The 57,671-nt window shown below is 42.0% G+C and carries 51 protein-coding genes, 3 tRNA genes, 1 pseudogene and 1 other annotated feature (1 of these 56 running past the window's edge); of the genes and pseudogenes, 50 read left to right on the top strand and 5 right to left on the bottom strand.

Features of this window, described 5'->3' with window-relative positions; all coding sequences use genetic code 11:
• The 9 genes from P7J58_RS01985 to P7J58_RS01945 all read left to right on the top strand — a co-directional run.
• Positions 1-144 carry the end of a hypothetical protein gene (locus P7J58_RS01985; RefSeq protein ID WP_408555520.1) on the top strand. It extends 642 nt beyond the left edge of the window, so the window shows 144 of its 786 coding nt (coding positions 643-786); the start codon falls outside the window, past its left edge; its stop codon occupies positions 142-144.
• A 373-nt stretch (positions 145-517) separates the two neighbouring features.
• Positions 518-2,971, top strand: coding sequence for a DNA topoisomerase IV subunit A (gene parC, locus P7J58_RS01980; RefSeq protein WP_408555519.1), 2,454 nt, complete (start codon positions 518-520; stop codon positions 2,969-2,971).
• 115 nt (positions 2,972-3,086) lie between these two features.
• Complete coding sequence (locus P7J58_RS01975; protein ID WP_408555518.1) at positions 3,087-4,109, top strand: branched-chain amino acid aminotransferase; 1,023 nt, start codon at positions 3,087-3,089, stop codon at positions 4,107-4,109.
• A gap of 66 nt (positions 4,110-4,175) precedes the next feature.
• Positions 4,176-4,409, top strand: a complete 234-nt coding sequence (locus tag P7J58_RS01970) for a DUF2969 domain-containing protein (protein ID WP_029188447.1) — start codon at positions 4,176-4,178, stop codon at positions 4,407-4,409.
• A 52-nt stretch (positions 4,410-4,461) separates the two neighbouring features.
• Positions 4,462-4,542, top strand: a tRNA-Tyr gene (locus tag P7J58_RS01965).
• 140 nt (positions 4,543-4,682) lie between these two features.
• A tRNA-Gln gene (locus P7J58_RS01960) sits at positions 4,683-4,754 on the top strand.
• Positions 4,755-4,877: 123 nt separating this feature from the next.
• Positions 4,878-6,083 carry a 30S ribosomal protein S1 gene (gene rpsA / locus P7J58_RS01955; protein ID WP_408555517.1) on the top strand — a complete coding sequence of 402 codons (1,206 nt, stop codon included), beginning with the start codon at positions 4,878-4,880 and terminating at the stop codon, positions 6,081-6,083.
• A gap of 37 nt (positions 6,084-6,120) precedes the next feature.
• Positions 6,121-6,192 (top strand) — tRNA-Arg (locus P7J58_RS01950).
• A 57-nt stretch (positions 6,193-6,249) separates the two neighbouring features.
• The gene (locus P7J58_RS01945; RefSeq protein WP_408555516.1) at positions 6,250-7,278 is read left to right on the top strand and encodes a threonine aldolase family protein; all 1,029 of its coding nucleotides are present in this window, start codon (positions 6,250-6,252) and stop codon (positions 7,276-7,278) included.
• A 19-nt stretch (positions 7,279-7,297) separates the two neighbouring features.
• Here the strand turns inward: P7J58_RS01945 and P7J58_RS01940 are convergent, their stop codons facing one another.
• Positions 7,298-7,522, bottom strand: coding sequence for a hypothetical protein (locus P7J58_RS01940; RefSeq protein WP_408555515.1), 225 nt, complete (start codon positions 7,520-7,522; stop codon positions 7,298-7,300).
• 213 nt (positions 7,523-7,735) lie between these two features.
• Positions 7,736-8,152, bottom strand: a complete 417-nt coding sequence (locus tag P7J58_RS01935) for a hypothetical protein (RefSeq protein WP_408555514.1) — start codon at positions 8,150-8,152, stop codon at positions 7,736-7,738.
• 112 nt (positions 8,153-8,264) lie between these two features.
• On the opposite strand from P7J58_RS01935, the gene P7J58_RS01930 reads away from it, so the two are divergent.
• The 22 genes from P7J58_RS01930 to P7J58_RS01825 all read left to right on the top strand — a co-directional run bounded on the left by P7J58_RS01930 (position 8,265) and on the right by P7J58_RS01825 (position 30,568).
• The gene (locus P7J58_RS01930) at positions 8,265-9,407 is read left to right on the top strand and encodes a cysteine desulfurase family protein (RefSeq protein WP_408555513.1); all 1,143 of its coding nucleotides are present in this window, start codon (positions 8,265-8,267) and stop codon (positions 9,405-9,407) included.
• 1 nt (position 9,408) lies between these two features.
• On the top strand, positions 9,409-10,626 hold the full coding sequence (gene thiI, locus P7J58_RS01925) for a tRNA uracil 4-sulfurtransferase ThiI (RefSeq protein WP_408555512.1): 1,218 nt from the start codon (positions 9,409-9,411) through the stop codon (positions 10,624-10,626).
• 118 nt (positions 10,627-10,744) lie between these two features.
• On the top strand, positions 10,745-12,073 hold the full coding sequence (brnQ, locus tag P7J58_RS01920) for a branched-chain amino acid transport system II carrier protein (RefSeq protein WP_408555538.1): 1,329 nt from the start codon (positions 10,745-10,747) through the stop codon (positions 12,071-12,073).
• A gap of 67 nt (positions 12,074-12,140) precedes the next feature.
• Positions 12,141-12,230, top strand: a sequence feature (ribosomal protein L21 leader region).
• A 36-nt stretch (positions 12,231-12,266) separates the two neighbouring features.
• Positions 12,267-12,581 carry a 50S ribosomal protein L21 gene (gene rplU, locus P7J58_RS01915; protein ID WP_002941330.1) on the top strand — a complete coding sequence of 105 codons (315 nt, stop codon included), beginning with the start codon at positions 12,267-12,269 and terminating at the stop codon, positions 12,579-12,581.
• Between the two features lie 45 nt (positions 12,582-12,626).
• Positions 12,627-12,920, top strand: coding sequence for a 50S ribosomal protein L27 (gene rpmA, locus P7J58_RS01910; RefSeq protein ID WP_009909754.1), 294 nt, complete (start codon positions 12,627-12,629; stop codon positions 12,918-12,920).
• A 66-nt stretch (positions 12,921-12,986) separates the two neighbouring features.
• The gene (locus tag P7J58_RS01905; protein WP_408555511.1) at positions 12,987-13,862 is read left to right on the top strand and encodes a GNAT family N-acetyltransferase; all 876 of its coding nucleotides are present in this window, start codon (positions 12,987-12,989) and stop codon (positions 13,860-13,862) included.
• Positions 13,863-13,972: 110 nt separating this feature from the next.
• A complete protein-coding gene (locus P7J58_RS01900) occupies positions 13,973-14,878 on the top strand; it encodes a LysR family transcriptional regulator (protein ID WP_408555510.1) in 906 nt (301 codons plus the stop codon).
• A gap of 1 nt (position 14,879) precedes the next feature.
• The gene (gene lspA, locus P7J58_RS01895) at positions 14,880-15,344 is read left to right on the top strand and encodes a signal peptidase II (protein WP_408555509.1); all 465 of its coding nucleotides are present in this window, start codon (positions 14,880-14,882) and stop codon (positions 15,342-15,344) included.
• Entirely contained in the window at positions 15,328-16,221 is an 894-nt protein-coding gene (locus tag P7J58_RS01890) for an RluA family pseudouridine synthase (protein WP_408555508.1), read from the top strand. Before lspA ends, P7J58_RS01890 begins: the two co-directional genes overlap by 17 nt.
• A gap of 80 nt (positions 16,222-16,301) precedes the next feature.
• Positions 16,302-16,640 carry a zinc ribbon domain-containing protein YjdM gene (locus tag P7J58_RS01885; RefSeq protein ID WP_012775074.1) on the top strand — a complete coding sequence of 113 codons (339 nt, stop codon included), beginning with the start codon at positions 16,302-16,304 and terminating at the stop codon, positions 16,638-16,640.
• 47 nt (positions 16,641-16,687) lie between these two features.
• Entirely contained in the window at positions 16,688-17,335 is a 648-nt protein-coding gene (locus P7J58_RS01880; RefSeq protein ID WP_408555507.1) for a Pr6Pr family membrane protein, read from the top strand.
• 205 nt (positions 17,336-17,540) lie between these two features.
• Positions 17,541-18,062, top strand: coding sequence for a bifunctional pyr operon transcriptional regulator/uracil phosphoribosyltransferase PyrR (gene pyrR, locus P7J58_RS01875; protein ID WP_024376075.1), 522 nt, complete (start codon positions 17,541-17,543; stop codon positions 18,060-18,062).
• A 55-nt stretch (positions 18,063-18,117) separates the two neighbouring features.
• Positions 18,118-19,041, top strand: coding sequence for an aspartate carbamoyltransferase catalytic subunit (locus P7J58_RS01870; RefSeq protein WP_043024737.1), 924 nt, complete (start codon positions 18,118-18,120; stop codon positions 19,039-19,041).
• Between the two features lie 242 nt (positions 19,042-19,283).
• Entirely contained in the window at positions 19,284-20,363 is a 1,080-nt protein-coding gene (locus P7J58_RS01865; RefSeq protein WP_024419226.1) for a carbamoyl phosphate synthase small subunit, read from the top strand.
• Positions 20,364-21,310: 947 nt separating this feature from the next.
• Positions 21,311-24,490: a carbamoyl-phosphate synthase large subunit gene (gene carB / locus P7J58_RS01860; protein WP_408555506.1), complete on the top strand. Its 3,180-nt coding sequence runs from the start codon at positions 21,311-21,313 to the stop codon at positions 24,488-24,490.
• Between the two features lie 56 nt (positions 24,491-24,546).
• Positions 24,547-25,314, top strand: coding sequence for a class I SAM-dependent methyltransferase (locus tag P7J58_RS01855; protein WP_408555505.1), 768 nt, complete (start codon positions 24,547-24,549; stop codon positions 25,312-25,314).
• Positions 25,311-25,958 (top strand): pyroglutamyl-peptidase I, encoded by a 648-nt coding sequence (gene pcp / locus P7J58_RS01850; RefSeq protein WP_408555504.1) that lies wholly within the window; start codon positions 25,311-25,313, stop codon positions 25,956-25,958. Before P7J58_RS01855 ends, pcp begins: the two co-directional genes overlap by 4 nt.
• Entirely contained in the window at positions 25,958-26,266 is a 309-nt protein-coding gene (locus P7J58_RS01845) for a DUF4298 domain-containing protein (protein ID WP_408546307.1), read from the top strand. Before pcp ends, P7J58_RS01845 begins: the two co-directional genes overlap by 1 nt.
• A 136-nt stretch (positions 26,267-26,402) precedes the next feature.
• Positions 26,403-26,675 carry a 30S ribosomal protein S16 gene (gene rpsP / locus P7J58_RS01840; protein ID WP_029180157.1) on the top strand — a complete coding sequence of 91 codons (273 nt, stop codon included), beginning with the start codon at positions 26,403-26,405 and terminating at the stop codon, positions 26,673-26,675.
• Between the two features lie 21 nt (positions 26,676-26,696).
• On the top strand, positions 26,697-26,939 hold the full coding sequence (locus P7J58_RS01835) for a KH domain-containing protein (protein ID WP_002940680.1): 243 nt from the start codon (positions 26,697-26,699) through the stop codon (positions 26,937-26,939).
• A gap of 75 nt (positions 26,940-27,014) precedes the next feature.
• A complete protein-coding gene (locus P7J58_RS01830; protein WP_408555503.1) occupies positions 27,015-28,751 on the top strand; it encodes an ABC transporter ATP-binding protein in 1,737 nt (578 codons plus the stop codon).
• Positions 28,752-28,759: 8 nt separating this feature from the next.
• Positions 28,760-30,568 carry an ABC transporter ATP-binding protein gene (locus P7J58_RS01825; RefSeq protein ID WP_408555502.1) on the top strand — a complete coding sequence of 603 codons (1,809 nt, stop codon included), beginning with the start codon at positions 28,760-28,762 and terminating at the stop codon, positions 30,566-30,568.
• 120 nt (positions 30,569-30,688) lie between these two features.
• On the opposite strand, the gene P7J58_RS01820 is transcribed toward P7J58_RS01825, so the two are convergent.
• A complete protein-coding gene (locus P7J58_RS01820; RefSeq protein WP_029173398.1) occupies positions 30,689-31,612 on the bottom strand; it encodes a polysaccharide deacetylase family protein in 924 nt (307 codons plus the stop codon).
• Positions 31,613-31,716: 104 nt separating this feature from the next.
• Here P7J58_RS01820 and P7J58_RS01815 point away from each other — a divergent pair, with 104 nt between their 5' ends.
• From P7J58_RS01815 to P7J58_RS01780, 8 genes are all read left to right on the top strand, one after another.
• On the top strand, positions 31,717-33,003 hold the full coding sequence (locus tag P7J58_RS01815) for a homoserine dehydrogenase (protein WP_024399122.1): 1,287 nt from the start codon (positions 31,717-31,719) through the stop codon (positions 33,001-33,003).
• Between the two features lie 3 nt (positions 33,004-33,006).
• Complete coding sequence (gene thrB, locus P7J58_RS01810) at positions 33,007-33,867, top strand: homoserine kinase (protein WP_029176538.1); 861 nt, start codon at positions 33,007-33,009, stop codon at positions 33,865-33,867.
• A 234-nt stretch (positions 33,868-34,101) separates the two neighbouring features.
• Entirely contained in the window at positions 34,102-35,007 is a 906-nt protein-coding gene (gene murB / locus P7J58_RS01805; protein WP_002940674.1) for a UDP-N-acetylmuramate dehydrogenase, read from the top strand.
• A gap of 145 nt (positions 35,008-35,152) precedes the next feature.
• Positions 35,153-36,307: an ABC transporter ATP-binding protein gene (locus P7J58_RS01800; protein WP_408555501.1), complete on the top strand. Its 1,155-nt coding sequence runs from the start codon at positions 35,153-35,155 to the stop codon at positions 36,305-36,307.
• Positions 36,291-37,091 (top strand): ABC transporter permease, encoded by an 801-nt coding sequence (locus P7J58_RS01795; RefSeq protein ID WP_029173400.1) that lies wholly within the window; start codon positions 36,291-36,293, stop codon positions 37,089-37,091. Before P7J58_RS01800 ends, P7J58_RS01795 begins: the two co-directional genes overlap by 17 nt.
• Entirely contained in the window at positions 37,091-37,861 is a 771-nt protein-coding gene (locus P7J58_RS01790; RefSeq protein ID WP_029999065.1) for an ABC transporter permease, read from the top strand. Before P7J58_RS01795 ends, P7J58_RS01790 begins: the two co-directional genes overlap by 1 nt.
• The gene (locus P7J58_RS01785) at positions 37,861-38,931 is read left to right on the top strand and encodes an ABC transporter substrate-binding protein (protein WP_408555500.1); all 1,071 of its coding nucleotides are present in this window, start codon (positions 37,861-37,863) and stop codon (positions 38,929-38,931) included. Before P7J58_RS01790 ends, P7J58_RS01785 begins: the two co-directional genes overlap by 1 nt.
• A 113-nt stretch (positions 38,932-39,044) precedes the next feature.
• The gene (locus P7J58_RS01780; protein WP_408555499.1) at positions 39,045-40,583 is read left to right on the top strand and encodes a ClC family H(+)/Cl(-) exchange transporter; all 1,539 of its coding nucleotides are present in this window, start codon (positions 39,045-39,047) and stop codon (positions 40,581-40,583) included.
• Positions 40,584-40,635: 52 nt separating this feature from the next.
• On the opposite strand, the pseudogene P7J58_RS01775 reads toward P7J58_RS01780, so the two are convergent.
• Positions 40,636-40,965, bottom strand: a pseudogene (locus P7J58_RS01775) (IS110 family transposase); the annotation flags it as partial.
• A gap of 457 nt (positions 40,966-41,422) precedes the next feature.
• Here P7J58_RS01775 and P7J58_RS01770 point away from each other — a divergent pair.
• Positions 41,423-46,180 carry a S8 family serine peptidase gene (locus tag P7J58_RS01770; RefSeq protein ID WP_408572549.1) on the top strand — a complete coding sequence of 1,586 codons (4,758 nt, stop codon included), beginning with the start codon at positions 41,423-41,425 and terminating at the stop codon, positions 46,178-46,180.
• 54 nt (positions 46,181-46,234) lie between these two features.
• On the opposite strand, the gene P7J58_RS01765 is transcribed toward P7J58_RS01770, so the two are convergent.
• Entirely contained in the window at positions 46,235-47,086 is an 852-nt protein-coding gene (locus P7J58_RS01765; protein ID WP_408572548.1) for an NAD(P)H-hydrate dehydratase, read from the bottom strand.
• 97 nt (positions 47,087-47,183) lie between these two features.
• Between P7J58_RS01765 and nth the strand changes: the two genes are divergently transcribed.
• The 10 genes from nth to P7J58_RS01715 all read left to right on the top strand — a co-directional run.
• Positions 47,184-47,807 carry an endonuclease III gene (gene nth / locus P7J58_RS01760; protein WP_024384233.1) on the top strand — a complete coding sequence of 208 codons (624 nt, stop codon included), beginning with the start codon at positions 47,184-47,186 and terminating at the stop codon, positions 47,805-47,807.
• 285 nt (positions 47,808-48,092) lie between these two features.
• Entirely contained in the window at positions 48,093-49,076 is a 984-nt protein-coding gene (gene guaC, locus P7J58_RS01755) for a GMP reductase (RefSeq protein WP_408572547.1), read from the top strand.
• A 69-nt stretch (positions 49,077-49,145) separates the two neighbouring features.
• Positions 49,146-50,495 carry an MATE family efflux transporter gene (locus P7J58_RS01750; RefSeq protein WP_408572546.1) on the top strand — a complete coding sequence of 450 codons (1,350 nt, stop codon included), beginning with the start codon at positions 49,146-49,148 and terminating at the stop codon, positions 50,493-50,495.
• A 97-nt stretch (positions 50,496-50,592) separates the two neighbouring features.
• Positions 50,593-51,111 carry a ribosome maturation factor RimM gene (rimM, locus tag P7J58_RS01745; protein WP_024407853.1) on the top strand — a complete coding sequence of 173 codons (519 nt, stop codon included), beginning with the start codon at positions 50,593-50,595 and terminating at the stop codon, positions 51,109-51,111.
• A complete protein-coding gene (trmD, locus tag P7J58_RS01740) occupies positions 51,101-51,826 on the top strand; it encodes a tRNA (guanosine(37)-N1)-methyltransferase TrmD (RefSeq protein ID WP_002941457.1) in 726 nt (241 codons plus the stop codon). The genes rimM and trmD overlap by 11 nt, the downstream gene beginning before the upstream one ends.
• Positions 51,827-51,856: 30 nt before the next feature.
• Positions 51,857-52,912 (top strand): pyridoxal phosphate-dependent aminotransferase, encoded by a 1,056-nt coding sequence (locus P7J58_RS01735; protein WP_408572545.1) that lies wholly within the window; start codon positions 51,857-51,859, stop codon positions 52,910-52,912.
• 103 nt (positions 52,913-53,015) lie between these two features.
• On the top strand, positions 53,016-53,765 hold the full coding sequence (locus P7J58_RS01730; RefSeq protein ID WP_408572544.1) for a DeoR/GlpR family DNA-binding transcription regulator: 750 nt from the start codon (positions 53,016-53,018) through the stop codon (positions 53,763-53,765).
• Positions 53,762-54,673 (top strand): 1-phosphofructokinase, encoded by a 912-nt coding sequence (pfkB, locus tag P7J58_RS01725; protein ID WP_408572543.1) that lies wholly within the window; start codon positions 53,762-53,764, stop codon positions 54,671-54,673. The genes P7J58_RS01730 and pfkB overlap by 4 nt, the downstream gene beginning before the upstream one ends.
• Complete coding sequence (locus P7J58_RS01720) at positions 54,670-56,625, top strand: fructose-specific PTS transporter subunit EIIC (protein WP_408572542.1); 1,956 nt, start codon at positions 54,670-54,672, stop codon at positions 56,623-56,625. Before pfkB ends, P7J58_RS01720 begins: the two co-directional genes overlap by 4 nt.
• Positions 56,626-56,813: 188 nt before the next feature.
• The coding region (locus P7J58_RS01715) for a YSIRK-type signal peptide-containing protein (protein WP_408572541.1) at positions 56,814-57,671 on the top strand (858 nt) is incomplete at its 3' end.

Here is a 57,671-nt window from a genome sequence, read left to right as displayed (position 1 = left end):
ATTATGTTTAATACGGATACTAAATACGATATTGATTATTTGAATGACATACTAGAGGTGTTGAATGATATTTATAAAGAATTTCAGTTTATAAATGAGGATAATTTTGCTAGTGATTTCTCGCCTCTTTTAGAGAAGTTATAAAAATTATGGCTCAGCATTAACATTTTACTACGGTATGCAGGCGAGCGTGAGCGAGCCCAAAATGGATAATCGCCGCCGTAGTGAAAGAAGCTAATAACCTTGTTATTAGCTTCAGGGAAGTTGGAAGACTTTGGCTTCTAACTTAGGAATGGAACTCCGCAGGAGGTCTCTTCCGTCCCCACTACCTAAGGCGATTATCAAAAAAAGTAAAAAAATTTTTTCGACAAGAAACAAAGAAAGGAATGTTCGGTTGCTAGAAACAACTGAACACGCCCTAAAGACTGTGTCAAAAAGATAAATCGTCTGGAAAATCAGGATTTTCTGCCGATTTCCTATTTTGACTTTGTCTTTTACGGGCTTTGTATCTTAATTTATGTCAAACATTCAAAACATGTCCCTTGAGGACATCATGGGAGAGCGTTTTGGTCGCTACTCCAAATATATTATTCAGGAGCGGGCTTTGCCGGACATTCGTGACGGTCTAAAGCCCGTGCAACGTCGGATTCTTTATTCCATGAATAAGGACGGCAACACGTTTGACAAGGGCTACCGCAAGTCCGCCAAGTCAGTCGGGAATATCATGGGGAATTTCCACCCACACGGTGATTCCTCTATTTATGATGCCATGGTCCGCATGAGTCAGGACTGGAAAAACCGCGAGATTTTGGTGGAGATGCACGGAAACAACGGTTCCATGGACGGCGATCCGCCTGCGGCCATGCGTTACACCGAGGCTCGCCTGTCGGAAATGGCAGGTTATTTGCTGGCCGACATCGAGAAAAAGACAGTACCATTTGCCTGGAACTTTGATGATACGGAAAAAGAACCCACTGTGCTACCAGCTGCCTTCCCTAATCTCTTGGTCAATGGAGCGACAGGAATTTCAGCAGGGTACGCGACTGACATCCCGCCGCATAATCTGGCGGAGGTCATCGATGCCGTTGTTTACATGATTGATCATCCGACTGCTAAGTTAGAAAAGTTGATGGAGTTCTTGCCTGGACCAGACTTCCCAACAGGTGCCATTATCCAAGGGGCTGACGAAATCAAGAAAGCCTATGAAACTGGTAAGGGTCGTGTCGTTGTCCGTAGCCGTTGTGACATCGAGCAGCTCAAGGCAGGCAAGAAGCAGATTGTTATTACTGAGATTCCATATGAAGTCAACAAGGCTGTTTTGGTCAAGAAGATTGATGATGTCCGTGTCAACAACAAGGTGCCTGGTATTGCTGAGGTGCGTGATGAGTCAGACCGTACAGGTCTGCGAATTGCCATTGAGCTGAAAAAAGACAGCGACGAGCAAACCATTCTCAACTACCTCTACAAATACACCGACCTGCAAATCAATTACAACTTCAACATGGTGGCGATTGACAATTTCACACCACGTCAGGTCGGCTTGCAGAAGATTCTGTCCAGCTACATCGCCCACCGCCGTGAGATTATCATTGCCCGTTCTAAGTTTGACAAGGAAAAGGCTGAAAAACGCCTCCATATCGTAGAAGGATTGATTCGCGTTATTTCCATTTTGGATGACGTTATTGCCCTTATCCGTGCTTCTGAAAACAAGGCGGATGCCAAGGAAAACTTGAAAGTCAGCTATGATTTCAGCGAGGAACAGGCAGAAGCAATTGTAACCTTGCAACTTTACCGCTTGACCAATACCGACATTGTGACCTTGGAAAATGAAGAGGCAGCCCTACGCGAGCAGATTCAGACCTTGGCAGCCATTATCGGCGATGAGCGGACCATGTTCAATCTGATGAAGAAAGAACTGCGTGAGGTTAAGAAGCAGTTTGGCAATCCTCGTTTGAGCGAATTGCAAGATCAGGCAGAAGCGATTGAAATTGATACTGCCAGCTTGATTGTCGAAGAAGAAACCTTTGTCAGCGTGACCAAGGCAGGCTACATCAAACGAACAAGTCCGCGTTCCTTCAACGCCTCAACCCTTGAAGAAATGGGCAAACGAGAGGATGACCAGCTGATTTTCTTGCAGAATGCCAAGACAACCCAGAACCTCTTGCTCTTTACCAATCTTGGAAATGTCATCTACCGACCTGTCCATGAACTGACAGATATTCGTTGGAAAGACATCGGTGAACACCTGAGCCAGACCCTGATGAACTTTGATACCAATGAAGAGATTATCTTCGCTGAACTGGTTGAGAATTTTGAAGAGGGAACTTATTTCGCGGTGACTAAATATGGTCAAATCAAACGTGTGGAGCGGAAGGAGTTTACTCCATGGCGGACTTACAAGTCTAAGTCAACCAAGTATGCCAAACTCAAAGATTCGGATGATGTGGTCGTTACTGTATCGCCTGTAGTCTTGGATGACATCATGCTCATCACAGAAAAGGGCTACGCTCTGCGATTTAACATCGAAGAAGTGCCAATCATCGGTGCCAAGGCGGCCGGTGTCAAGGCGGTCAACCTCAAGGATGGGGATGTGGTGGCTGCGGCCTTTATCAGCAATACCAGCTCCGTCTATCTCCTGACCCAGCGTGGTAGTTTGAAGCGGATGGCGACGGAGGAAATCCCCGTGACTAGCCGTGCCAAGCGTGGTTTGCAGGTGATTCGTGAACTCAAGGCTAAGCCTCACCGTGTCTTTGCGGCGGGTCCAGTCTTGACGGACCAGGGTGATTTTGACCTCTTTAGCACGGCAAATGAAGATGAAACGACCAGTCAAGTGCTTCATGTGCAGTCTAAAACGGGCAAACTCTATGAGGTTGATGTGACCCAGCTCAGCCTGTCTGAACGCACCAGCAACGGTAGCTTCATTTCAGATACCATTTCTGATGAAGAAGTGTTTAGGGTTTGGATTAAATAGTAAAGTGAACTCGCTCCGGCGGGTTTTTCTTATATTCACAAAATTTTCTGAATTTTTAATTGAAAATCACTTTCAAAAGTAGTAAAATAATAAAAAATGAATTTGGAGAACACCTATGACAGTAACAATCGACTGGGAAAACCTTGGTTTTGCCTATATGAAACTACCTTACCGTTTTATCGCTCATTTCAAAGATGGTCAGTGGTCTGAAGGGCAGTTGACCGAAGATGCGGAACTTCATATTTCAGAAAGCTCACCAGCCCTTCACTATGGCCAGCAGGCCTTCGAGGGCCTTAAAGCCTATCGCACCAAGGAGGGAAAACTCCAGCTCTTTCGTCCAGACCAAAACGCTGAGCGACTGCAACGAACGGCCGACCGCTTGCTCATGGAGCCTGTTCCGACGGACCTTTTCATCAAGGCTTGTAAAGAGGTGGTCAAAGCAAACGCAGACTACGTTCCTCCCTATGGAACTGGTGGTACACTTTATCTCCGTCCGCTCCTGATCGGCGTTGGCGACATCATCGGTGTAAAACCAGCGGAAGAGTACATTTTCACTGTTTTTGCCATGCCAGTTGGCAACTATTTCAAGGGCGGTCTAGCTCCGACCAACTTCCTCATCCAAGACAAGTACGACCGTGCGGCGCCAAATGGTACAGGGGCAGCCAAGGTCGGCGGTAACTACGCGGCGTCGCTCTTACCGGGCCAATATGCTAAAAAGCAGGGCTTCTCAGATGTGATTTACCTGGACCCAGCTACCCACACCAAGATTGAAGAAGTAGGGTCTGCAAACTTTTTTGGGATTACAGCTGATAACGAGTTTGTCACACCGATTTCACCATCAATCTTGCCGTCCATTACCAAGTATTCTCTCTTATATTTGGCAGAGCATCGTCTGGGGATGAGGGCTGTGGAGCGTGAAGTCCTTGTCGAAGAATTAGACCAGTTTGTCGAAGCAGGTGCCTGCGGAACGGCAGCTGTTATCTCGCCAATCGGTGGTGTCCAAATCGCAGACAAACTCCATGTTTTCCATAGCGAAACAGAAGTAGGACCTGTCACGCGTAAATTGTATGAAGAATTAACAGGCATCCAGTTTGGTGATATTGAAGCACCAGAAGGATGGATTGTTGAAGTGGAATAATTTCAGAAGGCTTGCACTTGCAAGCTCTTCTCTTTTTTTGTAGAATAGTAAAAGTGAGGTTTGAAAATGAGTAAAAAAGATAAAAAAATTGAAATCCAAATTGAAGATAGCAAAGTCTTAGTAAACAAAGAAGAATTCCCCGGATACCGTCTTGTGATTGGTAAAAAAGTCATTGGTGAAATTGCAGAATTGGCTGATAATCATTTCGCAGTGATTAAAAACGGGAATACTGAAAGCTTTTATAAAAAACTAGAAAAAGCAGTTGGCAATATTATAGAAAATTATAATTTAAGTCACTAAAAAGCTTGAAATAGTCACTATTTTATGATAGAATAGTGACTGTTGGTGCTATGGAAAGATAGCGAAGAGGCTAAACGCGGCGGACTGTAAATCCGCTCCTTCGGGTTCGGGGGTTCGAATCCCTCTCTTTCCATGTCTAAGATACTAAGGGCATCAAACGCACAGTAAAAATAGGAAGTTGACAGCAAATCCTGATTTGCTAGGCGACTTATCTTTTTTACACAGCGTTTTTAGCCCGAGTTCATTTCAGAGTACTATCTTAGAAAAATATTTTGGGGTATCGCCAAGCGGTAAGGCAAGGGACTTTGACTCCCTCATGCGTTGGTTCGAATCCAGCTACCCGAGTAAAGGTACTAGATATAGTCTAGTTCGTCAAAGATGTCTAATTGTTGTTGTCCTTGCGTGTGCCTTAAATAAAATATATTTTATGTTGGGTCGAAAGACCTGATTGTCGGAGGTTTTTTTATAATGAACGAATTTGAAGATTTGTTGAACAGTGTAAGTGAAGTTACACCTGGTGATGTGGTAACTGCAGAAGTATTGACAGTTGATGCTGCTCAAGCTAACGTAGCTATTTCAGGTACTGGTGTAGAAGGCGTATTGACTCTTCGTGAGTTGACAAACGATCGTGATGCTGATATCAACGACCTTGTTAAAGTTGGTGAAACACTTGAATTGCTTGTGCTTCGCCAAGTTGTTGGTAAAGATACAGACACTGTTACTTATCTTGTATCTAAAAAACGTTTGGAAGCACGTAAAGCATGGGACAAGCTTGTTGGTCGTGAAGAAGAAGTTGTTACAGTTAAAGTAACTCGTGCCGTTAAAGGTGGTCTTGCAGTTGAATTTGAAGGTCTTCGTGGTTTCATCCCTGCTTCAATGATCGACAGCCGTTTCACTCGCAACACTGAGCGTTTCGTTGGTCAAGAATTTGATGCGAAAATCAAAGAAGTTGATCCAGCTGAGAACCGTTTCATCTTGTCACGTCGTGAAGTTGTTGAAGCAGAAGCTGCAGCAGCACGTGCTGAAGTATTCGGTAAATTGGCAGTTGGTGAAGTTGTAACTGGTAAAGTTGCACGTATCACTAGCTTCGGTGCCTTCATCGACCTCGGTGGTGTAGATGGTTTGGTACACTTGACAGAATTGTCACATGAGCGTAACGTATCTCCTAAGTCAGCTGTAACAGTTGGTGAAGAAGTTGAAGTTAAAGTTCTTGCAATCGACGAAGTAGAAGGTCGCGTATCATTGTCATTGAAAGCTACACAGCCTGGTCCATGGGATGGCGTTGAGCAAAAATTGGCAGCTGGCGATGTGATTGAAGGTAAAGTGAAACGTTTGACTGACTTTGGTGCTTTCGTTGAAGTATTGCCAGGTATCGATGGTTTGGTACATATCTCACAAATTTCACACAAACGTGTTGAAAATCCAAAAGATGCTTTGTCAGTAGGTCAAGAAGTTACAGTTAAAGTTCTTGAAGTAAACGCAGCTGATGAGCGTGTATCACTTTCTATCAAAGCTTTGGAAGAGCGTCCAGCAGTTGCTGAAGGCGAAGAAAAAGCTGAAAAACGTGCTCCACGTCCACGTCGTCAAAAACGTGAAGAAAAACGTGATTACGAATTGCCAGAAACTCAATCTGGATTCTCAATGGCTGACCTTTTCGGTGACATTGAATTGTAATTCAAATAAAAACTTGCCTTGTGCAAGTTTTTCATTTCCGTCCTTAGTGTAATGGATATCACGTAAGATTCCGGTTCTTGAGATGGGGGTTCGATTCCCTCAGGACGGACTAAAATAAAAAAGCCTGTGCATTCAGGCTTTTTTCATATCATTTATGGAGAAAATCATGCTACATTTTGAAAATGATTATAACAAAGGTGCCCACCCTGCCTTGCTAGAAGCCTTAGTTGCAAGCAATCAAGAGGGATTATCCGGCTATGGCACGGATTCCTATACAGAGTCTGCTATCGAAAAAATCAGACTTGCTACGGACTGTCCTCATGCACAAATCACATTTTTGACAGGTGGAACACAGACCAATCAAATTGTCATCTCTTCTATGTTGGCATCTTATGAGGGTGTCATTGCAGCAGATACAGGTCATATTTCTACTCACGAAGCCGGAGCTATTGAGTTCACGGGACATAAAGTAATGACCTTGCCACATAAAGACGGCAAAATGACAGCTGATGACGTAGATAGCTACATTAAAGACTTTTACGCAGATGCCAATCATGCTCATATGGTTCATCCAGGTATGGTTTATATTTCACATCCGACGGAATACGGCACACTTTATAGTAAATCAGAGCTGGAGGGCCTAGCAAAAGTCTGTCGCAGTCACAATATTCCGCTCTTTTTAGACGGGGCTCGCTTGGGCTATGGACTTGCGGCTCCTGAGACGGATTTGGATTTACCGACAATCGCAGAGCTGACGGATGTTTTTTATATCGGTGGGACAAAACTCGGTGCCCTAATGGGTGAAGCTTTGGTCTTTACCAAGAACAATCAACCGAAGAAATTTGTATCGATTGTCAAGCACCATGGCGCCTTGTTGGCAAAGGGGAGATTGACAGGAGTTCAGTTTGACCGACTATTTACCAACGACTTGTATCTTGAATTAGGGCATCATGCTATCGCAATGGCAGAGCAGCTCAAGGAGATTTTGCAAGAAAAAGGTTTTCCATTCTATCTCAAATCCCCAACCAATCAGCAGTTTGTCATCGTCAGAAATGAAGAATTAGCTAGATTGACTGAAGCTGGCATTGCCTATGGTTTCGGGGAAAAATATGACGACAGCCACAGTGTTATTCGCTTTGCGACTAGCTGGTCAACTAGTCAAGAAGATATAGATGAATTGAAAAAAATACTGTAGAAAACTAAAAAAGAAAGGGTCAACCTTTCTTTTTCGTCTGTAGATAATGATAACGATAGACAGTATAGCCTTCAATCAGCCGATAGCCTATTCCACCTATAATTGCTTTTACTATAAAGACAATATGATTTGCAATGGGTGCCTGGACAGTCAATCCGAAAAGGAAACCCAAGATAATCCAAGCAAGTACCGCCCACCATAGATGTTTGAATGGCGTGTATTGTCCATCTCTCTTTGACTTCATTAGATACCCTTACTGCACAGCTGGCTAAGATAACTATTGGAAGAAGTGAACTAGTGTTAAACGGTGCTGGTAACAATGTTGCTAGCAGGAAGATTTCAATGAATGAAAACAGTAATAACCAAACTAAAATAGGTATCCTGAGAATAAAGTGCTTCATCTTGTACCTCTTGAATTTAGTATATCAGACCAAATAGGGTTGAACAAGTATTTCTATTATTGATTGGAAGTCGTTTCAGCAGCTCCGCTGGTTACCTCCGTATTGCTGCTACCTGTTTCTGTTGTACTTGTCTGGCTTTCCTGACTGGAAGACGTTTCTGCAGTTATTGACGAACTGCTGTAATCTACTGTAGAGCTAGTTTCGTTTTGGCTAGAAGCTGTCGTTTCAGTACTGGAACTTGTTGGTACTTGTATGTGAATGGTTGGGCTAATTGCTGAAGATTGGCTAGTGCTGGTAAAACTGGATGAGCTTACCGAGCTACTAGGACTAGTGTTGGCAACAGTTGATTTTGCAGTGAAGGTATAAATGGTAATACAAGCAGCAATAATCCCTAATATAGAGCCGATTAAGGTCAACAATTCTTGTAGTCTGGATAAGGTAGATTGGTGTTCGTTTCTGTTTGATGATTTCATGTCGTATCCTCCAACTCCATCTTAAAAAACCAAGTTTAAAACTATCTTAAAGAGTGGAAACAAGATGTGAAACGTGATAAAATAGGACTATTGCAAGCAAAGGAATGAAAAAATGATTTATTTTGACAATGCAGCCACGACACAGGTCTATCCAGAAGTTCTCAAGACCTATACGGAAGTGGCGACAAAAATCTGGGGAAATCCCTCTAGCCTCCACAACCTAGGCAGTCAGGCAACCCGTATCTTAGAAGCATCTCGCAAGCAAATTGCAGAATTGCTAGGTAAGGACAGCAAGGAGATCTTTTTCACATCAGGTGGCACAGAGGGGGACAACTGGGTCATCAAGGGAGTGGCATTTGAAAAGGCTCATCTGGGCAAGCACATCATCGTCTCAGCTATTGAGCATCCAGCGGTAAAAGAGTCTGCACTTTGGCTCAAAATGCAAGGTTTTGAGGTTGATTTGGCTCCTGTCAATGCCCAAGGTTTTGTGGATGTTGCAGCCTTAGAAAGCTTGATTCGTCCAGATACCACATTGGTTTCTATCATGGCCGTCAACAATGAAATTGGTGCCATTCAGCCCATTCAGGAAATATCTCAACTGTTAGCTGATAAGCCAACCATTTCCTTCCATGTGGATGCTGTGCAGGCTATCGGCAAGGTGCCAACGGATGGATATTTGACAGAACGAGTTGATTTTGCCAGTTTTTCAGGTCACAAATTCCACTCTGTTAGAGGAGTAGGTTTCGTCTATGTCAAAGCTGGTAAGAAAATCGCTCCGCTATTGACAGGAGGAGGACAGGAAAGCGACAAACGCTCAACTACTGAAAATGTGGCTGGTATTGCAGCAACGGCTAAGGCGCTCCGCTTGACCTTGGATAAGGCGGCAGATAGCCAGAAGCGACTGGTAGCCATGAAGCAGATCCTGGTGGATGAATTGGGCAAATATGCTGATGTGACGGTCTTTTCTGGGCTAGAGGACTTTGTGCCAAGCATTGTGACGTTTGGGATTAAGAATATTCGTGGCGAGGTCATTGTCCATGCCTTTGAAGACCACCAGATTTACATTTCGACCACCTCAGCCTGCTCATCCAAGGCTGGAAAACCAGCTGGAACACTGATTGCTATGGGTGTTCCGCAGAAGTTGGCTCAAACTGCCGTCCGTATCAGCTTGGATGATGACAACGATATGGGGCAAATCGAACAATTCCTCACGATTTTCAAACAAATTTATCACAACACACAGAAAGTAAGGTAGAATGAACTATTCAGAAATTATGATTCGCTATGGCGAATTGTCAACTAAAGGGAAAAACAAGATGCGGTTTGTTAACAAACTCCGCAATAATATCAAGCATGTCCTTTCTGTTTACCCAGAAGTGACCGTTTATTTTGACCGTGACCGTGGTCATGTCTATTTGAATGGGGCAGATTATCAGGAAGTTTCAGCTTCTTTGAAGAAGATTTTTGGAATCCAAAATTTCGCACCATCTTATAAGGTTGAAAAGTCTGTTCCAGCTTTAAAAGAAGCGGTGCAAGACATCATGAAAAACATTTATAAGGACGGTATGACTTTCAAGATTGCTGCGCGTCGAAGCGACCACAGTTTTGAATTGGACAGCCGTGACCTTAACCAAGTCCTTGGAGATGCGGTTTTTACAGCTATTCCAAATGTGCAAGTGCAAATGAAGTCACCAGATATTACCTTGCGAGTGGAGATTCGTCCTGACGCTGCTTATATTTCCCATGAAGAAATCAAGGGGGCAGGCGGTCTTCCAGTTGGTACATCTGGCAAGGGTACGCTGATGCTATCAGGTGGTATTGATTCGCCTGTTGCGGGCTATTTAGCACTGAAACGTGGGGTTGAAATCGAAGCCCTGCACTTTGCAAGTCCTCCTTATACTAGCCCAGGTGCACTTAAAAAAGCCCATGATTTGACTCGTAAATTGACTGCTTTTGGTGGTAATATCACCTTTATCGAAGTGCCGTTTACAGAAATTCAGGAAGAAATCAAGGAAAAGGCACCTGAAGCTTATTTGATGACCTTGACACGTCGCTTCATGATGCGGATTACAGACCGAGTACGGGAAGAGCGTGGTGCCATGGTTATTATCAATGGTGAAAGTCTAGGACAAGTGGCCAGTCAGACCTTGGAATCAATGCAGGCTATCAATGCGGTGACCAATACACCTGTTATCCGTCCAGTCGTTACCATGGACAAGTTGGAAATCATTGATATTGCTCAAGAAATTGATACCTTTGATATTTCCATCCAGCCTTTTGAGGATTGCTGTACCATCTTTGCCCCTGACCGTCCAAAAACGAACCCTAAAATCAAAAATGTCGAGCAATACGAAGCTCGTATGGATGTAGAGGGCTTGGTGGAACGAGCTGTTGCTGGGATTATCGTAACTGAAATCACACCCAAAGAAGAAGCTCAGGACGAAGTAGATAGTTTGATTGAAGACTTACTGTAGCCTACAATTATTTTGACATACATGTAAATCCAGTTATTGCTGGATTTTTTAATACGAATCGTTCGGAAAAATCGAATTTGTATGATATAATAAGACTTCAGAAAAATATAAAGGAGCTATTATGAAAAAAGGAGCCCTAACAGGATTACTTCTGTTCGGTATGTTTTTTGGTGCAGGAAACTTGATTTTTCCGCCTGCACTTGGTGTCTTGTCTGGTGAGAATTTCTGGCCGGCTATTTTAGGATTTGTCGTATCGGGTGTCGGCATTGCCGTCATTGCCTTGATTGTCGGTACTTTAAATCCCAAAGGTTATGTCCACGAGATTTCACGCAAGATTTCACCTGCCTTTGCAACGGTCTATCTTGTTGCCTTGTATTTGGCGATTGGTCCCTTCTTTGCCATTCCGCGTACAGCAACAACGTCCTTTGAAATTGGTATTGCACCCTTGTTGGGCGATGCGAATCTGGGTCTCTGGTTATTTGGCTTTACAGCCCTTTACTTTGTGGCAGCTTATCTGATTGCTCTCAATCCATCTCAAATCTTAAACAGTATCGGACGTATTTTAACCCCTGTTTTTGCCATTTTGATTGTGATTTTAGTGGTGCTGGGTATTGCTAAGTACGGGTCAACTAGTCCACTACCAGCTTCAGAGGCTTATTCAGCTGGACAGGCATTTGGTACAGGATTTATTGAAGGCTATAACACCCTTGATGCACTGGCTTCCATCGCTTTCAGTGTGGTTGCGGTTAATACCTTGAAGCAACTTGGCTTCTCAAGCAAGAAGGAATATATTTCAACCATTTGGTCAGTTGGGTTAGTCGTTGCTTTGGCCTTCTCGGCACTTTATATTGGTTTGGCCTTCCTAGGCAATCATTTCCCTGTGCCTGCTGATGTTTTGGCGTCCGATACCAACAAGGGTGTTTATATTCTTTCGCAAGCAACTCAGGCTATTTTTGGTCCAAGTGCCCAAATTTTCTTGGCTGCGATGGTTATCGTTACCTGTTTTACAACAACGGTTGGTCTTATCGTTTCTAGTGGAGAATTCTTTGCAGAGCGTTTCCCACGTTTTAGCTACAAAGTCTATGCGACTGTCTTTACCTTGATTGGTTTTGGTATTGCCAACCTTGGTTTGAGCAAAATCATCGCTTTCTCTATTCCTGTTCTTTTGGTACTCTATCCAATTACTATCTGTATTGTCTTGATTACCATTGTCAATAAATTTGTACCGCTTTCGACCTACGGTATGCAATTAACGGTGGGGCTAGTGACAGCTTTGTCATTGGTAGAAGTATTAGCGGGTCAATTTGGTTGGGCTGCGGTGTCAACTGCGATTGCAGCTTTGCCATTGGCGGGTCAATCATTAGCATGGTTATTACCAGCCCTTGTCGGAATCGTTCTCTCTCTCTTCTTACCAAACAAGCAGGAGAGCGAAGTTTTCGAAATGTAAGAAAAATGATACAAAACACTTGCATTTGCAGGTGTTTTTGTTATAATAGGACTGTTGACTATGCACATTTCCTGTGCAACCGCACGAATGCCGTTGCTTCTTTGGGAGCAAGAGTAAGTGGTTCGTCCCACGGTACTAGGCGAGTCTTCACATCAAATTCGGGCAAGGCCCTAAAATCCATAGGAGGTGCATAATGAGCACATACGCAATCATTAAAACTGGCGGCAAACAAGTTAAAGTTGAAGTCGGTCAAGCTATCTACGTTGAAAAATTGAACGTTGAAGCAGGTCAAGAAGTTACTTTCGAAGAAGTAGTTCTTGTCGGTGGTGAAAAAACTGTTGTGGGTACTCCACTTGTAGCAGGCGCTACTGTTGTTGGTACTGTTGAAAAACAAGGTAAACAGAAAAAAGTTGTTACCTTCAAGTACAAACCTAAAAAAGGTAGCCACCGCAAACAAGGTCACCGTCAACCTTACACAAAAGTTGTTATCAACGCTATCAACGCTTAAGGCGTAGCTTGAAGCAATCATTACAGAAATTCGGAGGAATAACATATGTTAAACTTGAATCTTGCTAACTTGCAATTTATGGCCCACAAAAAAGGTGGAGGTTCAACGTCAAACGGTCGTGACTCACAAGCAAAACGCCTTGGTGCGAAAGCTGCTGACGGCCAAACTGTATCAGGTGGTTCAATCCTTTACCGCCAACGTGGTACAAAAATCTATCCAGGAGCTAACGTAGGTCGTGGTGGAGATGACACTCTTTACGCTAAAGTAGAAGGCGTTGTACGCTTCGAACGTAAAGGTCGCGATAAGAAACAAGTATCTGTTTACCCAATCGCAAAATAATCATATAAAAAGGTCCATCGGGCCTTTTTATTTTTTGAATAATATAAAACAAGGGAGATTTCTGAAATGAAAAATTTTAAAATTGTTAGTAGAAATCTATTGTCTGAAAGTGAGTTGGTAGCTTGCCAACAGTTAAATAGAGAATGTCAAATTGCAGATGGTAGTCATCGGCAGCCTTACTTATCAAATATGCTTAATTTCGATAAAAGTATGCCAGCTTTTTTGCTTGCCTATAAGGAAGATACCTTACTTGGTTTGTTAGCGATTTATGCAGATGATAAGGAAGATTTTGCTGAGGTGAGCCTACTTGTCAGACCAGATGTCCGAAGAAGAGGAATTGGTAGCCGACTGTTAGAACGCTTTGAAAGGATTCAGAAAGAGCATCAACTTCTCGGTCCGCTTTTTGTGACAGAGCAAGTTTTCTTAAAGCATCATCCTAATTTATTAGAAAATATGAATCTAGTAGCAGAAGAAGAGAGGGAAACCTGGTTATGCAGAAATAGTCATCCATTCGAGGATGTAAACCTGACTGACTTAACCTTTGCATTGGCTGTAGAAAATGATATCCCTGCTATTGCTAATTTTCAGTCTAAGGCCTTTGACACCTCTTTGGAAGTTAGTGAGCAATATGCTAAAGAAGCGATTCAAGATGAGAATAGTATCTTATATATTATCAAAAATAATGAGAAGGTCCTTGGCTCCTGCACTGTAGACCTTTCTACAAGCTACAACTACCTCTATGGTTTAGCAGTGGATGAAGATGCCAGAGGAAGAGGTATTGGTACGAACTTGGTCAAATTGGTCATCAATGATTTGATTAAAAGAAATTCTAAAGCTTTTCAAATTGCCGTTGAAGAGGAAAATGAGGGTGCTTGGAAGTTGTATAGGAAATTAGGATTTGAGGAACAGACTCAAATTGTCTATTTAAAGGGTAAAAATTAGTCCATAAGTTTAAATCGAGAATTCAAAAATACTGTGATATGACTGACTTTTTCAGCAATTTCCTCCTTTTTTTGATATAATGGAAAAAGCAGTTTTAAGAGGTTTCAAGTATGAACATTCAACAATTACGCTACGTTGTTGCCATTGCCAACAGTGGTACCTTTCGTGAGGCAGCGGAAAAAATGTACGTTTCACAGCCAAGTTTGTCCATTTCTATTCGAGATTTGGAAAAAGAGGTTGGTTTTCAGATTTTTAATCGGACCAGTTCAGGAACGGTTCTAACCAAGGAAGGTATGGAGTTTTATGAGAAGGCGCAGGCCTTGGTAAAGGGCTTTGACCATTTTGAAAATCGTTATTTACAACCGGAAGAGAGCGAAAAAATCTTTTCCATTTCCAGCCAGCATTATGATTTCCTGCCTCCTTTAATAACTGAGTTTTCTACTGCTCATCCTCAGTACCAAAATCTTCGTATTTTTGAATCCACTACCGTACAGATTTTGGATGAAGTGGCCCAGGGCTACAGTGAGCTTGGGATTATTTATTTAAATAGTCGCAATACCAAGGGGATTATGCAGAAATTGGAGAAACTCAAGCTGGAAGTAGAAGATTTAATTGATTTTCAAACCCACATCTATCTTCGCAAAGACCATCCCTTGACCAGTAAGACTGAGGTTGACTTGAGTGATTTAGTTGGTCTACCGACTGTTCGATTTACTCAGGAAAAAGAAGCATATCTCTATTATTCTGAAAATTTAATTGACACGTCGGATTCTTCGGTTACCTTTGATGTGACGGATCGTGCAACTTTGAATGGAATTTTGGAAAGAACGGATGCCTACGCGACTGGTTCTGGATTTTTGGACAGCGAGAGTGTCAATGGAATTACAGTCATTCCAATAAAAAATCAAATGGATAATCGCATGGTCTATGTTAAGCGAGTAGACGGAGAATTAAGCCAGTGTGCTTTAGATTTTATTGAAATGATGCATCGTTATTTTGACGCGAAGAAAGGATAATATGAGAAAGTTTGGATTTCCGATAGTAGCTGCAGTCTTGATTGTGTTGGACCAGCTAGTTAAAGCTTGGACTGTTGCCACTATTGCATTAGACACAGTTGAGCCATTTCTTCCAGGTTTCATGAGTTTGGCTTATTTGAGAAATTATGGGGCAGCCTGGTCTATTTTACAAAATCAACAATGGTTCTTCACAATTGTTACGATTGCAGCTGTGACAGGCTTGATTTGGTATTATATCAAACAAATTCAGGGCAATATCTGGACCTTGTTTAGTCTGTCCTTGATGATTGCTGGTGCCTTGGGGAATTTTATTGACCGCATTAGACTAGGTTACGTAGTGGATATGTTTCATCTTGATTTTATCAGTTTCCCAGTTTTTAATGTGGCAGACATCTGCCTTTCGGTTGGTGTAGGAATTTTATTTATTTGTATCATGAAAGAAGAGAGTAATGGAAGTAAGAGTTGAGATTGGTGGTCTTCGCTTGGATAAGGCCTTGGCAGATTTGACAGATTTGTCCCGTTCAGTTGCCAATGAACAGATTAAGAATGGTCAGGTCTTGGTCAATGGTCAGCCCAAAAAAGCAAAATACAGTGTGCAGGTTGGAGATGTGATTTCCTATCAGGTACCAGAAGTGGAAGAAATCGACTATGTAGCTGAGGACATTCCTTTAGAAATTGTCTATCAGGATGAGGATGTTGCGGTGGTCAATAAACCTCAAGGTATGGTGGTTCATCCGTCAGCTGGTCACACATCGGGAACGCTGGTCAATGCCCTTTTGTATCATGTGAAGGATTTGTCAGGTATCAACGGCGTTCTGCGACCTGGTATTGTCCATCGGATTGACAAGGATACCTCTGGCTTGCTCATGATTGCTAAAAATGATGAGGCACATACTAAGTTGGCTGCAGAATTGAAAGATAAGAAATCCCTTCGTAAGTATTGGGCCATTGTACACGGCAATCTACCAAACGATCGTGGAGTAATTGAGGCGCCGATTGGTCGTTCTGAAAAAGACCGCAAGAAACAAGCGGTGACTGCCAAAGGGAAAGAAGCGGTGACACGTTTTCAGGTTTTGGAGCGTTTTGGTGACTACACTTTGGTGGAATTGACCTTGGAAACAGGACGAACTCACCAAATTCGTGTCCACATGGCTTATATTGGTCATCCGGTTGCGGGTGATGAAGCTTACGGCCCAAGGAAAACACTAAAAGGGCATGGCCAATTTCTTCATGCCAGAACGCTTGGATTTACCCATCCGAGAACTGGCGAGGTTGTTGAATTTACGGCAGAAGCGCCAGCTATTTTTCAGGAGGCACTTGAAAAACTGCGCAAGGCTGAATAATAGTATGAAAACCTTATCATCTTGCCCATTTTTTCAACAAATGCTATACTAGAACATGAAAAATGTTAAGGAGAGTAAGAATGGAAACTTTACCAAATTGTCCAAAATGTAATTCTGAATATGTCTATGAAGACGGTGCCCTCTTGGTTTGCCCTGAGTGTGCTTACGAGTGGAACCCAGCAGATGTAGCTGAGGAAGAAAGTGGACCTGTTGCAATTGATGCCAACGGTAATCGTTTGGCGGACGGCGATACTGTGACGCTTATCAAAGATTTGAAAGTGAAAGGTGCGCCTAAGGACCTTAAACAAGGTACACGTGTTAAAGGCATCCGTATTGTTGAAGGCGATCACAATATTGATTGTAAAATCGATGGTTTTGGTGCCATGAAGTTGAAATCTGAATTTGTTAAGAAAATCTAAGAGAGAGGACTGGTTAACCAGTCTTTTCCTGTTTTTGAAAGGATAGTATGAAGAATCAAAGTTTTTTATTTTATAGCAGATGTTTACTGGCTGCTTTAGCGATTGCGGGAACTGCTCTAGAAATCATTAAATACGGTATCGGGATGCTCATGTATTATACGGTACAATCTAATTTATTGGTATCTCTGTTTGCTGTCTATATGGTCTATGCCATGAGTAAAAGTGTGGATTTACAGACGTCACGTTTTCTTCGGATAAAGGCTGCTGTAACCATGTCTATCATGATTACCTGTGTAGTCTATCACTTTATGTTGGCACCTTTGGCAGACGATTTCTGGCGACTTGAAAATCTACTCTGCCATTATATTGTTCCCTTATATTTTTTGTTAGATACCCTAATAGTCGATCGTCAGCAACAGTACAAGTGGTTTGACCCGATTTGGTGGACGCTTTTGCCTGTTCTCTACATGATTTTTGGTCTAGTGAATGGTCTTTTCATAAAAATTCCAATCCCAGATGCTAAGGACAGTCCTTTTGCTTATTTCTTTCTCAATGTCCCTAAGTATGGTTGGACCTATGTTTTGACTTATGCTGGAGTCATCTTTGTCGCCTATCTAGTCTGCGGTTTTCTATTGGCGGGACTAAAATCCATAAACCTTAAGACTTCATTGTCTTTTGGAAAAAATTCTCAGTAAAATCCGATAATTTCTATATTTTTTCAGAAAAAAATTGTCAAGGCTGAGATTTTATGCTATACTCTGCTTAATAAATCCTTTAAAACCTGTCCAGAGAGGCAGACAAGGAGCAACGTGTTAAGCAGGTTAGTCTTTAAATGCTAGCCTATATTTTCATAGTCTCCTTGTGTAAAGGGGACTTTTTTCTATATTTTTTGGAGGTCTTATGAAGACAAAAGAAATCGTTGACGATATGACCATGAAACGGGCTATTACCCGTATCACTTATGAAATTATCGAGCGGAACAAAAATTTGGAAAATATTGTTCTGGCGGGTATTAAAACCCGTGGGGTGTTCATTGCTAAACGTATTCAGGAAAGGCTGAAGCAATTAGAGGGTATTGATGTTCCACTGGGTGAATTGGATACCAAACCTTTCCGTGATGATGTAAAAGTCGAAGAAGATACGACAAGCATGACTGCTGATGTGAATGACCGTGATGTTATTTTGGTAGATGATGTGCTCTATACAGGACGAACTATTCGTGCTGCTATTGACAACATAGTGTCCTTGGGGCGACCTGCTCGCGTTAGTCTAGCTGTTTTAGTTGACCGTGGTCACAGAGAACTACCTATTCGAGCGGACTATGTTGGGAAGAACATTCCGACTAGTCGTTCGGAAGAAATCATCGTTCACATGGCTGAAATCGATGGTCAGGATTCTGTCCTTCTGGTTGAAGGTGCATAGTCGCTTCGTTTACAAATTCTCATTCTACATCTAGATCATAAAGGTAGGTATCGTCATGACAATTACAAATGGTAAAGTATCACTCAAACACTTGGTTACAATGGAAACTCTTTCAAACGAAGAAGTACTCGGGCTTATTCAGAGAGGAATTGCTTTCAAAAACGGTGAAAAAGTTCAGTTAGATAGGAAATATTACGCTTCCAACCTTTTCTTTGAGGATTCAACTCGGACGCATAAGTCTTTTGAAATGGCAGAGCTTCGTTTGGATATGGGCATGATTGACTTTGATGCGCGTACCAGCTCAGTCAATAAGGGTGAAACCTTGTATGATACCATTTTGACCATGTCGGCACTTGGGGTAGACATCTGCGTCATTCGCCACTCTGAAGTAGATTACTACAAGCAGTTGATTGATAGTCCTACCATTCAGACTTCAATTGTCAATGGTGGTGATGGTTCAGGTCAACACCCAAGCCAATCCCTACTTGATTTGATGACTATTTATGAAGAATTTGGAACTTTTGAAGGCTTGAAAATTGCCATTGCAGGTGATATTACACATTCACGGGTTGCTAAGTCCAATATGCAAATTTTGAAGCGTCTGGGAGCTGAGATTTTCTTTGCTGGACCGGAGGAATGGTACGCAGAGGAATTTGATGTCTATGGTCAGCATTTGAATATTGATGATATTGTGGAAACGGTAGATGTACTGATGTTGCTCCGTGTGCAACACGAGCGTCATGATGGTGATGGTGGCTTTTCTAAAGAAACTTATAACCGTTTGCATGGTTTAACAGAGGAGCGCTACAAACGCTTGAAAGATACTGCAATTGTTATGCATCCGGCCCCTGTCAATCGCGATGTTGAGATTGATGATTCTCTAGTTGAAGCACCCAAATCACGCATTGTCCGCCAAATGCAGAATGGTGTATTTGTCCGGATGGCGATTTTGGAAGCAATTGTCAATGGCAAGGCTTAAAAGTAAGCTGTTCAGGTATCTTAGAACTGAGCAGTTAGAAATTTGTTAGACTTATCTTATTTAATGTCGCTCAGAGAGGCGACGAATAGAAAGGAGAAGGGGGGTTCTGTTGCTCGGATTTGTAACTGAATTCGGGCTACGGACTGGGTCAAAAAGATAGTTTTTCCTCGAACGCAAGCGTTCTTGGTCAAACTCCTATTTTGACTGTGTCCGCTTAACGCCCTTAATATCTTATTATTATTATGTCAAAAAGACGTTTAATTTTGGAAGATGGCACTATTTTTGAAGGGGAGGCCTTCGGTGCTGATATTGATGTGACTGGTGAGTTGGTTTTCTCAACTGGGATGACAGGTTATCAGGAATCTATCACGGACCAGTCTTATAATGGTCAGATTTTAACCTTTACCTATCCCTTGGTAGGTAATTACGGGATTAACCGTGATGATTACGAGTCGATCAAACCGACTTGTAAGGGAGTGGTTGTTAGCGAGTGGGCTCGTCGAGCAAGTAACTGGCGTAACCAGATGACTTTGGATGAATTTTTAAAGGCTAAGAAAATTCCAGCAATTTCTGGAATTGACACACGCGCCTTGACAAAAATTATTCGTCAGCACGGGACCATGAAGGCGACATTGGCAAATGTTGGTGATTCCGTTGAGCATTTGACGGATCAGTTGAGAGCGACTGTTTTGCCAACCAACAACATCCAGCAAGTATCGACAAAAACAGCCTATCCTGCACCTGGAGTTGGACGTAGTGTTGTGCTGGTTGATTTTGGCTTGAAGCATTCTATTCTTAGAGAGTTAGCCAAGCGTGATTGCAATGTGACAGTTGTCCCTTATGATACGACTGCTGAAGAAATTTTGGCCCTCAATCCAGACGGTGTCATGCTTTCAAATGGTCCTGGTAACCCAGATGATGTTCCAGAAGCACTAGAAATGATTCGTGGGATTCTTGGGAAAATTCCAATTTTTGGTATCTGTATGGGGCACCAACTCTTTGCTAAAGCAAATGGGGCAACGACTTATAAAATGAAGTTTGGTCACCGTGGTTTTAACCATGCGGTTCGTGAAATTGCGACAGGTCGAGTGGACTTTACCAGTCAGAACCACGGTTATGCAGTGGCTCGTGAAGATTTACCTGAATGTTTAATGATTACTCATGAAGAAATCAATGACAAATCAGTAGAAGGGGTACGCCACAAGTACTATCCAGGTTTCTCTGTTCAATTCCACCCAGATGCTGCACCTGGTCCACATGATGCCAGCTATTTGTTTGACGAATTTATGGAATTGATGGATTCGTTTAAAAAAGGGCAGTAAGGTTTAACCACTATCGAGCTAAACCTTACTGCGTCGGTCAGAGAAAGTCGGACTTCATGCTAACGCATGTGTCCTCCTATGCAAAGTCCAACGGGACCTTTGCTAACTCTGACACTAGTTTAGAATTTCAATTATTATCGAATTGAGATTCTAAACGTCGGACTTATCTTATTTAATGTCGCTCAGAGAGGCGACGAATAGAAAGGCAAGGGACGGGTCAATGGTTGCTGGCAACTTATTTCCCTACGCCTGGGAGTGGGAAAGAACTCGAAAAGTAAAAAAGAGTTCATCAACAAGTCTTTATTTTTAGTTGTTGAGCTGAAACAGTCTATTCCCAGACTGTTTCACTCCCACCCCCGCATAGTTCCAACTGTCTGGGAGACAGTTGGAAGTTGGGAATAGAGCGAACAAAGTTCGCATCAGTGAAGTTAAATTTGGAGTATAGAATACGAACTGCTGAGATTTGCTTTGCAAATCCTATCTCCAACCTTAAACAGTCCCCCGGACTATTTAAGCCAATCAACCACTGCGCTGAGATGTTGACACCTGCTCTTAGAAATGGTGATATACTTTAAGGCTATCCCTTGCACTAGCTCGAAAATGGATTAATGTCGAATCCATTTTCTCCCGTCGGTCAGAGCAAGTCGGACTTCATGCTAATGCATGTGTCCTCCTACGCAAAGTCCTATGGGACCTTTGCTAACTCTGACACTAGCAGTAAGGTTTATCTAATATCGAGCTAAACCTTACTGCGTCGGACTATTATTTAATTCTATCCGGAGAGATAGAAAATAGAAAGGAGAAGGGGCTGTTCTGGTGCTCGGATTTTGTAATTGAATCCGGGCTACGGACTGGGTCAAAAAGATAGTTTTTCCTCGAACGCAAGCGTTCTTGGTCAAACTCCTATTTTGACTGTGTCCGCTTAACGCCCTTAATATCTTAAAATTATGCCAAAACGTACGGATATTAAGAAAATTATGGTGATTGGGTCTGGTCCGATTATTATCGGTCAGGCTGCGGAGTTTGATTATGCTGGGACTCAGGCTTGTTTGGCTTTGAAGGAAGAAGGCTATAGTGTTGTCTTGGTCAATTCAAACCCTGCAACTATCATGACAGATAAAGAGATTGCAGACAAGGTCTATATTGAGCCGATTACGCTTGAATTTGTCACACGGATTTTACGGAAGGAGCGTCCAGATGCTCTCTTGCCGACCCTGGGGGGTCAGACTGGTCTCAACATGGCAATGGAATTATCTAAGGCTGGTATTTTAGAAGAGCTTGGGGTTGAGCTGTTGGGCACCAAACTATCTGCAATTGATCAGGCAGAGGACCGCGACCTCTTCAAACAACTCATGGAAGACCTCAATCAGCCTATTCCTGAGTCAACGATTGTGACAACAGTTGATGAGGCTTTGGGATTTGCTGCTGAAATTGGCTATCCAGTCATTGTTCGACCAGCCTTCACGCTAGGTGGTACTGGCGGTGGTATGTGTGCCAATGAAGAAGAATTGCGTGAGATTGCGGAAAATGGTCTGAAATTGTCACCGGTGACCCAGTGTTTGATTGAGCGTTCCATTGCCGGTTTCAAGGAAATTGAATACGAAGTGATGCGGGATGCGGCTGACAATGCCTTGGTCGTATGTAACATGGAAAACTTTGATCCTGTAGGAATTCATACAGGAGATTCTATCGTATTTGCCCCAACGCAGACGCTTTCGGATATTGAAAACCAGATGTTGCGTGATGCCAGTCTCAGCATCATCCGTGCCCTCAAAATCGAAGGTGGGTGTAATGTGCAGTTGGCACTGGACCCCCATAGTTTCAAATATTATGTCATTGAAGTAAACCCACGTGTGTCCCGTTCCTCTGCCTTGGCATCCAAAGCGACAGGCTATCCTATTGCCAAATTGGCAGCAAAAATTGCGGTTGGCTTGACCTTGGATGAAATGGTGAACCCTGTTACAGGAACAACCTATGCCATGTTTGAACCTGCACTTGACTACGTTGTGGCAAAAATTCCACGTTTCCCATTTGATAAGTTTGAAAAAGGGGAGCGCCGCCTTGGAACGCAGATGAAGGCAACTGGTGAGGTCATGGCCATTGGTCGCAATATCGAAGAAAGTCTGCTCAAGGCCTGCCGTTCTTTGGAAATTGGAGTCTATCACAATGAGATGCCTGAACTCAGCCAAGCAACAGATGACCAATTGATTGAAAAGATTGTCAAGGCACAGGATGATCGCCTCTTCTATCTTTCTGAAGCTCTTCGACGTGGCTATACAGTGAAAGAACTAGCTCAGTTGACTAAGATTGATCTTTTCTTCCTTGATAAGCTGCTTCATATCTTAGAAATTGAGCAGGAATTGGCAATCAATCACGATAATATCGACTTATTGAAAAAAGCTAAGAAATACGGTTTTGCAGACCGCAAGATTGCAGAACTCTGGGGCAGAACAGAATCCTACATTCGCCAATTGCGGACAGAGCACAAAATTGTCCCTGTTTATAAGATGGTGGACACTTGTGCGGCCGAATTTGAAAGTGCTACACCTTATTTCTATTCAACTTATGAGTGGGAAAATGAGTCCCTCCGCTCGGAAAAAGAATCTGTTTTAGTGCTGGGTTCCGGCCCAATCCGTATCGGTCAGGGTGTGGAGTTTGACTATGCGACGGTGCATTCGGTCAAGGCCATTCAGGCGGCTGGCTACGAAGCTATCATTATGAACTCAAACCCTGAAACAGTGTCAACAGACTTTTCGGTTTCGGACAAGCTTTACTTCGAGCCATTAACCTTGGAAGATGTTTTGAATGTGATTGACCTTGAGAAACCCAAAGGGGTTATCGTTCAGTTCGGTGGCCAGACGGCTATCAATTTGGCAGAGCCATTGGCCAAAGCAGGTATTCCAATCTTGGGTACGCAAGTAGCGGATTTGGATAGAGCTGAAGACAGGGATTTATTTGAAAAAGCCCTGAAAGACCTTGGGATTCCACAGCCACCAGGCCAAACCGCAACCAATGAAGAGGAAGCACTAGAGGCGGCCCGCAAAATTGGTTTCCCGGTACTTGTTCGTCCCTCATATGTCTTGGGCGGTCGTGCTATGGAGATTGTCGAAAATGAAGAGGACTTACGTTCTTATATGAGAACGGCGGTCAAGGCTTCGCCAGAGCACCCAGTTTTGGTGGATTCTTACATCGTCGGTCGTGAGTGTGAAGTGGATGCTATTTCAGATGGTAAGGATGTCTTGATTCCGGGAATCATGGAGCATATCGAGCGAGCTGGGGTTCACTCAGGTGACTCGATGGCAGTATATCCGCCACAAACCTTGTCTAAAGAGGTGCAGGCGACCATTGCAGACTATACCAAACGCTTGGCAATCGGTCTTAACTGTATCGGTATGATGAATATCCAGTTTGTTATCAAGGATGAGACGGTTTATGTGATTGAGGTCAATCCTCGTGCTAGTCGTACGGTGCCATTCTTGTCCAAAGTCACAGACATTCCAATGGCTCAGGTTGCAACTAAATTGATTTTGGGGCAAAGTCTTGCGGAACTTGGCTACCAAGACGGTCTATATCCTGAAAGCAAGCAAGTGCACGTTAAAGCACCAGTTTTCTCATTCACAAAATTGGCAAAAGTTGACAGTTTGTTAGGTCCAGAGATGAAGTCTACAGGTGAGATTATGGGTTCGGACTTGACACTGGAAAAGGCACTTTACAAGGCTTTCGAGGCAAGTTATCAGCACCTCGCTGAGTTTGGCAACGTTGTCTTTACCATTGCGGATGAAGACAAGGAAGAAGCACTTGGTCTTGCTCAACGATTCCATGAATTGGGGTATGGCTTGCTGGCTACGGCTGGAACAGCTGTCTATCTAACAGAAAATGGTCTTTCCGTAACAACTGTTGGAAAATTGGGCGATGAGTCCTGTCAAGACATTCCTAGTCTGGTTCGAGCTGGAAAGGTACAGGCGATTATCAATACGGTTGGTAAAAAACGTGTGGCTGACGGCGACGGGCAAGTGATTCGAAGCTCTGCTATTGAAGGAGGAATTCCACTATTTACAGCCCTTGATACAGCAGAAGCCATGGTCAAGGTACTGGAAAGCCGCAGCTTCATGACACAGGCGATATAGAAGTTACTATCAGGATGAGCTTTGAGTTCGTCCTGATTTTTTGATATACTAACTATATGAAAATAGTCGTTACAACAAGTCTTCGGATGAATCAAACCTTGGTTTTACAGGCTCAAGAAATAGCAGAGCAGCTTAATCTAGACTATCAAGACCGTCGAAAGAGGTCTATCCAGTCCATCCTAGCAAAAACAGAAGCTGACGCGGTACTGGTTGTTTATCAAAGCCAGCTGGTCTTGGAAGAAAAAACTGGGCAAAAACTCTTTTTCCACCCCGATACCGCTATGTTGCGTATCAAGTCTGGAAGAGATCCACTTTTGGAGTTAGTGGGGAAGGACAGGCAAACAATTCTAGACTGCACTATGGGCCTAGCTTCGGATAGTATTGTGCTAGCTAGTGCAGGTCATCAGGTGACAGCCTTGGAGAGTTCTCAGCTCATTCATTTTATTGTGAGCAAGGGCTTAAAAGAGTTTGATAGTGGGAAATCAGAGGTCAATCAAGCTATGAAATCTATCCAGACCGTTTGGAAGGATAGTTTGATATATTTGAAGGAACAGGCGGATCAATCAGTTGATGTCATATACCTTGACCCCATGTTTTCACATGATATAACGGAATCGGACAATCTTGACGGACTGAAACCCTTTGCCAATTACACAGCCCTATCTGAAGAATTTTTGAGCGAATGCAGGCGCGTGGCAAGGAAGAAAATCATTATTAAAGCTCATTTCAGAGATAACGTTTTTGAAGAATTTGGCTTTATTCGCCATGTCCGTCCCAATCAAAAATTTCACTATGGAGAAATCATTTTGGAGGAGTTAATATGAAAATCATCGTAACAGGTTTTGATCCTTTTGGTGGCGAGGCTATCAACCCAGCCTTGGAAACAATTAAATCTCTGCCCAAGACCATTGCGGCTGCTGAGATGATTATTGTCGAAGTTCCGACGGTTTTTGACAAGGCAGCTCGTGTTTTGGAAGAAAAAATGGCAGAACATAAACCTGATGCAGTGCTTTGCATTGGTCAAGCAGGGGGACGGGCAGATCTGACACCTGAGCGCGTGGCCATTAACCTAGATGATGCCCGGATTCCTGACAATGAAGGCCAGCAACCGATTGACCGAACCATTCGTCCAGATGGACCACCGGCATATTTCTCCACCCTGCCTATCAAGGCCATGGTAGAAGCCATTCGTTCTGCGGGCATTCCAGCTTCTGTTTCCAACACTGCAGGCACCTTTGTCTGCAACCATCTCATGTATCAGGCACTTTACTTGGCAGAGAAAGATTTTCCAAAAACCAAGGCAGGTTTTCTCCATATTCCTTATCTACCAGAGCAGGTCGTGGACAAGCCAGGACTGGCTTCCATGTCTTTGAACGATATTGTAAGAGGAGTTGAAGTAGCCATAGGAGCAATCGTTGAATATAGAGATAAAGAGGATATAAAAAAGGGTGGTGGTAGTACACACTAATGAAAAATACTATGGAAGCAAGAAAACGTGCAGAGGAAATGGAAAAAATATTTAATAGGCATCTAGAGCTGAACAAGTCCCTTTCCGATAGTGTGACCCAACTCAATCAGGAACAATCGGCTTATTTACAGTTATTAGATTATTACCAGAGCCAGATCTATATAGAAGATCTTGATTTATCTAATAAGGGGGAGTTCAATGGTATTCCTTGCGGAGTATTGAGTGAAGATGGAGTCTATAATTTACTGTTTGACCGTACAAATCTAGCAAGTCAACTGAGAGAACTAGCAGATATGCTCGAGCAATAAAATTTTTGGTAAAATTTTTAAAAATCTGTCAAGTTTTTTTCTTGACAGTTGGTCAAAGTGTGTTATAATAGAACATGTGCTAAATAGCTCTGCTATTTCACCGAATAAAAATATAAAGAAAAGAGAACATTTAAAAATGGCAGTTAAAATCCGTTTGACTCGTATGGGTTCTAAAAAGAAACCTTTCTACCGTATTAACGTTGCAGACTCACGCGCTCCACGCGATGGTCGTTTCATCGAAACAGTTGGTACTTACAACCCACTTTTGGCTGAAAACTCAGTAACACTTAAAGAAGAGCGTGTACTTGAGTGGTTGGCAAAAGGTGCACAACCTTCTGATACAGTTCGTAGCCTTCTTTCAAACGCTGGCGTGATGAAGAAATTCCACGAGCAAAAATTCTCTAAATAAGAACAGTAAGCGAGAACACTTATGGACATGATTGAAAATCTCATTATTGCGATTGTGAAACCTTTGATTTCACAGCCTGATAGCTTGACAATTAAAATTGTTGATACACCGGAATTTTTAGAATATCATTTGGATTTGGATAAATCTGATATTGGCCGTATCATTGGGAAAAAAGGACGCACAATTTCTGCAATCAGAACGATTGTTTACTCTGTTCCAACAAGTGATAAAAAAGTTCGTTTAGTGATCGACGAGAAAGAATAGAAAGTCACCATTTGGTGGCTTTTAACTTTAAAGAAGGGGTTATGCCCCTTTTTAACATATAGAAAGGGAGATAAGATGAATCTGATTTGGACCTACTTAAAAAAATATCCTAAGTGGATTGCCTTGGACTTGTTGGGGGCCTTCTTATTTGTAGTGGTAAACTTAGGGTTGCCGACATTTTTGGCGAGAATGATTGACCAAGGAATTACAAAAAATGATGTTGGTCAGCTCTATTATTGGGCGGGAATGATGGGCTTGATCGTCTTGCTTGGAATTGTTGGACGAATAACGCTTGCCTATGCGGCTGGTCAGTTGACAACCAACATTGTAAAAGATATTCGAAATGATCTGTATGAGAAAATTCAGGACTATTCTCATCATGAATATGAGCAGATTGGTGTTTCTTCTCTAGTTGCTCGTATGACAAATGATGCTTTTGTTCTTATGCAATTCTCTGAAATGGTGTTGAAACTAGGTATTATTACACCCTTGATGATGATTGCTTCTGTCATCATGACCTTGGTAACCAGTCCGAGCTTAGCCTGGACAGTAGCAGTAGCCATGCCTTTTCTGGTTTTTGTTATTTTCTATGTGGCAACCAAAACTCGTCCTCTCTCTGAAAAACAACAGAAACGATTGGATACTATCAACCAGTATGTTCGTGAAAATCTCATGGGTTTGCGGGTCATTCGTGCCTTTACTCGTGAGGAGTTTCAAGAGGAGCGCTTTGAGTCGGTCAATGAGGAATATACCGATATTTCCAAAAAGCTCTTTAATCTGACTGGATTGACAGAGCCTCTCTTTGTCCAGATTATCATTGCTATGATTGTGGCCATTGTCTGGTTCGCACTGGCTCCTTTGCAAACAGGTAGTCTGCAAATCGGTGATTTGGTAGCCTTTATCGAATATAGTTTCCACGCGCTTTTCTCATTCTTGCTCTTTGCTAACTTGTTTAACATGTATCCACGTATGTCGGTATCGAGCCAACGGATTCAGGAAGTCTTGGACATGCCCATTTCCATTTCTAAGAATGAAGAAGGTATTACTGAAACAGATACTCGTGGTTATTTGGAATTTGAAAATGTGACCTTTGCCTACCCTGGTGAAACGGAATCGCCTGTGCTGCACAATATTTCCTTCAAAGCTAAGCCTGGTGAAACCATTGCCTTTATTGGTTCAACTGGTTCTGGTAAGTCTTCTTTGGTACATTTGATTCCGCGTTTCTATGATGTGACACTTGGTCGTATCTTGGTGGACGGTGTGGACGTCAGACGCTACAATCTAAAGGCACTTCGCAGCAAGATTGGCTTTATACCGCAGAAAGCTCTGCTATTTACCGGAACTATCGCAGAAAACCTCAAGTACGGTAAGATGGATGCTAGCCTTGCTGAACTTCATGATGCGACGGATGTGGCTCAGGCTAAGGAGTTTATCGAGAGTAAGGAAGAAAAATTCGACACCCATCTAGCTGAGGGCGGAAGCAACCTGTCAGGTGGGCAAAAACAACGTTTGTCCATTGCGCGTGCCATTGTCAAACAGCCTGATATTTATATCTTTGATGATTCTTTCTCAGCCTTGGATTATAAGACGGATGCCATTTTGAGAGCTCGTTTGAAGGAAGTAACGGAAAATGCGACTGTCTTGATAGTTGCCCAACGTGTCGGAACCATTATGGATGCTGACCAGATTATCGTGCTGAACGAAGGTGAAATCGTTGGCCGCGGCACCCATAATGAATTGATGGAAAGCAATGAGATTTACCGTGAAATTGCCAACTCTCAACTTAACCGTCAATCGTTAACAGAAGAATAGGAGGAATTATGAAGAATAGAACAGTATTTACCCGTGTTTGGGACTATTTGCGTCGTTACAAATCTTCTGTATTTTTAGCTGTTTTTCTAAAGACCATCAGTGCAGTTATGAATGCCTTGGAGCCCTTTGTACTGGGACTTATCATCACAGAATTGACCAAGAATGTGTTGGACATGGCAAATGGAGTAGACGGAGCGCAGATTAACTATTCCTACATTGCCATCATGCTTGCGCTCTATGCACTTCGTGCCCTTATGTATGAAATCGGCGCCTATGGTTCTACCTATTTCATGACTAAGGCGGTACAGGGAGCAACCAAGGAACTGCGGCAGGATTTGAGTCACAAGATTAACAAGATTCCTGTTTCTTATTTTGACAAGCACCAGTATGGTGATTTGCTAGGTCGTTTTACAAGTGATGTGGAGACTGTGTCGAATGCTCTGCAACAAAGTTTTCTCCAGCTAGTCAATGCCGTTCTGACTCTCTCTCTAGCCATTTTCATGTGTTTCTGGTTGGATGTATCCCTAGCACTCGTAGTCGTAACCTTGGTTCCAGTGACCTATTTTGGTTCCAAGTTTGTCATGGGCAAATCCCAGCCTTATTTCAAGCAACAGGCTGATGCCCTAGGTCGATTGAACGGCTTTGTCCAAGAAAATTTGACAGGTTTTAACGTTCTCAAACTCTACGGTCGTGAAGAAATTTCTACTGAAGAATTTCGCCAGATTACCGCAGGTTTGCAGGAAGTTGGTTTCAAGGCTAGTTTTATGTCAGGCTTGCTCATGCCCCTGGTACACGGCTTATCGAACATTGCCTATGTAGTCGTGGCCTTACTTGCTGGTCTGAAAGTTCTTGCAGGTGCATTGACGGTTGGTAATATGCAGGCCTTCGTCCAATACGTCTGGCAGATTTCTCAGCCTGTGCAAACCTTGACCCAGTTGGCACCCCAGTTGCAGTCTGCTAAATCTTCCCTTGAACGTATCTTTTCAGTCTTAGATGAGCTTGATGAAGAAGACGCCAATGCGCTAGAGTTGACAGCTAGTCTGACCGGACAAGTCAGCTTTGAACAGGTCGAATTTGGCTATTCAGAAGACAAGCCGCTTATCCGTAACTTTAATCTTGATGTTAAGCCAGGTGAAATGGTGGCAATCGTAGGACCAACGGGGGCTGGTAAGACAACCCTCATCAACCTGCTCATGCGTTTCTATGATGTGACATCAGGTGCTATCAAAGTAGATGGTCAGGATATTCGAAACATTTCTCGTCAATCCTACCGTAGTCAATTTGGTATGGTCTTGCAGGATGCTTGGCTCTATGAAGGGACTATCAAGGAAAACCTACGATTTGGGCGTCTGGATGCAACGGATGAGGAAATTGTAGAAGCTGCTAAAGCTGCCAACGTTGATCACTTTATCCGTACCCTGCCTGGTGGTTATAATATGGAAATGAACCAGGAATCCAGCAATATTTCCCAAGGTCAGAAACAGCTCTTGACTATTGCGCGTGCCTTGTTAGCGGATCCTGCAATTCTGATTCTTGATGAAGCGACTTCTTCAGTTGATACCCGTTTGGAACTTTTGATTCAAAAGGCCATGAAACGGTTGATGAAAGGGCGGACAAGTTTCGTCATCGCTCATCGCTTATCTACCATTCAGGAAGCTGATAAGATTTTGGTCTTGAAAGATGGACAGATTATCGAACAAGGTAACCATGAAAGTCTTTTGGCGGATAAAGGTTTCTATTATAATCTGTATCAAAGTCAGTTTAGTCAATCTAATACTCTTCGAAAATCAAAAGCAGACGTTGTTGACTCGATTTGATGAACTTCAGTTCTATCTGCATCTTCGTCGCCTAGCCTGATTTTGATTTTCATTGAGTATACATAAAACGAACTCCCTTGTCAGTGACAGGGAGTTTTCTCATATACATGTTTGTGAAAATTAATAGGAAATTTCGGATAATAGTCCCTCAGCGGTAGTGGTTGGGAGGATGCGGACACGATTGAGAGTCAGTAATCCGTCACTAGCAGAGGCCAAGCCGTTGTTAGTAGTCACACCAAGTTTGTAGCCAGCTTGTTCAGTTAAGGCTACGGTATCTGCTGAGTATCGTCCACCAGGGTAGGCGATAGCGATGGTTTCCTGATTTAATTGGCTGTCAAGATAGGCCTTAGAGGAAGTAAGTTCATTTGTTTGATCCTCGATAGAACTATACTCTAAATCAGGGTGGTTGACGGTATGCCCTTGGAAGGAGAGCCCTGCGGTCTGCATTTCCTTGATTTGTTCAAGAGTAAGGTGCCCTGCTTGTCCAGATTCAGTAAACCCTGTAATGACATTGTTGGTTGCCTTCATTTGATATTGCTTAAGCAATGGGTAGGCATAACTATAAAAATCCCAGAGGCTATCGTCAAAGGTTAGCCAGACAACCTTTTTTCCAGCAGGAAGGACATTTTCTGTCAATACCTTATAAGCCTCTTCAGGTGATAAAGTATAGTAACCTGCATCTTGCAATGCTTTTAGATGACTTTCGAAAGTCGTTGGATCTACGATAAGATTCGCATTAGCTTCTTCCTCAGGAGCCATTACGTGAATGGCATGATACATGAGGATTGGAAGTTTGATAGGTGCAGTTTGTTGTTCCCAAATGATTTCTGTTTGTACTTCACTACTTTCTGAAGTCATAACACTCGAACTGGTTGTTGTCTCTACCGTTGAAGCTTTGGAATCATTTTGCTGCTTAGAAGGCTGTTTTAGAAAGATTAGAAAAATAGATAGTAGAGTCACTACTAATAATGCGATACCAAGTAGCATTGGCACAAGTTGTTTCTTTTGTGTGCGGCTTCGACGAGCTCTTCTTGAATGTTTCATTATCTTATCTCCATAATCATATATTAAAACAATTATATCAAATTTTTTGCCAAATAGTCAGAATATTTGTTATAATGGGAGAAATACATTTTAAAGGAGAGCACATGGTAGTTAAGATAGGATTATTAGGATTTGGAACCGTTGCGAGTGGTGTGCCATTTTTATTAGAAGAAAACCAGGAAAAAATAGAGAAAGCCGCGCATGATAGTATTGAAGTTGCTAAGGTTTTGGTCAAGGATGAAGCAGAAAAAGACCGTCTCTTGGCTGCAGGTCATGACTATCATTTTGTGACAAATATTGATGAAATTTTGGCTGACGAAGATATCGCTATTGTAGTTGAGCTGATGGGACGTATTGAGCCAGCAAAAACATTTATCACTCGCGCCTTGGAAGCAGGTAAGCATATTGTAACAGCCAATAAGGATTTACTTGCTGTTCATGGTAGCGAATTGCGTGCCTTGGCTGAAGAGAAAGGTCTTGCGCTTTATTATGAAGCTGCAGTTGCAGGTGGTATTCCAATCTTGCGTACCTTGGTTAACTCATTGGCTGCTGACAAGGTGACTCGTATCCTCGGTGTATTGAATGGTACTTCAAACTTCATGTTGACTAAGATGGTTGATGAAGGCTGGACTTACGAAAAAGCTCTTCAAACAGCACAGGAACTTGGTTATGCAGAATCTGACCCAACAAATGACGTTGAGGGAATTGATGCAGCTTACAAGGCTGTTATCCTCAGTCAATTTGCTTTCGGGATGACAGTTGATTTTGAACACGTAGCACACAAGGGTATCTCAAATATCACGCCAGAAGATGTAGCAGTGGCACAAGAGTTGGGCTATGTCATCAAACTTGTGGGTGATATTCAAGAAACTACCTCTGGTATTGCTGCCGAAGTATCTCCAACCTTCCTACCGAAAAATCATCCACTTGCAAGCGTGAATGGTGTGATGAATGCTGTATTTGTCGAATCTATTGGCATCGGTCAGTCTATGTACTATGGACCGGGCGCTGGGCAAAAACCGACTGCAACAAGTGTTATGGCTGACATTATTCGTATCGTTCGTCGCTTGAAAGACAATACTATCGGCAAAGCTTTTAACGAATATAGCCGCCCACTTCAATTGGCAGCCCCAAGCGATGTGAAAAGCGAATATTATTTCTCAATTGATGCGCCTGATAAAAATGGAAAAATGCTTCGTTTAGCAGAAATCTTCAATTCTGAAGAAATTTCCTTCAAGCAAATTCTGCAACAAGCTGCAGATGGAGAAACAGCCCGCCTAGTGATTGTGACCCATGAAATGAGTAAGACTCAGTTGGAAAATGTAACAGACAAATTGAGTAAAGAAACAGACTTTACTGTCTTAAATACCTTTAAAGTACTGGGAGAATAAGCAATGAAAATTATTATTCCAGCAACTTCAGCTAATATCGGTCCAGGATTTGATTCAGTAGGTGTTGCCCTTTCGAAATATCTAACGATTGAAGTGTTTGAAGAGACTGATGAATGGGTGATTGAGCACAATCTTGAACATGTTCCATCAGACAAGAACAATCTTTTGATCAAGACAGCTTTAAAGATTGAAAAAGGATTGCAGCCTCATCGTATCAGAATGATTAGTGATATTCCCTTGGCACGTGGTTTGGGTTCATCCAGTTCCGTTATCGTAGCTGGTATCGAATTGGCTAATCAATTAGCTGGTTTGAATATGACAGCGGATGAAAAATTGCTCAAAGCTACAGAAATTGAAGGACATCCTGATAATGTAGCCCCAGCGATTTTTGGTAATTTAGTCATCTCTAGCTATGTTAATAAGAGAGTACAGGCAGTTGTAACAGAATTCCCAGAAGCAAGTTTTGTTGCCTTTATTCCAAACTACCCACTGCGTACGGTTGAAAGCCGAGGTGTACTGCCTTCTCAGATGGGGTACAAGAAAGCAGTGGCTGCTAGTGCCATTGCCAATGTGGCTATTGCAAGTTTGATGGCAGGTGATTTGGAAAAGGCAGGAAAAGCCATTCAGTCAGATATGTTCCATGAACCATTCCGTCAGCTACTTGTTAAGGAGTTTTGTCCAATCAAGCAAACTGCACAGGAGTTGGGAGCCTATGCAACCTACTTGTCAGGTGCCGGTCCAACAGTGATGGTATTAGCGCCCAAAGATAGGGAGGACGCTATTGTTCTAGCATTAGAGGAACTAAATCTAGACGGAACTGTCCACCGCCTTCAAGTAGATACCAAAGGGATTGCTATTGTATAGATAGTGAGAATCTATCATTTGCAAAACTAAACATGTTTATTTTATTGGAGTTCGCCTTCGCTACTATACGCGGTAGAAAGGAAACTCCTTTTTTGGTGCATTCCATTCTCCATTTCAAAATATTGGGGCAAATTAATTTGGCTTGTGAAAGTATTTTTGTTGAATTTTATTCGTTTTCTCCTGTAATTTTTGGTATAATAAATCCTGTATATCTTAAATTGAAATGAGAAGGTTATGAAAGATAAAATTAGGCTTGAATTAGAAGGCATCGATATTCGATTCGATGAACCTTTAAAAGAATATACCTATACAAAAGTAGGAGGAGCTGTTGATTATCTAGCTTTTCCGCGGAATCGTTACGAGATTGTTCGTATAGTAGAATTTGCTAAACGCGAAGGTATTCCATGGCAAGTATTAGGAAATTCAAGTAATATCATTGTCCGAGATGGCGGTATTCGTGGTTTTGTTATCCGTATGGATAAACTTAACTCCGTTACTGTATCAGGATACACCATTGAAGCAGAAGCAGGTGCCAATCTGATTGAAACAACAAAAGTCGCACTTTTCCATTCTTTATCAGGATTTGAATTTGCTTGTGGTATTCCGGGAAGCATTGGTGGTGCTGTCTACATGAATGCAGGTGCTTACGGAGGTGAAGTGGCACACATTCTAGTTTCAGCGCAGATTTTGACTCCAGCAGGTTATGTCGAAACATTGGACAATCGTGAGTTACGATTTGGCTACCGTTCTTCTATTTTGCAGGAAAACGGTGCGATTGTTTTGTCTGCAAAATTTGCCCTCAAGCCAGGAAATCATACGGTTATTCAACAAGAAATGGCTCGTTTGACACATTTACGCGAGCTCAAGCAACCTTTGGAATATCCATCTTGTGGTTCAGTCTTCAAACGTCCACTTGGTCACTTTGCAGGTCAGTTGATTATGGAAGCTGGTTTGAAAGGCTACCGTATTGGTGGTGTTGAAGTATCTGAAAAACACGCAGGTTTTATGGTCAATGTCGACAATGGTACAGCAAAGGATTATGAAAATCTGATTGCACATGTGATTGATGTTGTTGAAAAATCTTCAGGCATTACGCTGGAGAGAGAGGTGCGTATTATCGGCGACCCATCTGATACATAGTCTTTCAGTTTATCTTTTATTACGTCGTTAACTCGCTTTGCCGTACTTCAGTACTGTCTGCCACTCGTTGCCTAGTACTAAAAGCAAACTGAAAGACTAAACTCTAGCCATTAGGCTCTTACAAAAAAGAAGGAATTTATGAGAATTGAAAAAGCCAATTATTGAATTTAAGAACGTTTCAAAAGTATTTGAAGACAGTGGAACAACTGTATTAAAGGACATTAGTTTTGAATTGGAAGAGGGGAAATTTTATACCCTTTTAGGAGCTTCTGGTTCAGGTAAATCAACGATTTTGAACATTATTGCTGGTTTATTGGATGCGAGTTCAGGTGATATTTATCTGGATGGTCAACGGATTAATGATGTTCCGACTAATAAACGGGATGTCCATACTGTTTTCCAGTCCTATGCCCTTTTCCCACATATGACTGTCTTTGAAAATGTGGCTTTTCCTCTTAAATTACGAAAGGTTGACAAGGCTGAAATCGAACGCCGTGTGACAGAAGCCTTACAAATGGTCCGACTTTCTGGTTATGAAAATCGTTCCATTCAGAAATTGTCTGGTGGTCAACGCCAGCGGGTTGCTATTGCACGTGCGATTATCAACCAGCCTCGCGTTGTCTTGCTAGATGAACCACTTTCTGCCCTGGACTTGAAACTCCGTACAGAAATGCAGTACGAACTGCGTGAATTGCAACAACGTCTAGGAATTACCTTTGTCTTCGTTACCCATGACCAAGAAGAAGCTCTGGCCATGAGTGACTGGATTTTTGTCATGAATGAAGGTGAAATTGTTCAGTCTGGGACGCCAGTGGACATTTACGACGAGCCAATCAACCATTTTGTTGCGACCTTCATCGGTGAATCCAATATCCTTCCAGGTCGCATGATAGAAGACTATCTGGTTGAATTTAACGGCAAACGCTTCGAAGCTGTCGATGGTGGTATGCGACCAAACGAAGACGTTCAAATCGTTATCCGTCCAGAAGACTTGCAGATTACACTTCCAGAAGAAGGGAAATTGCAGGTAAAAGTAGATACTCAGCTCTTCCGTGGAGTTCACTATGAAATCATCGCCTATGACGACCTCGGTAATGAGTGGATGATTCACTCAACTCGTAAGGCTATTGTGGGAGAGGTCATCGGTCTAGACTTTGAGCCAGAAGATATTCATATCATGCGTCTTAATGAAACAGAGGAAGAATTCGATGCCCGTATCGAAGAATATGTGGAAGTGGAAGAAGTAGAAGATGGCTTGATTAACGCCATTGAGGAGGAACGCAATGAAGAAAACCTCTAGGCTTTTTGCAATTCCCTATGCCCTATGGATCTTTCTCTTTGTACTTGCTCCAGTTGCCTTGATTATCTTCAAATCTTTCTTTGATATTCATGGCAATTTCACTTTGGCCAATTATCAGACCTATTTTAACTCGCCAAATATGACCTATCTGCGAATGAGTTTTAACTCCATTTTTTACGCAGGTATTATCACTCTGGTCACGCTTTTGGTTTCCTACCCAACAGCCTATTTCTTGACCAAACTCAAGCATAGACAGCTCTGGCTCATGTTGATTATCTTGCCAACCTGGGTCAATCTTTTGCTGAAAGCCTATGCCTTTATCGGTATTTTTGGACAACACGGCTCTATCAACCAGTTCCTAGAATTTATTGGTCTAGGAGCTCAGCAAATTCTTTTCACAGATTTCTCCTTTATTGCTGTTGCAGCCTATATCGAGATTCCGTTTATGATTTTGCCGATCTTTAACGCTTTGGATGATTTGGATAAAAACCTAATCAATGCCAGTCGTGATTTGGGGGCAACTCCTTGGCAGACCTTCACAAAAGTTATTTTTCCTCTTTCTATGAATGGTGTCCGTTCTGGTGTACAGGCGGTTTTCATTCCAAGTCTGAGCCTCTTCATGTTGACCCGTTTGATTGGTGGTAACCGAGTGATAACCTTGGGAACAGCCATCGAGCAACATTTCCTTACTACTCAAAACTGGGGAATGGGTTCAACCATTGGTGTGGTCTTGATTTTGGCCATGCTCTTGATTATGTGGATGACGAAAGAGAGGAAGAAATAATGAAGAAATTTGCAAATATCTACTTAACGGTTGCCTTCCTCATTCTTTATTTGCCGATTTTCTATCTGATTTTCTACGCCTTTAATGCGGGCGGAGATATGAACGGCTTTACAGGCTTTACCTTGGAGCATTTTTCATCTATGCTTGGCGATAGCCGATTAATGCTGATTCTGGCTCAAACCTTCTTGTTGGCCTTCTTGAGTTCTTTGATTGCGACCCTTATCGGAACTTTTGGAGCTATCTACATTTATCAGGCAAAACCTCGTTTTCAAAATGCGCTCTTGTCTGTCAATAATATCTTGATGGTGGCACCAGATGTCATGATTGGGGCGAGCTTCCTGATTCTCTTTACTATGATTGGTTTCCAGCTAGGCTTTGTCTCAGTATTGCTCAGTCATATTGCCTTTTCTATTCCAATCGTAGTATTGATGGTTTTGCCACGCTTGAAAGAAATGAATGCCGATATGATTTCAGCAGCTTATGACTTGGGTGCAACTCAGCCACAAATGCTAAAAGAGATCATGTTGCCATACCTAACACCAGCCATCATTGCAGGCTACTTTATGGCCTTTACCTATTCCTTGGATGACTTTGCCGTGACATTCTTTGTTACGGGAAATGGTTACTCAAACCTATCTGTAGAGATTTACTCACGGGCTCGTCAAGGGATTTCTTTGGAAATCAATGCCTTGTCAACCCTAGTTTTCCTTTTCTCTATTCTACTGGTCGTGGGTTATTATTTCATCTCACGTGAAAAGGAGGCCAACTAATGAAACGATTGTATTCATTTTTTGTAGGTATTGTAGCTATTATTCTTGTTTTATGGGGAATTAGTTCAAAATTAGAAGCTGATTCAACCCAAGGGACAACTGATAAACTTGTCATCTATAACTGGGGAGATTATATTGACCCAGAATTGCTGGAAGAATTTACGGCTGAAACAGGTATTCAGGTGGATTACCAGACCTTTGATTCCAACGAATCCATGTACACTAAAATCAAGCAGGGTGGAACTACCTATGACCTGGCTGTTCCTTCTGAGTATATGATTTCCAAAATGACGGAAGAAGATATGCTCGTGAAACTAGATAAATTAAAAATTGAAGGGATAGAAAATATCGATCCACGATTTATGGGCTTGAGTTTTGATAAGAACAATGACTATTCTATTCCATATTTCTGGGGGACCTTGGGGATTGTTTACAATGAAACTATGGTTGACAATCCTCCTCAAGAATGGGAAGATTTGTGGTCAGAAGAATACCGTGACAATATCATGTTAATCGACGGTGTTCGTGAGGTCATGGGCTTCGGTCTGCAATCTTTGGGTTATAGTTTAAACTCTAAAAATCCTGCAGAGATTGAAAAAGCAGCTGAACATCTATATAATTTAACTCCAAATGTCAAAGCAATTGTTGCTGATGAGATAAAAGGTTATATGATACAAGATGCGGCAGCAATTGCTGTTTCGTTCTCAGGTGAGGCGAGTGAAATGTTAGATGGAAATGAAAATCTGCGCTATGTTGTACCATCAAAAGGTTCTAACCTTTGGTTCGATAACATGGTCATTCCAAAAACAGCAAAAAATATTGATGGAGCTTACGCCTTTATGAGTTTTATGCTTCGTCCTGAAAATGCGCTTCGCAATGCAGAATATGTTGGTTATTCAACACCAATTCCTGCAGCCAAGGCTATGCTGGATGAGGAGACTCAGAACGATGAATCTTTCTATCCATCTGAAGAAACGATGAAGAAGATGGAAGTTTATGATAATCTTGGACCAGAGATACTTGGAATGTATAATGACCTCTATCTCCAATTCAAGATGTATCGGAAATAGTCTGATTGGACAGGTAGCAATATAAATAAAAGAATGGGAGTGAGGTTCTTTACTAAGTACTTATTGCTCCTATTTTTTGGTCATACATACTATAGAAAGGAAGGGAAATCCCAATGGATAATCACCGGAAAGAAGTTAGTTTTATTTCTCAATCAATCCTCTACTCGGTTCTGCGTGGTAGTTTAGTTGGCATTGTCGCTGGTTTAGTGGTCGTTGCATTTCGCTTAGCCATTGAAAAAATATTTTCTGTCTTTACGCACCTCTATTCTCTGGCAACAGACAATGCAATCTATTTACTTCTTATTGGAGGGCTTTATCTGGTCATAGCTTTACTTGTTGGCAAGTTGATCAAAGACGAGCCAAATGCAAAAGGTTCTGGTATACCACAGGTGGAGGCAGAACTAAAAGGAATTATGGATTTAAACTGGTGGTCAGTCCTTTGGAGAAAATTTATCGGCGGTGTTTTATCCATTGCATCTGGTCTAATGCTGGGGCGTGAAGGTCCCAGTATTCAATTAGGAGCTGTAACGGCTAAAGGTATATCAGTTCTTCTTAAATCCAGTGAAATGGAAAGAAGGAGTTTGATTGCTAGTGGCGCTGCGGCAGGTTTGGCAGCAGCTTTCAACGCACCAATAGCAGGCCTTTTATTTGTTGTGGAGGAAGTCTATCATCAGTTTTCACGTCTGGTATGGGTCTCAGCCCTGGCAGCCAGTATCACTGCGAACTTTATTTCCTTACATGTTTTTGGATTAATGCCTGTTTTGCATATGCCGAAGGACTTACAGTTACTATCTCTTGACCAATATTGGATCTATATCTTACTTGGAGTTTTCCTTGGACTTGCTGGATATGTGTATGAAGTTGTTATCCTCAATATACAAGGTTTCTATACCCTCCTCTCAAAAATCATTCCTCTCCCAGTTCCATACTACAGTGTATTTGCCTTTTTGTTCATTATACCGATTGGTTATTTTTTCCCTAATCTGTTGGGTGGCGGGCATCATTTGATTTTAGAGCTTCCATATTTGGAACAAGGACTACTGACATTGGCAATCCTGATTTTAATACGATTTGTCTGGAGCATGATTTCCTATGGTTCTGGTCTACCAGGGGGCATCTTTTTACCCATATTAACCTTAGGAAGTCTCCTTGGGCTTTTTGTCGCACGGTTCTTCCTTGATATTGGTTTCATCAGTCAGGACCAGATGCTATTGTTTATTGTATTGGGTATGGCAGGCTTTTTCGCAGCGATTTCCAAAGCACCTCTAACTGCTATTATTCTAGTCACTGAAATGGTAGGAAGTTTGAACCAATTGATGGTCATCGGGTTGGTAGCTTTGAGTTCCTATGTGATGATGGACCTCTTAGGTGGCGCGCCAGTCTATGAAGCAATGTTGGAAAAAATTCTGCCAGAAGAAGTAGAACAGCAAGAACATATGACCTTAATAGAGGTTGTTGTCAACGAAACATTGGACAGAAGATTTGTTAGCGAGTTACGTTTGCCGGATTCATGCTTAATCACTAGTCAAATTCATCATGGTAAGTCAAGGATTGTGAAAGGAAATAGCCAACTTTCTATGGGTGATTCCTTGCTCGTTGCAGTTCCAATCTCTCAAATTCATGCCGTTCGTAGGATATTTGGGGGAGATTAGCATTTTTTTAGATTGTCTTAACAAAGAGATGAGGTAGAAAAGTCCCAATATTATACCGGTTTCGTTGTCCGGTCAACTTTCTCAATTCAGGAATAATTTCATCGGGAACGAAACTCCGAGGCAGCAGACCAATCCGTGTTAATTTAGCAATCCAGTAAGCATCCTTCTTGTCGGTTTTCTGACCTGGGATAGCCTTCATATGGGCTGGTTGAGCCAGTATCAACTCGAAGTCATCACATAGAGCATGCCAGACAGGTCGCCAATAAACACCTGTGCTTTCCATGCCAACAGTTTCCACATGAAATTGACTGAGAAAATCGTGGCAAGCACGTAGGCCTTTAGTCGTTGTATCAAATGTAGCTAAGTAACACTTTGGACAAGTTACGGGAAATACAAACGACAATATCGACTTGAGCTACACATGATTATCTATGACAATTCCTTTCTTCTTAAAATTAGAGAGCCTATCTACTGAATTTTAGTCATATTCTTGAGCGCATATTGTGGTTCTTATCAGTAGGGTAGAGCATTTTTTCATCATAATTAACATTAATAATGCACCAACAACAAGGCTCTCATTAGGTATATAATCTTAGTGAGGGCTTTATGCTTATTTTCATTATTCTGTGGGTAAGGACGGAGCCATCATGAATGTCTTGCTCACTCCTTTTTTTAGTGTGCATTATCTGTATCTATGGTTATAGATATTATTGATAGCTAGTTATAGTTTGAATAAATAACTGAATTTTCAGAATATACTTGCAATGCCGATAATTTTATGTTTTAATATAGTTATTGGTTTTGCCAATAATGAAGGAGAAAAACTAGGAGGAAAAGTTATGAAAAAGAAAGAAACTTTCTCACTTCGGAAGTATAAAATTGGAACTGTGTCTGTTCTTTTGGGTGCAGTTTTTTTGTTTGCAGGTGCACCATCGGTAGCTGCAGATGAATTGACAAGCCTTGTAGAGACTAAGGTGGAAGCAACTGTTCCTGATGCAATCGTCAGCGAATCAGCCTCAGAAAGTCCCGTAGTCGAGGAGTTGGTTGACACTTCTGTGGAGGCTACCCCAACTGATGTAACCACTACAGATAATGAAGAAGAAACACCTGGCTCAGAAGCTCTTGAAAACATCACAAATGCAGAAGTAGAGACAACTCAACCAGCTGTAGAAACTCCAGTTATTTCAGAGAAAAAAGTAGAAGAAGAGGAGAAGCTTTCCGTAGCAGATGAGACTACTGCTATTACGAATCAGGAAGAAGCGAAACCACAAAACATTGATAGTAATACGATCATTACAGTACCTAAAGTTTGGGATAGTGGTTACAAGGGCGAGGGAACAGTAGTTGCAATCATAGATTCCGGTCTTGACGTTGACCACGATGTATTGCATATTTCAGACCTCTCAACTGCAAAATATAAATCAGAAAAAGAGATAGAAGCAGCTAAAGAAGCAGCAGGAATTACCTACGGTGAATGGTTTAACGATAAGGTTGTATTTGGTTATAACTATGTTGATGTGAATACTGTCTTGAAAGAAGAAGACAAACGTTCACACGGTATGCACGTAACAAGTATTGCCACAGGAAATCCGACACAACCAGTCGCTGGACAATTAATGTATGGTGTAGCGCCTGAAGCGCAAGTCATGTTTATGCGTGTATTCTCAGACCTCAAAGCTACAACAGGTGCAGCATTGTATGTAAAGGCGATTGAAGATGCTGTAAAATTAGGTGCAGATAGCATCAACCTCAGTCTGGGAGGAGCTAACGGCTCTGTTGTTAACATGAATGAAAATGTGACTGCAGCAATCGAGGCTGCTCGTCGTGCAGGGGTTTCTGTTGTTATTGCAGCTGGTAATGATGGAACATTTGGTTCAGGTCATTCTAATCCGTCAGCCGATTATCCAGATTATGGCTTAGTCGGTGCTCCTTCAACAGCTCGCGATGCAATTTCTGTCGCTTCTTACAATAACACAACGGTTGGTAGTAAAGTAATCAATATCATTGGCTTAGAAAACAATGCTGACTTGAATTACGGTAAGAGTTCGTTTGATAATCCAGAGAAAAGTCCCGTACCATTTGAAATCGGGAAAGAATATGAATATGTCTATGCGGGAATCGGTCAAGCTTCGGATTTTGATGGTCTAGATTTGACTGGAAAGCTTGCACTCATCAAACGAGGAACGATTACCTTCTCAGAAAAAATAGCCAATGCAACAGCTGCAGGTGCAGTAGGGGTGGTCATTTTCAATAGTCGTCCAGGTGAAGCCAATGTAAGCATGCAACTTGATGATACAGCTATTGCAATTCCATCTGTCTTCATTCCATTGGAATTTGGTGAAGCTTTGGCAGCTAACTCATATAAGATTGCGTTCAATAACGAAACAGATATTCGCCCTAACCCAGAAGCAGGTCTTCTTTCAGATTTTTCAAGTTGGGGTCTATCAGCGGATGGCGAGCTAAAACCAGACTTAGCTGCTCCAGGTGGTGCTATTTATGCAGCCATCAATGATAATGACTATGCCAACATGCAGGGAACAAGTATGGCTTCTCCACACGTGGCAGGAGCAGCCGTACTAGTAAAACAGTATTTACAGGCAACTTACCCTACTAAGTCCCCTAAAGAAATCGAAGCCTTAGTAAAACACTTGCTTATGTCTACTGCTAAAGCACATGTGAACAAAGAAACAACAGCCTACACTTCCCCACGCCAACAAGGTGCAGGTATCATCGATACTGCAGCAGCTATTTCTACAGGTTTATATTTGACTGGCGAAGATGGGTATGGCAGCATTACCTTGGGAAATGTTGAGGATACATTCAGCTTTACGGTCACACTTCATAACATTACAAACGAAGATAAGACTTTAAACTACTCAACACAATTAACAACGGATACTGTTCAAAACGGATTGATCACCTTGGCTCCACGTCTATTAGCAGAGATTCCTGGCGGTAAGGTGACTGTGAAAGCCAATTCAAGTACAACTGTTACAATTAATGTCGATGGATCAAGCTTTGCAGAAGAATTGACAGGTTTGATGAAGAATGGTTACTATCTTGAAGGTTTTGTTCGATTTACAGATGTAGCCGACGGCGGTGATATTGTCAGCATTCCATACGTTGGTTTCCGTGGGGAATTCCAAAATCTAGCCGTTCTAGAAGAGCCGATTTACAATCTTATTGCCGATGGTAAGGGGGGCTTCTACTTTGAACCTGTTACAGCACAGCCCAATACTGTTGACATCAGCCATCACTACACAGGTCTTGTTACAGGAAGTACAGAGTTAATCTATTCTACAGACAAACGATCTGACCTTGCGATCAAGACTCTTGGTACATTTAAAAATGAAGCAGGATACTTTGTTTTAGAACTTGATGAGTCTGGTAAACCTCATTTAGCTATCTCACCAAATGGGGATAACAACCAAGATTCGCTCGCTTTCAAAGGTGTCTTCTTGAGAAATTATACTGATTTAGTCGCAAGCGTCTATGCTGCAGATGATACTGAGCGAACAAATCCACTTTGGGAAAGTCAACCACAGTCAGGCAATAAAAACTTCTATAGTGGTGATCCTAAAAATCCAAAATCAAGCATTATTTATCCTACTGAATGGAATGGAACAGATAGTGACGGAAATGCTTTAGCAGATGGTAAGTATCAATACGTTTTGACCTACTCATCTGAAGTTCCAGGTGCAGCAGTACAAACTATGATTTTCGACGTTATCATCGATAGAGAATCACCAGTTATCACCACAGCTACCTATGATGAAACAAACTTTACATTTAACCCTCGTCCAGCCATTGAAAAAGGAGAATCAGGTCTATATCGTGAGCAAGTATTCTATCTTGTAGCAGATGCAAGCGGTGTGACAACTATTCCTTCCTTATTAGAAAATGGTGATGTAACCGTTTCTGATAATAAGGTATTTGTGGCACAAAACGATGATGGCTCCTTCACATTGCCTCTTGATCTTGCAGATATTTCAAAATTCTACTACACAGTGGAGGATTATGCTGGTAACATCAGCTATGAAAAAGTAGAGAATCTGATCAGTATTGGCAATGAAAAAGGGTTGGTAACTGTCAATATTCTTGATAAAGATACAAATAGTCCTGTACCAATACTCTTCTCTTACTCAGTCACCGATGAAACAGGCAAGATTGTTGCAGAATTACCACGATATGCCGGCGATACTAGCGTTCTTAAGCTACCATTTGGTACTTACACCTTTGATTTATTCCTATATGATACAGAGTGGTCAAGCCTAGCAGGTGAAACAAAAGCAGTCGTGACGATTTCGGAAGAAAATAGCACTGCCGAGGTGAATTTCTATGTGACTTTGAAAGATAAGGCCAACTTGCTGGTAGATATTGATGCATTACTACCTTCTGGTTCAACCATCCAACTGGTAACTGCTGATGGCCAGACTATTCAGCTACCAAATGCTAAATATTCTAAGACTGATTATGGTAAATTTGTACCAGTTGGTACCTACACTATCCTTCCAACCCTCCCAGAAGGCTATGAATTTTTGGAAGAATTAGACGTAGCAGTACTTGCAAACCAGTCAAATGTTAAGAAATTAACCTTGATTAATAAAGTTGCTCTGAAAGAACTGATCGCTGAACTTGCAGGACTTGAAGAAACAGCGCGTTATTACAATGCTAGTCCAGAACTTCAAACTGCCTATGCTAAAGCATTAGAAGATGCCCATGCAATATATGCCAATAAACACAATCAGGCACAAGTAGATTCAGCAGTTGCCAGTCTTGTGGCGGCGAGAGAACAGCTAAACGGTCAGGCTACCGATAAGGAAAAACTAATTGCTGAAGTATCAAACTACACACCGACTCAGGCAAACTTTATTTATTACAATGCTGAAAATACCAAACAAATTGCCTATGATACAGCTGTTCGTTCAGCACAACTTGTATTGAACCAAGAGAATGTAACACAGGCAGTTGTCAACCAAGCATTGGCTGACTTGTTAGCAGCGAAAGCCAACTTAGATGGTCAAAAGACTGATATTTCAGCCCTTCGTAGCGCAGTATCCGTTTCTTCCGTATTAAAAGCGACAGATGCTAAGTATCTCAATGCATCTGAGAACGTGAAACAAGCTTATGACCAGGCAGTTGAAGCAGCGAAAGCGATTCTAGCTGATGAATCTGCAAGCCAAGCAAGTGTCGATCAAGCCCTAGCCGTTCTGACAAGCGCTCAGGCAGAACTGGATGGTGTTGCTACTTCAACAAATGATGCCAAAGAGCCAGCAAATACTGCCACTGACAAAAAAGATGAAGGCACTGTAACGCCTCCACCTATAGACTCAGAAAAAGTTGATGTACAGGCACCTCCTGTAAAAGATACTGGGAATTCAAGGCATGTACCGATAGGTCAGAAGCCAAACCCTCAACCAACTTTACCTCGTCCAGTCACTTTGCAAGCTAGTCTATCTAGTCCTAATCAAGAAAAACAGGTGACTCAACTACCAAATACTGGAGAAAATGATACGAAATACTATCTTGTTCTCGGTGTCATTATTGGGCTAGGGACTCTGTTAGTAAGCAAACGACGTCATAAGGAAGAAGTATAACCAACACTAGCTTTATCACAAGTTTGCTAAATAATAAAACCGCTTAATCATTGATTAGGCGGTTGTTTGTGTTTGAAATTGAAGCATTATCTTTTGGATGTTTCTTGAGACATCAGTTGGCTTTACAAGATAATAATCTTGAGCCAGTTGGTCGGCAATATAGGAGTGGAGGTAGGTTGCTACAAGGATTCTTTCATATAGTTGAACATGGGGAAATTGTACAGCAAATCCTGCAATCATACCTGCAAGAGTATCTCCCATACCTCCTGTTGCTTGGTAGGGACCACCAGCTCCTATTGGAGTGACTTGGTTTGGCTGGGTTTTTAGGATTTGAGTAGCAGAGCTTTTAGCTACAAGGATTGTATTTTCTTGAAAAGATTGCAAGGCTTCAAGATTTCTTTGGCTTGTTTGGTCAGCAACCGGAATGGCTGATAACCGTTCCCATTCTTTCTGGTGGGGCGTCAGGATGACTTGTTTACACGGGAAGTTCTTCCTGTTTTGCTTTGCGACTAAGGTAAGGGCTGAGCCGTCAAGAACTAAAATCTGCTGGTCAGATAAATGTTCAAAAACAAAGTCCAATAACTGTTCAGCTCTGCTATTTTCCCCAAAACCTGGACCAATCAATATCAAGTCAGCATTTTCTAAGCTACTTATCAGCAAGGCTTGATCGTCAAATGAAAATGCCATGGCTTCAGGCAGATGACTATGTAAGGTTGGTATGTTGTCTTTTTCAGTAGCAACAGTTACCAAACCTGCTCCACTGTTGACGGTTGCTAGTGCAGCCATGATAATCGCTCCACCATAAGGGTACAGTCCACCAATCAGCAAGACTCGACCATAGCTTCCCTTATGGCTATTGCGTGGTCTTGCTTGAATAACCTTTCTACAGAGTTCTTGTAAGTCCATACTTATTCCCCCTTTTCTTCTTATTATACCACGAGGAATGAGGTTTATGACAATCCAGATTTTAGATAAATCCAAGTTTTCATGTTATAATGAATTCATGGTATTATCAAAAAAACGTGCAAGAAAAGTTATTGAAGAAATCATCGCTCTATATCCTGATGCTAAGCCTAGCTTGGACTTTCGAAATCACTTTGAGTTGGTATGTGCAGTGCTCTTATCTGCTCAAACTACAGACGCTGCGGTGAATAAGGCGACACCTGGTTTGTTCGCAGCTTTCCCTACTCCCCAAGCCATGGCGGCAGCAGAAGTGAAGGATATTGAGCCTTATATTTCCCGTTTGGGTTTGTATCGAAATAAAGCCAAATTTTTGAAAGAATGCGCCCAGCAGTTATTGGAACGGCATAATGGCATTGTACCGCAGACTCGTGAGGAATTAGAAGCTCTGGCAGGAGTGGGAAGAAAAACGGCCAATGTTGTCTTAAGTGTCGGTTTCGGAATCCCAGCCTTTGCAGTTGATACCCACGTGGGACGGATTTGTAAACACCACGATATTGTCAAAAAATCGGCTACACCCCTGGAAACAGAGAAACGAGTCATGGAAGTCTTACCTCCTGAACTCTGGCTCCCTGCTCATCAAGCTATGATTTATTTTGGTCGTGAGGTTTGCCATCCTAAGAACCCTGAATGCGAAAAATTCCCACAATTATATGAATTTGACTAAAAAATCTTCTGTTTTTGAAGATTTTTTTAGTTTTTATGTGAAATTGTTTGAGTAAATTCTGAACATTTTTTAAAATTTTATAAGAATAGTAACTCAGAAAAGAATTATACGAATGTTATGTTTTATAAACGATTCTAAAAAGTGATATATCCGAATATTATCTAGATAGGTTTCTTTTTTATTGACAAAACACAAACAATAAGCTATACTATATCTTGTAATAAGGAAAAAATACGAAAAACAAACTGTTTTTCTGTTCCAATGTTAAGAAAAAGAGGTAGAAGCATGTTCAACGAAACTCCAGTTTTTGACTACGAAGATATTCAGCTCATTCCAAATAAATGTATCATCAATAGCCGTTCCGAGGCAGATACAACAGTGACTCTTGGGAAATATAGCTTTAAATTACCAGTTGTTCCAGCTAATATGCAGACTATTATTGATGAAGATGTGGCAGAAATGCTTGCCAAAGAAGGGTATTTCTATATCATGCATCGTTTCGATGAAGCTGGTCGTATTCCATTTATCAAACGCATGCACGAGCAAGGTTTGCTTGCTTCCATCTCTGTTGGCGTAAAAGAATATGAATATGAGTTTGTGACTAGCTTGAAAGCTGATACCCCTGAGTTTATCACCATCGATATTGCTCATGGCCATGCAGAAAGTGTTATCAAGATGATCCAACATATCAAGAAAGAATTACCTGAGACTTTTGTCATTGCAGGTAATGTCGGTACTCCAGAAGCAGTTCGTGAACTAGAAAATGCTGGTGCGGATGCGACAAAAGTTGGTATTGGTCCTGGTAAGGTCTGCATCACCAAGGTCAAGACTGGTTTTGGTACTGGCGGTTGGCAGCTGGCTGCCCTTCGTTGGTGTGCAAAGGCTGCTCGTAAGCCAATTATTGCGGATGGCGGTATTCGTACCCACGGAGACATTGCCAAATCGATCCGTTTCGGTGCTAGCATGGTCATGATTGGCTCGCTCTTTGCAGGTCACATTGAAAGCCCGGGTAAAACGGTAGAAGTGGATGGTAAACAGTTTAAGGAATACTACGGGTCCGCCTCTGAATACCAAAAAGGTGCTTACAAAAACGTCGAAGGAAAGAAAATTCTCTTGCCAGCCAAGGGACATTTGAAAGATACTCTGATTGAAATGGAGCAAGATTTGCAGTCATCTATTTCTTATGCAGGTGGACGTGACATTACCAGCTTGAAGCATGTGGACTATGTTATTGTGAAAAACTCTATCTGGAATGGTGACTCAATCTAGTCAAAGAGGACTTGCAATGCAGGTCCTTTTCTTGTTACAATATTTATATAAAATTGAAAGAGAATCAGTATGTACCAAACAAGAAATAACAAAGAGAAGCTCTGGCTTTTTATTAAGATTTTTTTACCTATATTAATTTATCAGTTCGCTAATTACTCCGCATCCTTTATCGATACCATGATGACTGGTCAGTTTAGTACTATGGATTTGGCAGGTGTGTCCATGGCAACAAGTCTTTGGAATCCGCTTTTTTCATTTCTAACAGGTATCGTATCTGCATTGGTTCCAATCATTGCTCAATATCTAGGACAAGGTGAGAAGACAAAGATTCGCCAGGAGTTTCATCAGTTTGTCTACCTAGCCATCGGATTAACCATTTTACTCTTGTGCTCGGTCCTATTTATCGCTGTGCCCGCCTTGGCTCTGTTTGGACTTGATGAATCTGTTTTTCAAGTTGGTAGGCAGTACCTCCACTATATCTCTATTGGCATCTTGCCACTCTTACTCTTTAGCGTTTGCCGATCCTTTTTCGACGCTTTGGGCTTAACCCGACTCTCCATGTACCTCATGTTGCTCCTGGTTCCCTTTAACAGTCTCTTTAACTATCTCTTAATTTATGGGAAAATGGGCCTACCGGCCCTAGGCGGAGCTGGAGCTGGATTGGGTACGGCATTAGCTTACTGGGCGGTACTGCTAGTAATCGTCATTGTCATGTGCAAAAATAAGACCATCGCATCTTATCAGATTTGGCGGTGGAGTCCGATTGATGGAGCTTTACTGAAGGAAGGACTGAAAATCGGGCTTCCCATCGGTTTACAAGTCTTTGCAGAAGTAGCAATTTTTGCAGTAGTAGGGCTCTACATGGCAAAATTTTCAGCCCAGATTATAGCAGCACACCAGTCAGCTATGAACTTTGCGACATTATTATATGCCTTTCCTGCCTCAGTTTCTTCAGCCCTAGCCATAGTTATTGCCTATGAAGTAGGGGCTAAACGGCCACAAGATGTGAAAGCCTACAGCCGTTTAGGACGCTTGGTGGCACTAGGTTTTGCAGGCTTAACACTCACTTTCCTATATTTTTTCCGCTCCAAAGTCGCCTACCTTTATGGTAATGATGCAGAATTTATCCGCCTGACCTCGCATTTTCTTAGTTTTGCCCTCATGTTTCAGTTAGCAGATGCCTTTACCGCACCTATTCAGGGGATTTTACGTGGTTACAAGGATACGACTGTTCCCTTCATACTTGGTTTGGTTGCCTATTGGTCCATGACCTTCCCAGTCGCATTCTTGCTTGAAAGATTTTTCCAAATGGGTCCAGAAGCCTATTGGATTGGTCTTATTTCAGGGATTTTTGTCTGCGGAATAGCTCTTAATTTGCGCTTGATCAAAATAGCTCATTCTCATTTGTCCGTGAAATAAATTAACTATGAAAGTCGGGGGCATCCGGCTTTTTCTCTCTTGTGAAAATATCTTGCTCATGTTAAAATAAAAGGATAGAAAATCAAATGGAGAAATTATGAATTATTTTAACGTAGGAAAGATTGTTAACACGCAAGGCCTACAAGGGGAAATGCGTGTTTTGTCTGTGACCGATTTTGCAGAAGAACGTTTTAAAAAAGGGGCAAAGCTTGCACTTTTTGATGACAAGGATCAGTTTGTCATGGAAGTGGAAATTGCTAGTCACCGTAAGGCTAAGAACTTTGATATTATCAAGTTTAAGGGCATGTACCATATCAACGATATTGAAAAGTACAAGGGCTTTAGTTTGAAAATTGCCGAGGAAAACTTGACCGACCTTGAAGATGGTGAGTTTTATTACCATGAAATTATCGGCTTGGATGTCTATGAGAATGATACTCTGATCGGACAAATCAAGGAAATCTTGCAGCCAGGTGCCAATGATGTCTGGGTGGTGAAACGAAAAGGTAAGAAAGACCTGCTCTTGCCATATATTCCACCTGTTGTCTTGAACATTGATATTCCAAATAACCGTGTCGATGTGGAATTGCTCGAGGGCCTAGACGATGAGAATTGATATTTTGACCCTCTTCCCTGAGATGTTTGCACCTCTAGAACACTCTATTGTGGGTAAGGCGCGTGACAAGGGTTTGCTAGAAATCAACTACCACAATTTCCGTGAGAATGCTGAAAAGGCTCGCCATGTGGACGATGAACCCTATGGTGGAGGACAAGGCATGTTGCTCCGTGCCCAGCCAATTTTTGATACCATGGATAGCATTGAACAAACCAAGCCACGTGTTATCCTATTGGATCCCGCTGGGCGTACTTTCAATCAGGCCTATGCCGAAGAATTGGCACAGGAAGAGCAGCTGATTTTCATTTGCGGTCACTATGAAGGATATGATGAGCGGATTAAGACCTTGGTAACAGATGAGATTTCTCTCGGAGACTATGTTCTGACAGGCGGAGAGTTGGCGGCTATGACCATGATTGATGCCACCGTTCGCCTGATTCCAGAGGTTATTGGCAAAGAAGTCAGTCATACGGATGATAGTTTTTCATCAGGGCTATTGGAATATCCTCAATACACCCGACCATACGAGTATCGTGGAATGGTAGTGCCAGATGTTCTCATGAGCGGTCACCATGAAAATATTCGTAAATGGCGTTTGGAAGAGAGTCTACGCAAAACCTATCAACGTCGTCCAGACTTGTTGGAAAATTACAACTTTACAGCTGAAGAGTTAACTATTTTTGAAAAAATCAAAGCAGAAGACACAGTTGATTAGACTGTGTTTTTCTTGCTAGAAGGAGAAATGATGAAACGCAAGGTATTTGAACATTACCAACCCTATAAGTTAGGAAAAATTGCCAAATACGACTTGGGCAATAATGAAAATCGTATTATCGACTGGTCTTTTTTACCGCAAAAGACCTTAGAGAGCTTAGAAGTTGGTCAATTGAGCTTTTACGGTGACAATACTTACTCAGAGTTGATTGAGAAATATGCAGCCTATCTTGGAGTGAATCCCAAACAAGTAACAGTAGGTGCGGGCTCTGATCACCTTATTCACATGATTGTTTCCACCTTTATGGAAAAGGATGATACTTTTTTGACTGTCAATCCAGACTTCTTCATGTATGAAACCTATAATCACATGCATGGTAGCCGTTTTGAAGCCATTGACTTGGAAGCAAAAAACGATACACTCGTCCTGCCAGTAGAGAAATTGTTGGCGCGTGCGGAGGAGGTGAAGGCAAAGATAATCATGCTTTCCAATCCTAACAATCCTTCTTCAGTAGCTTATTCACTAGAAGATTTGGAGAAATTGGCTATTTCTTTTAAAGGGCTACTCGTTGTCGATGAGGCTTACATTGAATTTGCAAATGTCGAAAGCTTCATCAGTCGTCTGCAACAATTTGACAATGTTTTAGTTTTACGGACTTTATCAAAGGCTTTTGGACTTGCAGGTTTACGAGTTGGCTTTGCGGTAGGAAGCGAAGAGTTAATTTATGAATTGGACAAGGTCATTCCCCCGTTCAGCTTGTCAAACTTGACTGCAAAAATGGCAGCCGTTGCATTGAATTATACAGACAAAGTTTTAGAAACAGTGGGAGTAATTCAGAATTTGCGAGAAGAAATGATTTTATTCTTGCAAGGGTTAGATAACTGTCAAGTTCTACCTAGTCAGGCTAGTTTTGTAACGTTTAAAGCACCGTGGGCAGAAGAATTTTATCAGCAAGCCTTGGCACAGGATTGGAATTTCAAATATTATCCAACAGGTAAATTAGAGGGGCGTATTCGCCTATCTATTGGTCGTCCAGAAGAAATGGATATGATGAAAAAAATGATTGAGAAACTAGTGGAAGCGTAGATTTCTGCTAGTTTTTTTGTTTTTTTGAAAGAAAATGATAGAAAATGATTGACAATGACAGAAAATCGTGTATAATGATTTTTGTAAACGATTGCAGGAGGTGTTGGACATTCTCAAATCAGAACGCAAGCAAGTCATACTAGAACTCATTCAAGCACAACAATTTGTACGATTGGAAGAATTGATTGATATTCTAGAAACATCCGAATCCACTGTTCGTAGGGATTTGGACGAGTTGGAAAACGAAGGTAAGCTTCGTCGTGTACACGGCGGTGCGGAAGCGCCAGGGAATTTGCAACTCGAAGAGTCTATTCTAGAAAAATCTGTCAAAAACGTTCAAGAAAAACGGATGATTGCTGAAAGAGCAGCACAGTTAATCGTGGACGGCGATGTGATTTTTGTAGACGCAGGGACGACAACCGGTGTCTTGATTGACTATCTCCAACAGGATAATCTAACAGTCGTGACCAATTCCATTCACCATGCTGTCAAGTTGGTTGAACGCAAGATAAAAACAATCATTATAGGTGGTTATGTCAAGCAATCAACCGATGCTTCAGTAGGTGCTATGGCTTTGGAACAAATTCGACAGCTCAATTTTGATAAGGCATTTCTGGGGATGAATGGTATTGATAAAAACTATTTTACAACGCCAGATATTGAAGAAGCGACCATCAAACGCACTATCATAGACAATGCTAAAGAAAGCTATGTTTTGGCAGATGCTTCTAAAATTGGTCAATTCTCCTTTGTTAAAGTTGCGGCAATCGAAAAATCCAACATTATCTGCCAATCTTCAGAAAGCAGTTTGTTGGATATCATAAAAGAGAAAACGAGGGTAATCGAGGTATGATTTATACAGTTACGCTCAATCCAGCTATTGACTACATTGTTCGACTTGATAGAGTTGAAACAGGCAGTGTCAATCGGATGGAGAGCGACGATAAGTATGCCGGCGGTAAGGGAATTAACGTTAGTCGTGTTTTGAAGCGTTTAGGCTATCCAAACACAGCGACAGGATTTCTAGGCGGTTTTACCGGTCAGTTCATCAAAGATGGATTGGTTGCTGAAGGCATTGATACTGATTTTGTTCAAGTTGACCAAGATACACGGATTAACGTAAAAATCAAGGCTGACCAAGAAACAGAAATCAACGGTTTGGGTCCGATTGTGACAGATACACAGTTGGCCGAATTAGAAATGGTCTTAGCAGGATTGACCAAAGAAGACACCGTTGTCTTTGCTGGGTCTGCTCCAGCTAGTCTTGGAAACGAAGTCTACAATAGGCTGATTCCTATGGCGAAAAAAGCAGGAGCGCAAGTGGTCTGTGACTTTGAAGGTCAAACACTTCTTGACTCACTAGCACACCAACCACTATTGGTCAAGCCAAACAACCATGAACTTGAAGCAATCTTCAACGTCGAGTTGAATGGCATTGCAGACATCGAGACCTATGCTAAGAAAATCTTAGACATGGGAGCTCAGAATGTGATCATTTCTATGGCAGGGGACGGAGCCTTGTTGGTTACGCCAACGGCAACTTACTTTGCTAAACCAATCAAGGGTACAGTGAAAAACTCTGTCGGAGCTGGAGATTCCATGGTGGCAGGTTTTACAGGTGAATACGTTCGCTCACAAGACCCGATCGAAGCTCTCAAATGGGGAGTTGCTTGCGGTACGGCAACAGCCTTTTCAGATGATTTGGCAAGTATCGAATTTATTAAGGAAACTTATGAAAAAGTTGAGGTAGAAACACTATGAAAATTCAAGACGTTTTGAAAAAAGATGTCATGTTGCTTGATTTACAAGCGACAAGCAAGGAAGCAGTTATCGATGAAATGATTGCGAGCTTGGTTGATAAAGGTTATGTATCGGATTTTGACGTATTCAAAACAGGTATTATGAAACGTGAAGCACAAACGACAACAGGACTTGGCGACGGTATCGCAATGCCACACGCTAAGAATGCTGCTGTAAAAGAAGCGACTGTTCTCTTTGCAAAATCAAACAAGGGTGTTGACTACGCAAGTCTCGATGGTCAACCAACTGACTTGTTCTTCATGATTGCAGCTCCAGAAGGTGCTAACGATACCCACTTGGCTGCCCTTGCTGAATTGTCAAAATATTTGATGAAACCAGGTTTTGCTGATAGACTTCGTGCGGCATCAAATCCTGAAGAAGTGATTGCAGTCTTCGATACAGCTGAAGCCACAGATAAGGCAGTTGAAGAAGTGGTTGCATCACCAAGTGGTGACCGTCCATTTATCGTTGCTGTTACAGCATGTACAACAGGTATTGCCCACACTTACATGGCAGAAGAAGCTCTCAAGAAACAAGCTGCTGAAATGGGTGTTGACATCAAGGTTGAAACCAACGGTGCTTCAGGTGTTGGAAACAAACTAACGGCTGAAGACATCAAGAATGCAGCAGGTGTTATCATCGCAGCAGATAAGGCTGTTGATATGCCTCGTTTCAATGGTAAGCCATTGGTATCTCGTCCAGTTGCTGCTGGTATCAAACAGGCAGAAGAATTGATTAACATCATCTTGGACGGAAAAGCATCTGCATATACAGCAACAGAAGGAGCTGCTACAGTGGAATCTTCTGAAAAACTCAGTCTTGGTAAAGCATTCTATAAACACTTGATGAGTGGTGTTTCTCAAATGTTGCCATTCGTTATCGGTGGCGGTATCTTGATTGCCCTTGCCTTCCTATTCGATGGAGCTCTAGGTGTGCCGAATGACAGCCTTAGTAACTTAGGTTCTTATAACGAGCTTGCATCCATGTTCATGAAGGTTGGTCAAGCAGCCTTTGGCTTCATGTTGCCACTTCTTGCAGGGTACATTGCTTACTCAATCGCTGAAAAACCAGGTTTGGTTGCAGGTTTCGTAGCTGGTGCGATTGCTAGCAGCGGTCTTGCATTCGGTAAAATTTCTTACGCAGCTGGTGGTGAAGAAACCCTTGCCCTTGCTGGTGTATCATCTGGTTTCTTGGGTGCCCTTGTTGGTGGTTTCCTTGCTGGTGGTGTAGTACTCGTTCTTCGTAATGCTTTGCGTAATATGCCAAAATCTCTCCAAGGTTTGAATGCAATCTTGCTCTTGCCACTTTTGGGAACAGCTATCACTGGTTTCTTGATGTTCTTTGTGAACATCCCAATGGCAGCTATCAACACTGGTATGAACGATTTCCTTGCTGGTCTTGAAGGTAGCTCTGCTATTCTCCTTGGACTTGTCCTCGGTGGTATGATGGCAGTCGATATGGGTGGTCCAGTCAACAAGGCAGCCTATGTCTTCGGTACAGGTACCCTTGCAGCAACTGTTGCAGATGGTGGTTCTGTTGCTATGGCAGCGGTAATGGCAGGTGGTATGGTTCCACCGTTGGCAGTATTCGTTGCAACCCTTCTTTACAAAAACAAATTCACGCAAGAAGAGCGTAACTCAGGTTTGACAAACATTGTTATGGGTCTTTCATTCATTACTGAAGGTGCAATTCCATTCGGTGCTGCTGACCCAGCTCGTGCTATCCCAAGCTTTATCGCTGGTTCTGCTCTTGCAGGTGCCTTGGTTGGTTTGTCGGGCATCCAATTGATGGCTCCACACGGTGGTATCTTCGTTATTGCTTTGACTTCTAACCCACTTCTTTACCTTGCTTATGTAGCAATTGGTGCAGTAGTATCAGGTGTTCTTTACGGCGTACTTCGTAAAGCGAAATAAGATTGTAAACCTTGTCATTTGACAAGGTTTTTTCATCAGGAAAATGCTATAATTAGATCGAGATATAAATAATTATGTAAATAATACCAAATATAGTATATTGAGCCATATTTTGTTTTAAAACAGTATATTATTAGAAAAAATATGCTATACTTTTAAGTAAGAAGAAACAAACGAAGGAGCTTCATATGTTTTGGAAGGAAAAGCAAAATAAGTTTTCTATTCGCAAATTTAATAGAGGCGTTGCATCAGTTATTATTGGTATGACTGCCGCCTTATTTTTTGTACCAAATTTGGCTATTAAAGCAGAATTGACAGCTCTTGCCCATACAAATGTAGCAAGAGAACAGATTTCCTATAAATATGTCCTTTATTCGGAACTGACATCAGATGAGAAGGCACGAATTCAAGCGACCATTCCAGCAAGGCAGGTTGGGGATACCCATACTTACTATATGGTCTATCGGCCAAAGACAAATTTGCCTCAAACAGGAGATATACCGACTTTTACAAGTAGTCTGGTTGGTTTAGGGCTATTGATTATCGGTCTATCTCTTACAAAAGATAGGAAAAAACGAATTGTTAGAAGTCTGATTATTTTAACTGCTACAGGTAGTCTTTCAGTGGCTGCAATTTCTACAGGTAGCCTCTCTGGTTTCGATAAGCAATTTACCCTTGCTATAGGCGAAGCTTTGCCACAAGCAGTGATTTCTATAGATCAGCATGAATTTGTAGGTTTTATTTTAGAAGGGGATGTAAATTCTGAGACAATCACAGTTAGCGAAGCGATTATTGGTGAGCAAGAGTCATCGAGCGAATTGATATTGCCAAATACATTGGTTGAGGGAATATCTAAGCATTCAGAAGCTCCTGTCACTCCGGCACCACCATCAACAGAGGGCGAAGTTCTCCCTGAGGAACCAACAGATCCTGTTGTCCCAAGTGCCCCAGTTACGGAAGAGCCAGAAACTCCTGTCACTCCGGCACCACCATCAACAGAGGGCGAAGTTCTCCCTGAGGAACCAACAGATCCTGTTGTCCCAAGT

Source organism: Streptococcus suis (assembly GCF_046032535.1).
Classification (GTDB): Bacteria; Bacillota; Bacilli; order Lactobacillales; family Streptococcaceae; genus Streptococcus; species Streptococcus suis_AK.
This window is presented reverse-complemented; position numbering and strand designations above follow the sequence as displayed.

Excerpts from the sequence above, each read along its gene's own strand:
- parC (WP_408555519.1), top strand. The coding sequence starts at position 518 with ATGTCAAACATTCAAAACATGTCCCTTGAGGACATCATGGGAGAGCGT.
- P7J58_RS01975 (WP_408555518.1), top strand. The coding sequence starts at position 3,087 with ATGACAGTAACAATCGACTGGGAAAACCTTGGTTTTGCCTATATGAAA.
- P7J58_RS01970 (WP_029188447.1), top strand. The coding sequence starts at position 4,176 with ATGAGTAAAAAAGATAAAAAAATTGAAATCCAAATTGAAGATAGCAAA.
- rpsA (WP_408555517.1), top strand. The coding sequence starts at position 4,878 with ATGAACGAATTTGAAGATTTGTTGAACAGTGTAAGTGAAGTTACACCT.
- P7J58_RS01945 (WP_408555516.1), top strand. The coding sequence starts at position 6,250 with ATGCTACATTTTGAAAATGATTATAACAAAGGTGCCCACCCTGCCTTG.
- P7J58_RS01940 (WP_408555515.1), bottom strand. The coding sequence starts at position 7,522 with ATGAAGTCAAAGAGAGATGGACAATACACGCCATTCAAACATCTATGG.
- P7J58_RS01935 (WP_408555514.1), bottom strand. The coding sequence starts at position 8,152 with ATGAAATCATCAAACAGAAACGAACACCAATCTACCTTATCCAGACTA.
- P7J58_RS01930 (WP_408555513.1), top strand. The coding sequence starts at position 8,265 with ATGATTTATTTTGACAATGCAGCCACGACACAGGTCTATCCAGAAGTT.
- thiI (WP_408555512.1), top strand. The coding sequence starts at position 9,409 with ATGAACTATTCAGAAATTATGATTCGCTATGGCGAATTGTCAACTAAA.
- rplU (WP_002941330.1), top strand. The coding sequence starts at position 12,267 with ATGAGCACATACGCAATCATTAAAACTGGCGGCAAACAAGTTAAAGTT.
- rpmA (WP_009909754.1), top strand. The coding sequence starts at position 12,627 with ATGTTAAACTTGAATCTTGCTAACTTGCAATTTATGGCCCACAAAAAA.
- P7J58_RS01905 (WP_408555511.1), top strand. The coding sequence starts at position 12,987 with ATGAAAAATTTTAAAATTGTTAGTAGAAATCTATTGTCTGAAAGTGAG.
- P7J58_RS01900 (WP_408555510.1), top strand. The coding sequence starts at position 13,973 with ATGAACATTCAACAATTACGCTACGTTGTTGCCATTGCCAACAGTGGT.
- lspA (WP_408555509.1), top strand. The coding sequence starts at position 14,880 with ATGAGAAAGTTTGGATTTCCGATAGTAGCTGCAGTCTTGATTGTGTTG.
- P7J58_RS01890 (WP_408555508.1), top strand. The coding sequence starts at position 15,328 with ATGGAAGTAAGAGTTGAGATTGGTGGTCTTCGCTTGGATAAGGCCTTG.
- P7J58_RS01885 (WP_012775074.1), top strand. The coding sequence starts at position 16,302 with ATGGAAACTTTACCAAATTGTCCAAAATGTAATTCTGAATATGTCTAT.
- P7J58_RS01880 (WP_408555507.1), top strand. The coding sequence starts at position 16,688 with ATGAAGAATCAAAGTTTTTTATTTTATAGCAGATGTTTACTGGCTGCT.
- pyrR (WP_024376075.1), top strand. The coding sequence starts at position 17,541 with ATGAAGACAAAAGAAATCGTTGACGATATGACCATGAAACGGGCTATT.
- P7J58_RS01870 (WP_043024737.1), top strand. The coding sequence starts at position 18,118 with ATGACAATTACAAATGGTAAAGTATCACTCAAACACTTGGTTACAATG.
- P7J58_RS01865 (WP_024419226.1), top strand. The coding sequence starts at position 19,284 with ATGTCAAAAAGACGTTTAATTTTGGAAGATGGCACTATTTTTGAAGGG.
- carB (WP_408555506.1), top strand. The coding sequence starts at position 21,311 with ATGCCAAAACGTACGGATATTAAGAAAATTATGGTGATTGGGTCTGGT.
- P7J58_RS01855 (WP_408555505.1), top strand. The coding sequence starts at position 24,547 with ATGAAAATAGTCGTTACAACAAGTCTTCGGATGAATCAAACCTTGGTT.
- pcp (WP_408555504.1), top strand. The coding sequence starts at position 25,311 with ATGAAAATCATCGTAACAGGTTTTGATCCTTTTGGTGGCGAGGCTATC.
- P7J58_RS01845 (WP_408546307.1), top strand. The coding sequence starts at position 25,958 with ATGAAAAATACTATGGAAGCAAGAAAACGTGCAGAGGAAATGGAAAAA.
- rpsP (WP_029180157.1), top strand. The coding sequence starts at position 26,403 with ATGGCAGTTAAAATCCGTTTGACTCGTATGGGTTCTAAAAAGAAACCT.
- P7J58_RS01835 (WP_002940680.1), top strand. The coding sequence starts at position 26,697 with ATGGACATGATTGAAAATCTCATTATTGCGATTGTGAAACCTTTGATT.
- P7J58_RS01830 (WP_408555503.1), top strand. The coding sequence starts at position 27,015 with ATGAATCTGATTTGGACCTACTTAAAAAAATATCCTAAGTGGATTGCC.
- P7J58_RS01825 (WP_408555502.1), top strand. The coding sequence starts at position 28,760 with ATGAAGAATAGAACAGTATTTACCCGTGTTTGGGACTATTTGCGTCGT.
- P7J58_RS01820 (WP_029173398.1), bottom strand. The coding sequence starts at position 31,612 with ATGAAACATTCAAGAAGAGCTCGTCGAAGCCGCACACAAAAGAAACAA.
- P7J58_RS01815 (WP_024399122.1), top strand. The coding sequence starts at position 31,717 with ATGGTAGTTAAGATAGGATTATTAGGATTTGGAACCGTTGCGAGTGGT.
- thrB (WP_029176538.1), top strand. The coding sequence starts at position 33,007 with ATGAAAATTATTATTCCAGCAACTTCAGCTAATATCGGTCCAGGATTT.
- murB (WP_002940674.1), top strand. The coding sequence starts at position 34,102 with ATGAAAGATAAAATTAGGCTTGAATTAGAAGGCATCGATATTCGATTC.
- P7J58_RS01795 (WP_029173400.1), top strand. The coding sequence starts at position 36,291 with ATGAAGAAAACCTCTAGGCTTTTTGCAATTCCCTATGCCCTATGGATC.
- P7J58_RS01790 (WP_029999065.1), top strand. The coding sequence starts at position 37,091 with ATGAAGAAATTTGCAAATATCTACTTAACGGTTGCCTTCCTCATTCTT.
- P7J58_RS01785 (WP_408555500.1), top strand. The coding sequence starts at position 37,861 with ATGAAACGATTGTATTCATTTTTTGTAGGTATTGTAGCTATTATTCTT.
- P7J58_RS01780 (WP_408555499.1), top strand. The coding sequence starts at position 39,045 with ATGGATAATCACCGGAAAGAAGTTAGTTTTATTTCTCAATCAATCCTC.
- P7J58_RS01770 (WP_408572549.1), top strand. The coding sequence starts at position 41,423 with ATGAAAAAGAAAGAAACTTTCTCACTTCGGAAGTATAAAATTGGAACT.
- P7J58_RS01765 (WP_408572548.1), bottom strand. The coding sequence starts at position 47,086 with ATGGACTTACAAGAACTCTGTAGAAAGGTTATTCAAGCAAGACCACGC.
- nth (WP_024384233.1), top strand. The coding sequence starts at position 47,184 with ATGGTATTATCAAAAAAACGTGCAAGAAAAGTTATTGAAGAAATCATC.
- guaC (WP_408572547.1), top strand. The coding sequence starts at position 48,093 with ATGTTCAACGAAACTCCAGTTTTTGACTACGAAGATATTCAGCTCATT.
- P7J58_RS01750 (WP_408572546.1), top strand. The coding sequence starts at position 49,146 with ATGTACCAAACAAGAAATAACAAAGAGAAGCTCTGGCTTTTTATTAAG.
- rimM (WP_024407853.1), top strand. The coding sequence starts at position 50,593 with ATGAATTATTTTAACGTAGGAAAGATTGTTAACACGCAAGGCCTACAA.
- trmD (WP_002941457.1), top strand. The coding sequence starts at position 51,101 with ATGAGAATTGATATTTTGACCCTCTTCCCTGAGATGTTTGCACCTCTA.
- P7J58_RS01735 (WP_408572545.1), top strand. The coding sequence starts at position 51,857 with ATGAAACGCAAGGTATTTGAACATTACCAACCCTATAAGTTAGGAAAA.
- pfkB (WP_408572543.1), top strand. The coding sequence starts at position 53,762 with ATGATTTATACAGTTACGCTCAATCCAGCTATTGACTACATTGTTCGA.
- P7J58_RS01720 (WP_408572542.1), top strand. The coding sequence starts at position 54,670 with ATGAAAATTCAAGACGTTTTGAAAAAAGATGTCATGTTGCTTGATTTA.